A 57,671-nucleotide genomic window follows, 5' to 3' on the forward strand; every position below is an offset into this window, starting at 1 on the left:
CAGGATAATAATCCTGCCTTGAAGCTTTCATCCGCCGGTCCTTAAGACCTCCGGCAACTTAGCCGTCGGTACCGTACTTGGACGGAGCGACGCGGGCTTCCAGCTCTTCCAACTTCAGTTCGTATACCATCTCAAAACCTCCTGAAACTGTTTATTTTCTGCTTTCACCAGTCATATTTGCCAGGCCATTGAATTCTTACAGGCATTAACAAAAAAGGCAGGATAATAATCCTGCCTTGAAGCTTTCATCCGCCGGTCCTTAAGACCGCTAGCGACTTAGCCGTTGGCGCCGTATTTGGACGGAGCGATGCGGGCTTCCAGCTCTTCTAACTTCAGTTCGTATACCATCTCAAAACCTCCTGAAACTGTTTATTGTCTGCTTTCACTTTTGATATTTGACGAAGCAGCAGATTCTTACCAGACGATCAGAATGTTTTTGAGACTTTCGCAAGAAGCTTAGAGGAGTAGTCAGACCTAAGATATTGATAGATAATGAATTACCACAAGGACCAGAATTCGACCCTGATAATCGATGCTACTTTTCTCATCGCCAAGCCGAAAAGTGATTTCCGGCCGACCTCAATTTTGGCATATCCAGTCATGCCTTTGTGGAGCAGATTGTTCTCGTTGGCCACAACGGCGGAGACATGAAAACGGGCTTCACCGTCATCGGAGACTATCGCATCCTTTGGGATATGTGCCACCGTACCTTCGAACAGGCGGTTGGTATAAGAACGCACCTTGAGTCTTACTTCCTGTCGGGGCTTGATCAGATCAATGTTGAAATCTGAGACTGGTATCAGGACCTCGACCTGACGATTCTCGGTCAGGCAGAGAACACACTCGTCATTTTGGTTCATCACCACGGTACCGGATATGGGAGCCAGGATAGACTGGTTGTCCATCTGCGTCTGCAGGAAGTCTATATCGGCCAATTGCTTTTGAATCTCAGACTGGATCACTGCCTCTTCTTGCGGTTTTGGCGGGGATTTCAGCAATCGGACTCGCGCCTTCTTGTTTTCCAGTTCAGCTCTGGCTACTGCGGTAGCCGAATGTGCTGCCTCGAGTTGTTCTCTTGAAGCCAGATCCTTGGCCGACAATTCCTTGAGACGATCTTCTTCGCTCAGCCGTTGTTCGTATATGGCGTTGGCGGCAGAAATCTCAGCCTGAGCTTCCTCGATTTCCTCTTTCTTTGGCGGCGATTTCAGCAGATCCAGGTCCTTTTGCAGTTTGTCCAGCGCTGATCTCGCGGCGACCAACTCGGTACTGACCTGGTTTGATATAAGCACGGCCACTGTGTCACCGGCGGCTACCTGCTGCCCGTCTCTGACATAGGGCACGAGATCAAGCGAAGCCATGTTGTCGGTGGAGGCCATCTGAAGGTAGCTGGATTTGCTCTGCGAGTCCTCTCCCCCGCGCCTGAACCGCTTTTCGAGCAGGCCAAAATCGTTAATGAGCAGGCTGAATTCCGCAATCGGGCGAACGACCACCTCGCCAGTCACACGGTGAGGGAAGTCAATCACGAAGACCAGCAGGATGAAGGCTATGGTGATAATGATATATGTTATCAGACGGACGGGGCTTTTTAGAATTTGCTTCATAAACTTGAAATGCTGGACAGTTCCCTTGCAAACGTTGACGATATTCGAGCGTAAAGTAAGAAATAAAATAACGGACAACAAGAATAATCCGGTCGCTCCCATTTTGGCGTGCAGAAACTCTCCCAAAAGGTAGAACAGATATGTCAGCAGGGAGACTGAATAGATAATCGCTGCGACAGCATAGACTAAGTATATCTTGCGCTCGCGTGTCGTAACGATGATTCTTCTAACCGGCCAGCTTAGCAGACGACGCTGGATGACATTCTTGAAATAGTCGAATGATTTTTGACGAAGGTTCGGGATTTCCAGCCAATCGGAAAGCATGTAGTAACCATCGAGCTTTATTAGCGGGTTGAAATTGAACAACTGGGTGACCCAGATGATAATAGCCACCAGGCGAGCCAGTTCGCTGACGAAGGACTCGGGAACGGTAACGCGCCAGACGAATACCGCCAGAGCAAGCAGCAGGAAACTGAAATAGGGACCGGCAAAGGTGACTGCCAGGCGATGCTTCTTGTCCCTGAACAGCCAGGCGTCGGAAACATCACAATAGAAGCAGGGCTGGAAATACAGCAGCAGCATGCCCATCTCCTTGACCTCGCCGCCATAATAGCGGCATATCAGTCCATGAGCGAATTCGTGCATTACGATAACGGTAAAAAAAGCCAGTACAATAGCGGCAACCGAACCGAGGTTGAAGACTTCGTAGAACCGGACAGAAAAGTAGGATGAGTTAGCCAGCAGTATGCCAATCGCGTAGACGATGAAAATGATTTCGATGGTAATCCAGAAGGGGCGATGGAAAGGGCGGTAGAACTTCGTGACAACGTCAAGCATGGGACCGGGATTAAAGGCCTTGATTCTTACTGAAAGAAGGCGTGAGAAGAGCGAGTTTTTGTCATCGCGCCCGTAGCTCTTACGCGAAACAGCCTGTTCGGCCCGTTGGTCTTCCAGAAAGAACTTTTGCTCCAACAGTGTGACAAATTTCTGGATATTCTCTACGCCTATTTCCATGCCGAATTTGTCGCGGAAACGAATGTTGAGTTCGTCGTAAGAAGTTTTGCCATCAAGTTGACTAATCAGCCAGAACTCCGGCTCACGAAGGCGGAAGTAGTTGCCTGTTATGGGGTCTTTAATATTGTAGACTGTCTGACCATCTATTTCAGCCGGTGCCGAAACGAGGTCAGTTCGTAGTTTGGCGTAAGTAGACATGGGACCAATCAGGTTCAGGGCGTTGCCCGATGCTTTCTTGATATATATTTGACGTGGCCGTCAATCCTTACACCCGCCTCAGGGTGTCAAGCAGCCGTTTGTTATAGTACTCAATCAACTCATCACGGCGAACCACACCGATGACCTTATCACCCGAATACGGGTCAACCACCGGAATGAGACTCAGGTCTTTTATCCCAAAGAGTTTATAAGCTTTTTCGAGGTCGTCATCGAAATTGAGTACTTCGGTATTTTCCTTGACGAGATCCTGCGCTATCACGAGATAGTCGAGGGTGTGCTGACTCAGCACGCTCCGGATGTCCTGGAAAGATATAACGCCCTTGAGATGACCCTCGTTATCGTTGACGACGAAATAGGATTCGTTAGAGCTTTCTATTGCGCGGAATATCTGGGCAAGAGGGGCGGTCGAGTTGATGGTCTCGAAATTTCGGTCCATAATTTCTCTCACCTTATGCGATTTGAGGACGTTGATATCCTTTCCCCCCTTAATCTCTATGCCGCGCTTGGCCAGTTTGGCCGTGTAGATCGAGTACTTGAAGAGTCGTCCGGCCACGAGCGCCGAAAACACGACAGTGACCATCAGGGGAAGGATAATTCGATAGTCGGAGGTCATTTCGAATATAATCAACATTGCCGTCATCGGGGCGTGCGTCGTAGCCGCCACCATACCAGCCATACCGACCAGGGCGTACGCGCCGGGTGTAGCTGTTATTTCCGGGAAAAGCATATTGATCAGAAAGCCAAAGGCGCCGCCGGCCACGGCGCCCATAAAGAGCGACGGGGCAAAAATTCCGCCGGAATTGCCCGATCCCAGGGTAAGCGAAGTGGCCGCCAATTTCATGAATATCAGGACAACCAGCAACATTATGCCCATATTCCCATAGAGCGTCAATTTGATAGTCTCATAGCCATCAGCCAGAACTTGAGGATAAAAGATCGCGATCACACCCAGCAGGAGTCCCCCCAGGGCCGGTTTTAGCACTGGTTTGATTTTCATTTTCTCGAAGAAATCTTCAAAGGCATCCAGGACTTTTGTGAAGAATACTCCGTAGCCGCCAAGGATGATTCCCAGGATTACATAAAGTGGAATCTCCCAGGCCGACACCAGCGAATAGCTCGGCACGGCAAAGGCCGGGTGATTCCCCATGAAACTGCGGGTCACGACCGACGCAACAACCGATGAGAGGATTACCGGGGAGAATGTCTTGATGGCGAAATCACCAAGAATAATCTCCAGGGAAAAAATCACACCGGCAATGGGGGCATTAAACACCGAGGAAATCCCGGCGGCGGCACCGCATCCGACGAGGATTTTAACGCGGTCACCAGACATGCGGAATACCTGGCCGATGGTCGAGCCGATGGCAGACCCAATTTGCACGATTGGTCCTTCGCGCCCTGCCGATCCACCCGAGCCGATACAGATGGCCGAGGCTATGGTTTTTGCGGCGGCCACACGGGGACGGATAATCCCTCCCAAGCGAGCTACGGCGTTCATCACCTCGGGAACTCCGTGCCCTCTCGCTTCCGCCGCGTATTTATAGACTATAGGACCAACCAGCAAACCGCCGAGCATCGGTATAATCGGAAACCAGAATTTAAAACCTCGTTCACCTATGGTTTCAGTCAATAGCTGGTCGGTCAGTCCGAAGAACAAGTCGTTGAAGTACCTGATAAGATATACAAAGCCAATTGCCCCCAGGGCGGTAGAGAGCCCGACAAAAACGGATAGAATGATAAGAACATTGGTTCCGGATATGCTCAGCCGTTTTACCAGGTCGTCAAAATACGGTACGTGCATAACGGTAGTCAATCTATCGTGTTTTATCATATTGTTCAAGGGATTATTCCCCTGCCGGGTGCGGAGAGCCGCCCGCGAATGACAAAACTACCAATTGCCCTTGACTTTAGGGTGATATTACGTAACTTCCATTAGTGAAAAAGTTCACTTAAATCGGATCTCTGGCAGAGGAATAGGCTATGCGAAATACATCAGATGCGGTAATCATTGGCGGGGGAATAATTGGCCTGGCGGTGGCTTTCTACCTGGCAAAAGCGAAGTATGGTCAAATAACCGTGGTTGAAAAAGAGCCGTTTCTGGGCGCCGGGGCGACCTCGAAGGCGGCTGGTGGAATCAGGGCGCAGTTTGCCACGAAAGACAATGTTCAGATGTCAATGTTATCTGAAAAACTCTTCGCTAACTTCAAGGAAGAGACCGGATCCGAGGCCTTGTTCGACCAGGTCGGATACATGTTTCTTTTGCGCGATGACGAGGAAGTCACGGCCTTCAAGCAGGCTTATGAGATGCAGCGCGGACTGGGTCTGGATGTAAAACTGCTCACACCGGATGAAATCCCGCAATTCGCTCCGCACGTTTCTCTCGAGGATGTTCAACTTGCCACGTTCTGCAAAGACGATGGACTTGGCGATCCCCATGAATTTCTTTCCGGATACGATCATGCCGTTCGCAAAATGGGTGTTGAGATATCGTTCGAAACGGAGGTGACGGGCATCGGCGTCAACAGTGGCAAAATAACTGACGTAAAAACCGCTAAGGGAACAATCAGTACTCCGCTGGTGGTAAACTGTGCCGGACCTTATGCTAAGGTTATCGGAGAGATGGTCGGTGCTGATGTAAGGGTTGAACCGATAAGACGCCAAATTGTCACTACCGGGGAGCTGGATTTCGTCAAACCGTTTTTCCCGATGGTGGTTGATGTACGATCGGGACTTTATTGTCACAAAGAGTCCAAGGGTATGCTCTTGGGGTGGGCGGACAAGTCGGTGGAGCCTTCTTTTGATGTCTCGGTGGACCCGGACTATACTGACGCGATCCTGGAGCGCGCCTTGGAGCTTATGCCTCAACTTGAAGAAGCCGAGGTTGCCAATCAATGGGCCGGCCTGTACGAAACAACGCCCGACCACCGGGCCATTATCGGATGGGAGCCGTCGGTCAAGGGCATGTTTCACGTAACCGGTTTTTCCGGTCACGGTTTCATGCACGCTCCCGCGGCAGGTGTGGTGACGGCCGAGGTCTTAAGCGGTAAGAAACCCTCGGTGGATGTCAGCAGTTACTCCCCTGACAGGTTTGCCAAAGCGGGGCTGGTAGAGGAAACAAATGTTATATAAGCGGGTCATGATATAACTTGGTGTCACGGCGGCAAACTTGCCGCCGTTTTTTTTTCGTTTATAAATGTCCGCCCGTTACATATATTCTTAGCGAAAGGAGACAGTTATGAAACAGATGATTTGTGTTTTGTCTTTGCTCCTTTGTCTGACCCTGTCTGCCAATTCTCAGCAAAGCGCCAAGGTATCAAAACTGCACGGTACCGAATATACCATAAAGACCTCCGACGGCCTGGAGCTGCACGCATGGTACACGCCATCCCCCTTCGAGAACGCGCCGCTTTTTGTGATGCTGCCGATGATGGGGTACATACACACGAGTTATAATCCTCTCATAAAAGCCATTTATGAGCGATTCAAATCGTCTGATTCGACGGTTAAGGCGGCAGTGTTACCTGGCATGCTCTGCTTTGACCTGCGCGGACACGGCGCATCGACAAAACTCGGCGACAGAAGCCTCAGCTATCGCACGATGGAAGCGGAGGATTTCCATCACTATCCTTCCGATGTCGAGGCCATGATCAAGCACGTCCTCGAACAGAATAATCTACAGCAACAGAATCTCAAGATGATAATAATCGGAGCCTCGATTGGAGCCAACACCGCCGTTATGACCGCTGAGCTCCTGGGTGGCGTGGCGAAGGTTGTGATGCTTTCTCCCGGCGAAAGCTACCGGGAGTTGGAACCGGCTGCGTCGCTTATCAATTACAAGGGTAAGGCGCTCATTTTCGCCGCTGAAGAGGACAGCTACTCCAGAACATCGTCGGAGAAACTGGCCGCACTGAACAAGCAACACAGCCAGGTCAAAATTTACCCGGGACCATTTCACGGAACGGACATTCTGGATAACAACCCCGAGGCAATGTCATTTTTGGTGAATTGGCTTATTAAGTAGCTTGAGGGAGATAAAGCGGACTATTTGTTTTCGTCTTCTTCGGAGATATCGACCATTTTGGTGCCGTCGCTATACTCGACACTTCGTGGTGTTGTAAGGCGCATCAACCGCTGAGTAACATCTTTGATTTTCATGGCCGAGGCTTCGATAGTCTTGAGTTTGCTTTTGAGCTCCTCATCGAGGTCCTCGCGTTTTAATAGCAGTAGTTGCACATTACCCAAAATAGCGGTTAGCGGATTGTTGACCTCGTGATTAACTGTCACCGCGGTTTCAATGATGGCGGCCAGTCGTTCCTTGTCGAGCAACTGCTGATCCGCAGCCCGGAGGCCGTCTTTTGCCTGGGCGGCAAAACTTATAGACAGAACGGAAGCAAGGGCTTCGAGAAATACGTCTTCAGCAACGATAGTCCTCTTGCCTTGCTGAAGACCAACAATAGCCCCGAACGGCCTGTTTTTCTGAAGCAGCGGCATCGAGAAGGAATGATAGGGAACATCCCCGCCAAAAGACATGTAGGCGGACAGGAGCTTTTTGTCGCGACGGAGTCGGGCAAAGAGTTCTTCTTCGAGCCCAGCCAAACGCCCTTTGTTGTCGCTTGTATCGGCGTAGCTCACGTTGAGGGTGACCTCCAAGTTGTCGTCCCAGAGATATAGTGCGGCAGCATTTAGCCCGACATAGTGCGCCGCGGCCTCCAGCGCCATTTGAGTGGCGCCGGTGAGGTCCTCTCCCCTGGCTCCGGCAACGGCCAGTACCCTGAGGATATCGAATTTGTTATTATCTTCCTTGCTCATAATTACGACACCCGGTCGGAAAGTATTTGAGCAAATAGGATGCCCTTATCATTTAAACTTCTCATCAGGCGAGTAATCCGGTGGTATTACGTAAAGTACTTATAAAACAGTGCCTTAGCAACGAGCTTTTTTGCGCAAAAGTTGAACAGGGTCTCATGCAGGCTTTCAAGCCTGCATAAATGTTCACAGCTTGTCTGCAAATTATACCCGATTTCCGTTTGACAATCAGAGAGAAACTGAATAAATTCGTGGTTTCTTCCAAGCTTAGGAGGAGCAAATTGTTAGACGCGATGGTCAATGACAAGTGCGGGGTGTTCGGGATTCTTGGCAATCCCAAGGCGGCTGAACTGACCTACTTCGGCCTTTACGCCCTGCAGCACCGGGGGCAGGAATCCGCTGGAATAGTAACGGCCAACGGCGGAAAAATCAATTTACACAAAGGAATGGGTCAGGTTTCCGAGGTGTTCTCAAGCCGGAGCACCATGGCCCGTCTCACCGGCAGGATCGCTATCGGACATACGCGTTACAGCACCACCGGAGCGTCTTCGCTGATTAACATACAGCCCTTCATAATCACGAACCGTTCGAAGTACCTTTCGATAGCCCACAACGGCAATTTGACAAACGCTCTCGAACTGAGAACCAAACTTGACCGTAGCGGCTCCATTTTCCAGACGACGTCTGATACGGAGATCATTTTACACCTGGTGGCCAAATCAAAAAAGCGGACTCGAATCGAGCGTGTCTGCGACGCTCTTTCTACCGTGAGGGGCGCGTTTTCGCTTTTGTTTCTCACCGAGGATTCGATAATAGCCGCCCGCGATCCGCGCGGATTTCGGCCGCTCTGCCTTGGGAAGTTTAAGGGTTCGTATGTAGTGGCTTCGGAGACGTGCGCTTTCGATATTATAGGCGCCAGATACATTCGCGATATCGAACCGGGCGAGGTTCTGGAAATCACCCAGAAGGGACTGAAGTCATATTTCCCCATGAAAAAAGCCAAACACGCTTTTTGCATTTTCGAGTATATCTATTTCGCCCGGCCCGACTCGCGGATTTTTGGCGAAAATGTCGACAAGATCCGGCGCCGCCTCGGGCGTCAATTGGCCAGGGAGCATCCTGTCGAAGCGGATATAGTGATCGGTATCCCGGACTCAGCCAATACAGCCACCCTGGGATTCGCGGAAGAATCAGGTATTAAATTCGAGATAGGTCTGATCCGCAACCACTACGTGGGGAGGACTTTCATAGACCCACAGCAGAATATCCGCGACCTCGATGTAAAAGTGAAATTCAACCCCGTTAAGGGGGTTCTTCGCGGCAAGCGAGTAGTGGTGGTCGACGATTCGATCGTGCGCGGGACAACTTCAAAGAAGATGGTCAAGATGATTCGCGACGCGGGTGCGAAAGAGATTCACTTCCGGGTATCCTCTCCCCCGATTATATCACCGTGCTTTTTCGGCATTGATATGCCGACCAAGGAGGAATTGATAGCCTCCAGCAAATCCGTTGAGGAAATCGAAAAGTATCTTGAGGTGGACTCACTCAGGTATCTTTCTCTCAAGGGTATGCTGTCCATTTCCTCACTGCCCGACACAACTTTCTGCTCGAGCTGCTTCTCGGGGAAATACCCGATGAAGACACCGGAAATTGACGGCAAATACCGGTTGGGCAAACCGTAGCGGTTTTGGGATTATCTTCTGATAAAATGTAGAAGGCGCTCGGGAAGAGCGCCTTTTGTTTTTATGGAACCTGTTACTTGTCGGCTTACAAAAACGCGAAGATAGCGGAACGGGACAACTGAAGTAACTGCTGCGGGAAAAAGCCCATCGCCAGAGTCCCGAAAGCTGTTACAGCGATGACTATCATTATCGCGGGAGAGTACTTGACTGGCACAAAAGTCGTCTGGGCCTCGTCAAAATAACTCGTCTTAATAACTCTCAGGTAATAATAGACTGAAAGGAAAGAGTTCATAACGCCAATTACGGTGAGCCAAATATAACCTGATTTGACGGCCGCGGCGAAGATGTAGAACTTGCCGAAAAACCCGACAGTGGGAGGGAAACCGGACAGGGCAAACATGAACAGCGCGAGCGTCGCCGATAGATACGGGTGAGCTTTTGCGAGTCCCGCCAGTTCAATGAAGTCCGATTTGCATCCCGAACGAGTCTCCAGCAGAGTCACAACCGCGAAACCGCCGAGATTGAACAGCGCGTAGGCGATAAGATAGAAGATGGCGGCGGATGTCCCGTCGGCCCCGCCCGCCACAAGAGCGACCAGAATATAGCCGGCGTGGGCAATTGACGAATACGCCAGCAGGCGTTTGACGTTGCTCTGGCGTAGCGCCAGGACGTTTCCGACCGTCATGGTCAAAATAGCCAGAACCTGAAACACCGTGGACATGAGAGCGATGTCCGCGAAACCGAACATGAAAATGCGCAGTAGGGCGGCAAACCCGGCGGCTTTCGGGCCAACCGAGAAAAAGGCCGTAATCGGGGTTGGCGCTCCCTGGTAAACATCGGGAATCCAGCTATGGAACGGAACGGCGCCGACTTTAAATCCGAATCCGACCAGAAGCAGCGACACGCCCAGGAGCATATACGGCTGCGAGTGAGACATGATGAAGTTGAAATCGGCGACAATTCTCCTCAAGTCCGTTGTCCCGGAGGCGCCGAAGATAAAGGCGATCCCCATCAACAAGAACGCGCTGGCGAAAGCTCCCATGATGAAATACTTGATTCCGGCTTCGTTGGACTGAAGCGAGCGCCGGGCCATACCGGCCATCACATAAAGCGGCACCGACATAACCTCGAGACCCAGGAAAATGACCACAAGGTCGGTCGTGTTGGCCATCACCATCATGCCTGCCGTCGCAATCAAAAGCAAACCGTAAAACTCGGGGCGCTGGATACCTTTTACCGTAAAATAACGATGGCCCATAAACATGGTCAGAATTGACGTCAGTACGAAAATCATCTTGAAAGCGACTCCAAAATTGTCGCATGTGACCATGCCGAAGAACCCGGAGTGCTGGACGCCCCACTGCCCGAAAACAGCCACAGCCGACACCACCATTCCCAGAAAGGCGACTATGGGAGCGAGTCTGGACGGTAGCTTGAAAAACGGCATTACCAGAATTACAAACGAGGCAATCAGCAGGCTGATTTCCGGGTACAGTATGCTAAAGTCAATTGATGCTGACGTAGTATCCATATTCTTTACCAGTCATCGCGCGACGACCGTCGCACGTTTAGTTAGAATCCTCATCCTCCGCCGAACCCGGCCGTGACCTTTCCATTCTCTACGATAACCGGCACTATTCTCTGTCCCTTCGTGAGTTCGAGAACTTTGTCTTTGGCGCCAGGAGTCTTGTAAATATTAATCTCTTTGAAGGATATTCCCTGCTCGCGGTAGTGTTTCAGGGCAGCCGCGCAGTAGGGACAACCGTCTTTTACGTAGATTGTCACATCACTCATCGCCGTCTCCTTCGACACTCAATGTCAACTCCTTCGGATCGACATCCTCCGCGGCCAACTTCTTGATAATCTCGAAATTTCCGTTCACCTCGACTGTCTGCGCTTTCCCCACCTGATTTATAACGCTTTTCACAGCCGGCTCTATTCTTTCGAAGAACGGTTTGGGATAAACACCGATCCAGAATACGAACACGACCAGAGGAATGAGGATTATTCTCTCTCTCCAGTCTATATCGAGAAGCTTTTTGTTTTCTTCGTTGGTGACTTTGCCGAAGAATACGCGCTGGTACATCCAGAGCATATAGCACGCGGCAAATACAACGCCGCTGGCGGCGATAATGCCGTAAACCGGATTTGCTTTGAAAGCCCCGAGCAAAATCAGAAATTCGCCGATAAAACCGTTCGTGAACGGCAGTCCAATCGACGACAGCGTGATAATCATAAAAAATGTCGCGAACACCGGCATCACTTTGGCGATGCCACCGAACTCTTCGATCAAGCGGGTGTGGCGGCGTTCATAAATCATTCCGACCAGAAGGAACAACGCTCCCGTGGAAATCCCGTGATTGATCATTTGCATGACCGCGCCTTCGATGCCCTGAAGGTTGAGGGCGAACATACCGAGCATGACAAAACCCATATGCGATACCGACGAAAACGCCACCAGCGATTTGACGTCCTTTTGAACCATTGCCACCAGCGCGCCATAAATAATTGCTATCACCGACAGGATACAAATGTATGGCAAATAGGTAATCGTCGCATCGGGGAACAGCGGCAAGCAGATGCGGATAAAACCGTAGGTCCCCATCTTAAGAAGCACGCCGGCAAGAATCACCGACCCGGCGGTGGGCGCCTGTACGTGGGCATCGGGCAACCAGGTATGAAACGGGAACAGCGGCACTTTGATAGCAAAGGCCAGCGCGAAAGCCCCGAACAGCCACAGCTGAGCCTGGTAGGTCAGCGGGAGTTCCGCGATGATCTTCATCATATCGAAAGACAGCTCGCCGGAGAATTTCTGGTATTCAAAAAGAATATAAATAATGCCAACAAGCATCAACAGCGAGCCGAACATGGTAAACAGGACGAACTTTATGGCAGCGTACACCTTTCTCGGCCCGCCCCATACACCTATAATGAAATACATCGGCACCAGCATAACTTCCCAGAAGACATAGAACATGAACAGATCCAGCGCGCAGAAAACGCCGATCATGCCTGTCTCGAGAAGCATCATGGAAATGTAGTACCCTTTTACGCCGGTCTTGATGGAGTTCCATGAGGCGAGAATCGACAGGAACGTGAGAATGGTCGTCAGCATTATCAGAAGCAGCGAGATACCATCAATACCCATATGATAGCTTATGCCCATAGAAGTGATCCACGGAACATTCACCACGAGCTGCATGCCGTTAGCCATAGGATCGAACATCTGGTAAACCCAGACGGAAAAGAGAATTGTCACGAAGGAGACGATAAGGGCGAAACCTTTAATGCTATCCTCGCGATCCTTGGGCAAAATCATGAGCATCAGGACGCCCACCAGCGGGAAAAATGTGACCAGGGTGAGTATTTCTCTTTCCATATCTTAATCCAGCACTATATAGGCAATTAAAAGCACGACACCGAAAACAAACACGGTGGCGTAGGTTCTTACACGACCGGTCTGGCCGGTGCGTACAAACTCGGATATTTCCTGATAGAATGAAGCCAGTCCGTTCAAAAAGCCATCGATAACCACCACGTCGAATACCTTCCATAAAAAGAGCGAGAAATATACGACTGGTCTGACCACTACCGCCCCATAGAATTCGTCCACATAATACTTATTCAACAGCACTTTGTGCACGCCGGAGAACTTCTCTCTCAAGGAGGTTGACAGATCGGTTTTCTTCTTATAAAGCAGATGGGCGAAGTATATGGAGATAAATACTAACCCGACGGAGGCCGCCATCAATCCCCATTCCATGCCGGTATTCCCCGCCGCCGACGCAAGGGCGTGGGACTCGGGCAAATGTTTACCGGCCGCCATAACAGGTTCAAGCCACTTTTCAAAATGGTTTGATCCTCCGAGAATATGAGGCACGCCCACAAAACCGCCAAATAGCGAAAGCACGGCGAGCGCCATTAGAGGAACGGTCATAGATTTCGGAGATTCATGGATGTGCGATTTCGTTTTGTCGTCCATCCGCTCCTTGCCGAAGAAAGTCATAAAAATGAGTCGGAACATATAGAATGCGGTCAGTCCCGCAGTCACGAATCCCAGGACCCAGAAAATGGGATGGCCGTAATCCGAAGAGAAAGATTTCCACAGGATCTCATCTTTCGAGAAAAAGCCTGAGAAGCCGGGTATCCCTGATATTGCCAGGGTGGCGGCCAACATGGTCATGAAGGTAATCGGCAGATGTTTTTTCAGGCCACCCATATTGCGCATGTCCTGTTCGTTGGACATGGCGTGAATAACGGAGCCGGCCCCAAGGAAAAGCAGGGCTTTGAAGAAGGCGTGAGTCATCAGATGGAAGATACCGGCGGTAAAGGAAGCTACCCCGCAGGCGAGGAACATATAACCGAGCTGGCTGACAGTAGAATAGGCCAGTACTCTCTTAATATCGTTTTGGGCCAATCCGATGGTCGCCGCGAACAGCGCTGTCAGTGCGCCCACGATAGCCACTACCATCAGGGCATCGGGAGCCATTATAAACAGCGCATTGGTCCGCGCCAGCATGTAAACACCGGCGGTCACCATGGTAGCGGCGTGAATCAACGCGGATACCGGCGTTGGGCCCTCCATGGCGTCCGGCAACCAGACATACAGCGGTATCTGCGCCGACTTACCGGTAGCTCCGACGAAAAGGAGTATACAGGTCGTCGTAATCAGCGCGCCACCGGCCATGAACACACTCGGGGCCATCTCTGAAACGGTCAGGAAATCGAGTGATTTCACCTGCCAGAAGATTATAAACATGCCGATCAAGAAGCCAAAGTCACCGATACGGTTGACGATGAACGCCTTCTTGCCGGCATCGGAGGCAGACTTCTTCTCGAACCAGAAACCAATCAACAGGTAGGAGCAAAGCCCGACGCCTTCCCATCCGACGAACATGAGCAGAAAGTTGTCTGCCAGGACCAGAGTCAACATCGAGAAAGTAAACAGGTTCAAATAGGTGAAGTAGCGGCCGTATCCGGGATCATGGTGCATGTAACCGACGGAATAAACGTGAATCAGAAAGCCCACGCCGGTAACGACCAGAATCATCACCGCGGACAGCGGGTCCAGAAGCAGGCCAATATTGACGTGGAAATCTCCCGATGGTACCCATTCGAACAACACCTGCTGGAGTATGCGGAAATCCGCCGGCATAGCCTTCAACTCGAAAAAGACCATAACGGAAAGGATGAGCGACAGACCAACCGAGGCACATCCTACGAACGAGATCACCGGCCGCGGCAAGCGTCCCAAAAGCAAACCGTTGGTCAGAAAACCAATTAACGGAAACAGGGGCACCAAAAACAGATAATCGGACATGCTACATTACTTCCTGTACAATCACCACTTTAGAATATTGAACCGGTCGATATTTATTGTCTCTCTGTTTCTAAACAGCGTAATGACCATAGCCAATCCCACGGCGGCTTCTGCGGCCGCGATAGTCAAAACAAGGAATACGAAAACGTGTCCATCGAGCACGTTCAACGTCTGCGAAAAGGCGATCAATGTCAGATTGGCGGCATTCAGCATCAGTTCGACGGACATAAACAGGACGATCAGATTGCGAGAGATCATTACCCCGATGGTGCCGATGCCGAACAGGACCGCGGCTACGATGACATATGCTGATAACGGAACCATTATTTGCCCTCCGCTTTGAAATCGACTTTCCCGGCATCTTCATCGGCACCAGCCGCCGGAGATTCGTCTTCCGAGGGGTTTCTGGTCATTACGACAGCGCCGACGATAGCCGCCAGCAGCAGAACGCCGGCAAGCTCAAACGGGTAGAGATATTTAGTAAACAGCAGCGTCGCCACAGCTTCTACCGAGCCAAAATCGGGAGCCTGCTCGGTCATAATACCGACAAGGGGGTCAGCGCGGGAAAAGCCGGTTCTTACCACCAAGATCAGTTCGACAACAAACAGGATTGCGAGAATATATTTTGAAAACTTGCTCATAGGCCCGGAGCCTTCACCGAGGTCCTCACTTCCCCTTAGGTTGAGAAGCATAATGACAAACAGAAACAGCACGAGTATGGCGCCGGAGTAAACGATAATGAGGACAGCTCCCAGAAACAGCGCACCGAGTTGAACATACAACACGGCCTGCGCCACCAGCGAGAGGATCAGATATAGCACCGACAACACTGGATTGCGCTGGGCGATCATCATGGTCGCGCCGAACACCGCTACCACGGCGGAAATCAGAAATATGACAGCATCAAGACTCATACTTGCTTATCCGTTACTCCGTAAACTTTTCTCACCCGGCGGTACATACGTTTGAAGGGATTGTCCTTTCGTGGATGTGGCACGAGCATCTGCTCTTTGGTATAGATAAACGAATCGCGGGTGTCGGCCGAGAACTCGTACTCATGTCCCAGGAATATGGCTTCTTCCGGGCAGGCTTCTTCGCAGAAGCCGCAGAAGATACACCGTAACAAATTTATCTCGTAGATTTTCGCTTTTCTTTCGCCTTTTTCGGTTTCTTCCGGCTCCATGTATATAGCATCCGCCGGGCAGGCTGCCGCGCAAAGGCCGCAGCACACGCAGCGTTCGGTGCCGTCATCGTAGCGCTCCAGGTAGTGCAAGCCGCGGTATCTCGGAGCCATGGGCTTCTTCTTACGCGGGTAGTCGAGGGTGACCGGTTTTTTGAACATGTGCTTAAAGGTGACCACAAACCCTTTGGGCATCTTCAAGAACACGTTTCCGATAGCTTTCAGTACTTCGTTCATATTCAACCTACCTTACAACCACCCCAGTACAACAAACAGCCCGGTTACCATAGTGTTTAAAAGCGCCAGAGGCAACAGCACTTTCCAGCCGAAATTCATTAACTGATCGTATCTGAAGCGCGGGAACGTTCCTCTCAGCCAGACATAACAGAACATGAAGACAAAAACCTTGAAGACAAACCAGAATATGCCCAGCAGAGGGAAGGTTTCCACGAACGGCCCGTGCCATCCCCCGAAGAACAGGGTGGCGGCGACGGCGGAAACGGCCAGCATATTGGCGTACTCGCCGATAAAGAACATCGCGAACCGCATCGATGAATACTCGGTGTGATAACCACCGACAAGCTCCGACTCGGCTTCGGGCAGGTCAAACGGCAGGCGATTCGTCTCCGCGATAGCGCACGTTATATATATCAGGAAGCCGAGCGGCTGTTTCCACACAAACCAGTTGGAGAAAAACCAGATAGAGTCGGTGGTCTGCTGGCTTACCAGTTCTCTCAGTGACAGCGTATTCGCGATAAGCAGCACTCCGATGATAGACAGTCCATAACTCACTTCATAGGAGATCATCTGGGCCGACGAACGAATTCCGCCCATCAATGAGTACTTTGAGCCCGATGACCAGCCGGCAAGCACAATTCCATATACGCCAAGCGATGTGATGGCAAATACGAAAAGGATACCTATATTGAGGTCAGACAGAACCATCTTGACATCATAACCGAATACCGTCATATCCATGCCGAACGGCACGACCGCAAAGGTCAACAGGGCAGGCGTGAAGGATATGATTGGAGCCAGCGCATAGGTCGCCCTTTCCACCTTATCGGGCATGATATCTTCTTTGAACATCAGCTTGACCGCATCGGCAATCGGCTGCAGAAGGCCGAATGGCCCGGCATAGGACGGACCGATACGGTGCTGGAGATGCCCGACAACTTTCCGTTCAAGCCAGGTCGAGTAGGCACATCCGGTCAGGACCGCGATCACTACAAAAAGGACCTTGATCGATGATGCTATAATGATCTCCAGCATACTTGCTACTCATCCACCTTTGTCAGTTTAACCCGGTCGACTCGCCTTTTGCGCATCAAGAGCGACGTCACCGATTTCGACGGGAAATTGCGCGGCATCAGCACGACATCGCTTTCCAGATGCTCCGATATCCTGGCGGGCAGGACGACTTTAGCGATTTCCGAAGCCACCCTGACGGAATCTCCATCTTCGATCTTGTATCTCGACGCCAGTTCCGGCGAAATTTCAATATACGGCTCGCTCGCGAAGTTGGCAAGCGATGTCGCTTTCTCGGTTAAGTGCCCGCAATGGTGCGGATCATCAATTATATACAGCGGCAGGATATATTCTTCGTTGACGGCAACATCATCCAGCGGCTTTGCTTCCACAAAATCATCGGGATATGGTATTACGGAATCAGCCTTGAGCAGTCGCTGAATATCAGAGTGCATTTGTTCATTACTCATCCAGTGGTCATCACCGAGAGCTTCGGAAACCAATTTACAGATTTCATGACCGGGCTTCGCCTCTCCGACCGGTTTTACCGCCTGTTCGGCTTTTTGCGCTTTGCCCTCAAGATTTACGTAGTAGCCTTCATACTCTGCCCAACTCGCCAGAGGCAATACCACATCAGCCAATTCTGTAGTCGCAGTCTCGAACAGGTCACACGCGACCAGGAATTCCAGTTTTTCGAGCCCCTCTTTGACAAACTCGCGGTCCGGGTAAAGCATCATTGGATTGGCTCCGAGAATGAAGAAACCTTTGATTTCCTCTTTTTTGACCAGAGCCATCATAGCATCGGTATTGTTTGGCTCCGCATCGGGATACTCACCCCAAATAGCGGTCATTTCATCAACGAGCGCCTTGCGCGGCTTCGGAAGCAAACCGAGTTTCTCGGCGCCTTTGGAGTTGGCATATCTGGCCAGTACTGCCATCTGCCCCTTCTGCGGCAACTGGAGCGCCATGGAGAGATTTAACAGCGCGGCGCCGATAACATCACGCGCCTTGGAGCGCGTAACAAGCTCACCGGCAAGGAACGTGACTCTCCGGCCCTCGTAGAGAGCCTGAGCGATAATTTTCAGGTTGTCGGCGTCAACCCCGCACGCAGCGGCCGCGGCACTCAAAGAGGCCGGAGCAATTTTGGATTTCAACTGCGTCGCGCGATCCGGGGCGACAGCGCCAATCTCGATCGCGGCAAGACAGATGCCGTTGACGACTATCTCTTCCGTCCCCGGTTTATAGATCAATTCAAGATCAGCAACATCGGCCGACTTAACCGCGTAAGGATTTATCGAGTAAATTTTGGCATTGCCGAAATTGCGCGCTTTGCGAATGCGCAGATACTCGTTGGGATGCTCACGAACCAGATCCGAACCGAAAGTGACAATCACATCGGAGCTGTCGATATCAGCTATTTTGAACGGCTGAGAGGCCAGAGTCATATAAAGCGACTCCGGCTCCGCCGGCAGCATTCTATAATCGCCCCTGAAATCGATATTGTTGGACTTGAACGTGGTCCGCATCAGCCTCGACGCGGCATACAGAGAAGCGTTGTCAAGATTGGGGGCGACCAGACTGCCGACACAAACGCCGCCGAGTTTTTCTTTTATCTCGCCAAATTTCTTGCTGATCACTTCAAGGGCTTCTTCCCAGGTAGCCTCTACCTGCTTGCCTTCTTTTTTGACAAGCGGTCTTTTCAGACGGTCGGGAGCGTTGACAATCTGGTAGCCATAGCGCGTGATGTCCGGCAACCAGCCATCGTCTATTTCGTCGTTTCTTCTGGAGGTCGTACGGAAAATCTTATTCTTATGATCCTCTTTGTAGAAGAGGATATTGGTGCCTGAGCTGGTGTAGTTGCAGATTGAAGGCGTTGTTTTGGTCAACCAGACCCTGATTTTATAGCGCCAGTCGGTGTTGGTAAGAGCGCCGACGGGGCAAATTTCGACCAGGTTGCCCGAGAAGGGATTGTCAACCTGTTCGCCGGGAGCGGCATTGATCTCGGCGATATTGCCTCGTTCATATACTCCCAGATCGTACTCGCCGAACGCTTCTTTGTTGGCCCGGACACATTTATAGCACAGGATACACCGGTTTCTGTTCAGAATTATTTCGGGACCGATACGTTTATCATCGAAAGTGGTGGTCATACCGTCATCGACGAAGCGGTATTTCTTAAAATCAAAACGGCTGTCATCGATACCGTGGGCGAAAGTGAGATTCTGCAAATCGCATTCTCCACCCTTGTCGCAGGTTGGGCAGTCCAGCGGGTGGTTGAGAAGAATAAACTCGATTACGGCCTTGCGCCCCCGTTTGACAAGGTCGGAGTCGGTGTACACGACCATACCGTCCATGGCCTCAAGCATACAGGAAACCTGCAGCTTGGGCATCTTCTCCACCTCGACATAGCACATGCGACAGGCGCCGACCGACTTCAATTTCGGATGCCAGCAGAAGGTCGGAATGTGGATGCCAATCTCGCGGGCGGCGTTGAGGACGGTAGTGCCCTTCGGGACCGTCACTTCACGGCCATTGATTGTAAATGTCACCGTCGGGATAGCGGCTTTTGTCTGTATGTCTTTATTCGTTGCGTCTGCCATAATCTCTATTTGAACTCAAAGTGAGAGTTCACCATACATTTCTTGTGATCGATATGGTACTGCCATTCGTCTCGCCAGTGCTTGATCGCAGACTGGATGGGCATGACCGCTGCGTCACCCAGAGGACAGATAGTGCGACCCAGTATATTGCCGCAGACATCCTCTATTTTTTCTATGTCCCCGGGCATTCCCTGCCCGCGCTCTATTCGATTTATGACCTGCTCCAGCCAGCCGGTACCCTCCCGGCACGGCGTACATTTTCCGCAGGACTCGTGGCGGAAGAAATGGATAAGCTTTTTGATCACCCACACGATGCAGGCATCTTCGTTGAACACGATGATGGCGCCCGAGCCGAGCATCGATCCGACCGTCGTCAGCGACTCGTAGTCAAGACCGATATCGATCTTATCCGGAGTCAAAAACGGTGTCGAAGCACCGCCGGGGATAACGCCTTTCAACTTCTTGTCTCCCAGCATACCGCCGCCATACGCGGGATCATATATCAACTTCTTGAGATTGAAGCCAAGTTCTACTTCGTAATTGCCGGGGCGCTTCACGTGCCCGGAAAGCGAGAATATTTTGGTCCCTTTGGATTTCTCGGTTCCCAGCGAGCTATACCAGTCGGCGCCTCTATTTATTATGTGCGGCACGGTTGCCAACGACTCTACGTTATTGACGATAGTCGGGCAGGCATAAAGTCCCTCAATAGCCGGGAATGGCGGGCGCATGCGCGACATACCGCGTTCCCCTTCAACGGAATTCAAGAGGGCGGTTTCTTCTCCACATATGTAGGCGCCACCGCCCGTGTGGACGATCATATCGAGATCGTAGCCGCTGCCGTAAATGTTCTTACCCAGATGTCCTTTGGCGTATGCCTCGCCCATGGCCTGTTCCATGCGAGCGTGGCAATGTTCGAACTCACCGCGGATGTAAATGAACATCAGATGACAACCTATAGCATACGCTCCGATAGCCATACCCTCGATAACGGCGTGCGGATCGCGCTCCATGAGCACACGATCTTTGCAGGTACCCGGTTCGGATTCGTCGGCGTTGCAGCAAAGATAACGCGGCTTGGGCGAATTTTTGGGCACAAAGCCCCATTTCATACCGGTGGGGAATCCAGCGCCGCCGCGACCACGAAGACCCGATTTCTTGACCTCATCGATCACCTGATCGCTCGACATACCCGACAGGACCTTCTGCCACGCCTTGTATCCACCGTGAGCGACAAAGGTGTCGATCTTGTGCTGATTCGGGTCCTCCACGTACTTAAACAGGTGGAGATTAGGGTCTTTGGCGACCTCTGCCGCGTTTGTTATCACCGGTGAGTAGAACGTCATGCTTTAGCCTTCAAATCATTCAATATCGAGTCGACTTTTTCTTTGGTCAGGTTCTCGTAATAGTCGTGGTTAATCTGCATCATCGGGGCGGTAGAGCACGAGCCGAGACATTCCACCGTAATGAGAGTGAACATCTTGTCCGGTGTCGTTTCGCCTTTTTTGATGCCCAGCTTTTCTTCGAGGTAGCCTATCAATGAATCGGCGCCCAGCAACGCACAGGAGATATTGTGACAAACCTGTATCAGGTATTTCCCTCTCGGCTCTTTGGGAAACATGGTATAAAAAGTGGCCGCTTCGGCTATCTCCACGTGGGGGACACCGATGACTTTGGAAATAGCCCGGTAAATTTCCTCATCGACATAGCCAAGTTGTTTATACGCCACGGTCAGAGCCGGAAGGATAGCCGACTTCTTGCGCGGATATTTGGCCGCTTTCGCCTTAATTTCCTTGATCGATTCTTCAGTCAGAATCATCTATCTACTTCTCCCAGCACGATATCAATAGTCCCGATTGCCGCCACTACATCCGAGAACAGCCTGCCTTCGACCAGTTTTGGCAGCGAAGCCAGATTGATAAACGACGGTGGGCGCACTCTCACACGATTTGGCTTGTTGGTGCCGTCGCCCTGAATAAAATAACCAAGTTCTCCCTTGGGAGCCTCGATCGCCTGATACACTCCGCCGCACGGAGCCTTGAAACCTTCGGTAATAATCTTGAAATGGAAAATCATCGATTCCATTTTGTAGAGGACATCTTCCTTCGGCGGCAGCACTACTCCGGGCACATGGGCACGGTACGGCCCCTCAGGCATGCCGTCAATCGCCTGCTGAGCAATCCGCAGTGACTGGCGCATTTCTTCGAGGCGCACCAGATATCTATCATAAGCGTCGCCGTTCTTACCGAGAGGTATGTCGAAATCGAACTTTTCATAGCCGGAATACGGATTGGCTTTTCTCACGTCATAGTTGACGCCACTCCCGCGAATCATCGGGCCGGAGAGCGAAAAGTCGATAGCATCCTCAGCAGAGATGATGGCGACGTTTCTGGTTCTATTAATGAAAATTTCGTTGTTGGTCAGCAGGTCCTCGTAATCCTTTATCCCCTGATTGACCTGTTTTATCACGTTTCTTACCAGTTTGTCGAAGTCTTTCGGAAGTTCCTGCGCCAGTCCGCCGATTCTAATATAGCTGGTCATCATCCGCTGTCCGCCACAGGCTTCGTAGACATCGACGATAGATTCGCGCTCTCTGAAAGCGTACAGCAGCATCGACATCGCTCCCAGGTCGAGAGCATGAGTGCCGAGCCAGACGAGATGCGATTTTACGCGCGTCAACTCCGCCAGACAGACCCTGGCCCACTTGACCTTTTCCGGGACCTCGATATCCATGAGCTTCTCGACCGCCAGGCAGAAACCCAGGTTGTTGGACATCGGGGACAAATAGTCCATGCGATCGGTGGCCGGTAAAGCCTTATAGTAAAGCTTACTCTCCATCGTCTTCTCAATACCGGTATGGAGATAACCCAGTACGGGGGTAGCCTTAACAACCCGCTCGCCATCGAGCTCAAGTATAACCCTGAGCACGCCGTGCGTGGACGGGTGCTGTGGCCCCATATTAATAGTTATGGTTTTGCTCTCGGGGCTCACTTGATAACCTCCGGCGGGTCGTTTTTATTCCAGCTGAACGTCGGCTGTTCATATGTGAGCGGGTAGTCCTTGCGAAGAGGATGACCATCGAGCTCATCAGGAGTGAGAATCTTGGTCAGATTGGGATGTCCTTCAAAGACGACACCCATCAAATCGTAGACTTCTCTTTCCATCCAGTCCGCGGCAGACCACAGATCGGTGAGTGATGCAACGCGAGGATTTTCGCCGGGAAGTCTGACCTTTATGAAGAAACGGTAATGGTTCGCAAGTGAATAAAGATTGTAGACAACTTCAAATCGGCCGTCCTTTTCCTGCGGGTGATTGAGCCAGTCGAGCGAGGTTATATCGGAGAGATAGTTGATTTTCAACTGGGAATCATCAAGCAGGGCCTGGCAAATCTCGACCAGAAATTCTGGCTTTATATAAAAGGACTGCTGGCCTCTGAAGTTATCCTCGCGGATAATGGCTTCAGTGAAGCGGGAGTTTAAGAGTGCTCTGACCTTATCTTCCATCAGGATAGCTTGTTCCAATTTTCACAAGGACCGAAGTCTTACTTTTCTTTTACCTTTTCGCAAGAGCTTAGACCGCCTTGCGTCCCCACTCGTCGTGTTTGTCTTTGAGGGATTCTTTTTCCACTTTAGCATGCAGCTTCAGGATACCATCCATAAGCTGCTCCGGACGGGGAGGACATCCGGGTACATACATATCGACAGGAATAATCCTGTCAACTCCCTGCAGAAGGGCATAGTTGTTAAAAACGCCGCCACAGGAGGCACAGGCGCCCATAGCTATAACCCACTTCGGGTTTGGCATCTGTTCATAGAGCGTTCTTACGACGGGGGCCATTTTCATAGAGACTCTTCCCGCGACAATCATCAGGTCCGCCTGACGAGGAGAAGGCCGGGCTACTTCCATGCCGTAGCGCGCCAGATCGAAATGCGAGGCGAAAGTGGAAATCATTTCGATCGCGCAACAGGCCAGCCCGAACGAGAACGGCCACATCGAGCGCTTACGCGCCCAGTTGACAACCTTATCAAGGGTGGTCAATATAATTGAATCAGGAATTTTTTCTTCTAATCCCATTTGAAGGCTCCTCGGCCAAGTTCATACAGGTAACCGATGAGAATCACGCCCACAAAAACAGCAATGGCCCAGAAGCCGTACATGCCGAGATCGCGAGATACGACCGCCCAGGGATAAAGAAAGATAACCTCGATATCAAACAGGATAAAGGAAATGGCAACGAGGTAGAACTTTACCGGGACGGGGTCTCGGGTGGTTCCTATCGGCTCTACACCGCACTCATAGGGGTCGCTTTTGCGGCCAAGTTTGGTTCGACGCCCCAGAAAAAGCGAAAGGAGAACGAATACAATTGCGATAATCGCAGCCAGCATCAGAAGCAATAAGATTGGGAAAAAAGTCTCAAACACAGCTGATATTCCTTTAGCCAAATAATTTGGTAACTTTAAGCGTTATACGGACATTTGTCAAGATATTTTGGAATAAAAGCCGGATAAAATGATTCCCGCTCTTTTTCGCCGAACATGTTAAGTTATTATTTTAAGGGAAGTTGCGAAATCAGGTTCCTCGGGCACCGCAATCACACCAACAGCTACAATAAGATAAGGTCATGTCGCGGCATCAGTCGTCAAAGTCGACCAGATAGTCCGCAAAAGAATTCGTGGTCCGCAAAAGATATAGTATATCTTGCCTGTCGAAGCCGCCGTAAGCCGTGGAATATCCATAGAAGCGAACAGTTTTTTCCGATATGTTTTCTTCAAACCACCCTCCCCCTATCACTCGGTAAGAATCAGTCAGGATTTCATACATATCGGGCTTTTTGGCCCACCCGGACGGTATATCACTGAGGTCGCAAAATCGCTTCACAAGATCAGCGTGGTATCCGTAATCGTCTATTGGGCCATAAGCCATAGCAAACTCATCGGGCCCGTTTATCAGGATGAACTTCCCCACCATTCTAACGGGAGCATCGATGGTACCGACTTTTTCGCCCGCGGTGTCGGGCGTATCAGAAAGGAAGATTATGGTGGTTTTTGTCGGTGCGGTCATCTGTTACATGTCAACACGGATGTGATTGGAGAAAATCCACCCCCGGCTGCCTTTCCAGGCTTCAACACGGTAGATTCCCTTTCTAATCTCGCTGAAATCCAGAGCATCGGTATCAGCCTGAACTATGGTCTCTCCGTTGTGAACGAGCCTGAGGTCGGCCGTTGAGGGCAGGTTCACAATCAGGCGAGCGCCATTGGGTGAAGTCAACGTCCCACCACAGGTTACTTTTTCCGAACCGGATTGAAGATAAAATTCAAAGTCATCCGCCGCTCCCCACCGCATGTTCGAGAAATACAGACGGCAGTCGCGGATGGCATCATAGAGTTGCCGCTTCGCCGTATCGAAATCATCGGAGAACCTATCGGCCATAATGATGTGAGTTCTCAAGCATCTGAAGTGTACTTTATACGGGAATATCTCGACCGTGAACGGACCGACTTTGACTGGAAAAGCATGGGCATCGACTCCGGCTATACCGACTACTTTGCGATTCATGTTGAGTTCATCCCACGTCTTGAGAATTCGTTCGGTCGGTCCGGCCATCGATTTGCGAGGCGACAGCGACATAAGGAGCTTGTTGTAGCGGGTGAGCTTTTCCATCCATTCCGACATCTGGTTCCACAGCTCGATTCCGACAAACCCGTCGACCGACCAATCAGTCCACGGGTAGGCGGGATGTTCTCTCAGAGCGGTCCTGATTTCATCGGGGTGCGCCAGAATACCCAGGGCGCCATCTTTGGCGCCCGCTGCCACATACTCAGCGGCCGTCATATGCTTCGGGTAGACGCCGGGCGAATCAAACAGCAGATAGTGATGATGATCGTTCTGGTCATTGTGTTCATAACCGACAGCAACGAGAGTGTCGCCATAGAAACCCTCGAGGCCGTTCTCACGATTATTTAGGTTCATGTGGTCGGCGAACATCATGAACTCAAGTCCTGCCCTGCGGCCGATAGAGACAACCTCTTCAAGAGACTTGGTTCCATCAGATTCGGTCGTGTGAATATGTATGGCCCCGGTGTAAACGTACCAGTCGCCGATTTTCTTAGGCATTGTCGCTCCCGTGAGTGTCGGGTACTTTCCTGAATATATATAGACCGAACAGCATCATCAAACTCAGTGATAATACGGCAATCTTGTAAGGCAGTTTGATATAGTCGGATGGCTGGATATTGAGCCACTCGATTGCCGTTCTCCCAAGATATCTATCGGCATAAAAATAGTACACGACAGCGGTCCAGATAAGCGGGCCTATGATGGCCGCGGCGCGGCCGGAAAGCGAGAACAAACCGAAAAATTTCCCCAGTTCCTCGCGGGGCACGAGTTCGGCCAGCATTGGACGCGATGTTGTCCAGAGTCCCCCGAGAAGTATACCGACAAATGAGCCGAGGATCCAGGTAACCACGGGATAATCCAGAAAGACAAAGGCCATCAAGGATACTACCCAGCCGATTACGATCGAGCGCAGCAACTTTTTGAGGGACCACTTCTGCGCAATCTTGCCAATCAGAAAGGAGCCGGCCACGGCTGAAACGGTGGAGACAATCAGAAATCGCGTGATATCCGTCTCAGCGAAGCCGATGACAATGGAGCAGTAAAGACCAATATTAATGATAACGGTGGTAGCAGCGTCTTCGAAGAAATAATCGGCTATCAGAAAGCGCAGGACGCCGGGATATTTTTTCGTAGCCGTTATACCTTCCCACACCTCCCGATACGCCTTTCTCAGATTCACTTTTCCCGGTTTGGTTATGGGCGCTTCGCGCACCCACCAGAAGAGCGGCAGGGCGAAAAGGAAAAAGAGAACGGCGGTCGGCACGAACGAACCGGTCTTCCCTCCACCTTCAATAAGCGGGACATCGAAAGAAAAAATATTCCCCGTCACGAACGCCAGACCCACGACCATACCCGCGACCGAACCCACATAGCCCAGTGCGACGCCTATGCCAGAGACGAATCGCGCCCTCTTCCCTTCCGCCACCGAGTACAACAGAGCGTTGTAAAACGGCTGTCCGGCTTCGTAGGCGAAATTGGCGATAATAAAAAGTATCACGACCACAAGTACGGCCTGAGGCGGCACCGCGGCCATTAATCCCACCGCCATGCAACACGTCAGCGTGAACAAAAACAGAAATATCTTCTTTTTGCTGGAATGATCGGAAACGGCTCCAAGCGCCGGTAAGAGCAAAGCGGCAATGACCATAGATATCGAAAACGGGATATCAAAAAAGCGGTCGTCCTTACCGAGATCTTCGACGATATACCGCTTGAGGTAAAGCGAGACGATGTTCATGGAGTAGATAGTGTTGGCGAAATCATAGAGAGTCCAGCCGACTATATCTTTTCTCCACAGGGAGGTCGCATTATCCATCAACTATAAACCAAGTGTATCTGAAATAGTCAACATGCCATCACGAACGAGGAGCATGAACTGTTCCAATTCCAGACCCAGGTTGGAACAGGCTGCCATATTTTCCCGGGTGGCGCCGGCGGCGAACCGTTTTTCTTTGAATCGGCGGAGCATGAACTCGCCATCGACCGAGGCAATCTTCTTATCCGGATGCATCAGGGCGCAGGCGACGATAAATCCCGTGGTCGGATCGACCGAATAGAGAGCCCAATCCAGTTTGGATCGGCACGGCACATGACCCGGATGAGCGTGAATGGCATAGATCATATCATCCGGCAAATCGTACTCTTTGAGCCACTCCTCGGTGATGTAGGTGTGATTGGAGGCGTCGTCTTTGGTCTGGTTATAATCCAAGTCGTGCAGCAAACCGGTCAGCCCCCAGTACTCAACATCTTCACCCATATGTTCAGCGAGTTTGCGCATGCCCGCTTCGACGGCCAATATGTGCTTCAAGAGGTTATTGACGCCTATCTTCTTTTCGACCAGTTGATAGGCTTCGTCTCGCGTCAGTGTTAGTTGCGACATATCTCGAATAAATCCAGATTCGCTCCTTAAGTCAAGGAGCATCTTGACGGTCGGTCGTCCGCTTCAATTGAGAAAATGCCAGGTGATTCCGAAATAGCTGTAGCGGCCGGGGTTCACAAAGTAGTCGCGCGGAGAATATACTTTACTCAGAGCGTTCTGTTGCACCCAGTGAAAACGGAAGTCTTTTATTCTGAAAGAAAGTTTCGTGTTGATCACAGCGGCATTACCAAGATCGGGCTCTTCGTAGCCGATATATTCTCCGGTATAGACAACTTCGGCATAGGCATAGAGGTGAATATTCCTCTGCGGCCAGAACTGATGAAGCTCCGCACCGGCAAAAGCCTCGTATTCGGGCTGGTATGGTCTCTGCTCGAACCGTTCATATTCAATGCGATGATACGCCCCGCCCGCCGTCAATCGCAGGGCATCGCCCAGACGGAGCCTTTGCTGAAGGCAGACATCGAGAAAGTCAAAATTGATATTTGCGGGAGAAAACAAGGTGTAGCTGACAAACACGGAATCCCTGAGTTCAGTCGTGATCCAGTCGATGCCGTTAAATACTCGCCCGGCGGTGACAGTCAGGCGTGCACTGGTGGAGACACCGCCGAGTTCCATCATAGCGCTACCGACAACCTGTCTCTCCTTTACGAGATCCTTATTGCCCGTATCGGCGTAATCATCCGCCTCAGAGGAGCTAAGCGAGGCCCGCTGATAACGCAGATTCAATTCGTGAAGCGATGGAGCGCGTTCGTGATACCCGGCCGATAGCAGAAAAAATGATTTCTCGTTGTCGGAGAAAAGCATCAGCGATGCCGACGGCATGGCGCTGAAACCTTGGACCTTTTCGACGCCGCCGATCATCGCCCAGCGCAAACCGGGGTTCAATCGCGCCACGCGAATAGTGGCCTTTCCCCCGTTGCGATCGAATTCATCGAAGCCATCCTTGAAAATCTTCCTGTCCCCCTCGATTTCGGCGGTAAAGATCGAATTGCCGGAGGACCACTCACGAACCAAAAACAAGCCATCTCCGTTTATGTCGAACCTGCCTTTGTAGGTACCATCTATGTTTGACCCCTGCTTGAGATAGCTGTAACCGATTTCCGTTCGAACGGTGTGTTCGGGGTTGTGTTTCTCCAGAGCGATCTGCGCCTTGCGGTCAATACGGTTGCGTTCGAGAACGGCGCCCGCTTCTTCGGGCTTCACGCGGAAGAGTCCGCCACGACTGTAAAGCTGCCCGGAAAATCTGATGCCATAATCGATGCCCAGCGGCTGAAACAGTCGGCCGGTGTATTGGTATTGATCGTCCCTGCCGGCGGGGATGAGACCGGAGGTATTGCGATACCCAATTGACAGATCAAGGTCTCTGCCTGAAATGAACTTCTTCGAATATTTCCCCCGCACATAGTTGTAATCGAACGATCCCTGGTCGACCATGAAAGCGCTCTCGGGCGTATAGGTGTCCGGCTCTTCGGGTAATGTCACCATCGTCGCGATTGCCTGGTCGCCCCCGAATAACTGACCGGCAGGGCCGGGCAATATATATATGTGATGATCAAGCTCCATGGGAATATCGTTGAAATCTATCATTCCATCGGGCTGGACAACATGCTCAAACGGTGAGAGCGCCAGTCGATTGGCGACCACATTGAGGCGGTTACCGGTCAGACCGAAAGGCTGAACGGTCTTGCGCATTGGTGTCGCACTGTAATCACGAACCGTGTATGATGGGTTGAAACGAAAGTAGTCACCGGCATCGTGATAAAACGAGCGGTCCACTTCATCGCGCAGATCGAGCCTCGGAGTCGTAAAGTAGGTGAGAACGCTATCGAAAAAGACAATCGATGGCTTTCGCTCCTTGCGGCTCTCCTGAAAATCTTCGCGCTTCTGCTGGAATTCGAGGATGGACTTCTGGGCGCCTGTCAGGCTGTCAGTCATAATCAGACTGTCTGCCATAGTTGAGTCCAGCGGCAAGGCCTCTTGGACCGGGGGGACGTACAAGGTATCTTCCTCCTGCGCGGCAATGCCGGAGACAACAATAAGCGATGACATTAAAATCAGAATGCGTTTCATGCGGCCCTCTCCCTGTTATACACAAATCGGGCCGGCCGGAACAACAATGAAAAGATGATCATGTTAGTTACCAGTGATATCAGCGACCACAGCATGCCCGCCACGAACCGGGGCCAGAACGGCCTGAACACCCAGGCATCGACAATATTCACCGGCAGGTAGAACAAAAACGTGCAAGCAGTCGCGCTGATGATAAGAGCGTAGGTAAGCTTCCTTCCGGCAAGTTCCACATATCCCAGACGGTGGAAGAATGCCCCCACCAATCCGCTGAGAGACGTCCCGGCAACTTGAGCGACCATAATCGGCGGCGCGGCAGGACCGAACGGATTGAGGATTGTCCAGAGGGCCATCCCCATCGCTCCAACGAGAAGCCCCGGACCAACGCCCCACATCACCCCCGCCAGAAAAACTATAAAGAATATCAGGTTGACATTAGGCAGGTATGACAAACCCCACGACAGCACATAAATAAGCGCTGAGAACAGCGCTATCCGGGGTATCAGCCGCAGCCTTAAACTCATCTGATCACAAGGACCTTTGTTTTTTCTTCGGTCAAAAGAACCTTATCGTCTCGGCTCGCGAAAAGCTGCGCTACCGCTATGTAGACGCCGGAGGCAACCTCTTTGCCGGAGGCGTTTCGAAGGTTCCATTCAATCCAGTACTCGCCAGTCTCAGGATCGGAATCAGCGATCTCGTCGATGCGGCCGACGTGATCGCCGGCAACGCTGAAAATATCGCAGACAATGTATGGATCGTCAGTATAGTACCCGTAAATAGGAACCCCCAGCGAGTCGGTCGGCACCTGAAACTTGAAACTAATTCCGTTGTCGCCCAACTCACTCGCTACAGCCGGATTCGGATAAGGCGTGAACATAGCGGCCGGCAGGTTCAGACGAGTGGAGTCAAGGACGGTGCGCTCCGATTCTACCGAGTAGCTTATCAAAAACAGGTTGAAAGGATTATACAGGTCGTTGATCGGCGACGCCGGCGCAAACATCATGGTTGCCGAACGGTATCGCTGCAAGTCGCTTATATAGAAAGAAAATTCATGGTTCGTTGCTGTAGTAAGGGTCGATTCAGCAACAACGGTGGAGTCGATATTCTCCTGCAACTGAAAAACGGTATTGAATCCCCAATCGTAAGGAAAATCCGAATCAAGATCAACCGTGATGGTAAATACCGAGTCGACGTGCACAATGTCATAATCACCGGGGGGTCCGTCAACCTGAACGGAATCATTACAGGCCGGGAATGTTCCATCAAGACATGCCCAGTAAGTGGTATCCGGAACAAGGTTCTGCAGGCCATTCAATTTCAGATAGAAAGCGCCGTTGTGGTCAGGCGAGAAAATATTCTCCCATTCGCCAACGTTTATCGGCTCCGTGTAGTCGGTGTGAACAGCCATGTTGCTGTCACCGGGCAGTTCCAGAAATTCCTCGAGATAGCTGTTTCGCTCGGAATAACCGATACCGTCAGGAGCCATGTGGGCTCTTGAACCGGTATAGTAGTTCCACAGCATAAATTCATGGAACGAAGAGGCAAAAGATTCGTCTCCCCCGGTATACGTACTGATGACATTGTCGGTTGATTCCAGGAAGTCATCGGTCCCCATCCCGAGGGTAGCGCAGCCAAGCCAGATATCTCTGATTAGATTCGGACTGTACTTTTCAGACAGAAACAGCGGATAGAGCATGCTCGAGTAGGGATGGAGGTCGAAGCTGTTTATGAATCTTCGAATCGAGGCATAGGGTTCACGAAAGAAGAACGGGAGATAGAAGTAATAGTCATTGATCTGGTCGTACATTTCTTCTTCCATCCAGGTCGCCGACATTTCCATCCAGGCACTCCGGTAGGCAGTTGTGTCGAGAGAGACGAAAGCGCCTTCGGTGAAATCTATGCCGTACTGAACGACGTGAAAGAATTCGTGGGCGCAGGTGACTCTAACGGCGTCGAGCGGGCGGTCTTGATATTCACTGAATTCGGCGTAGTCATTATCTATCAGCATAAAAGCTGTGGCCCTGCTACTGGCCGTGGTACCGTCGATATGAACCGAGTCCAAATAGGTCATTCCGTATACGGCGAAACTGAAATTGACCAAATATACATCGAACTCCGGTCCGGCGGGGTCGTAAGAGCCGTCACTCGGTGGCGGCGGATAGCCGAGGTCGTCCACCAGATGCGAATAGACTTCGTCGAAGATAGCTGCAACCGATTCGGGGTAGCCGCTGGCAACGGCGTTGTCGCCCGATGTCGTGTAGTGGACGCGAAAAATCCCTGACGGTGACACTAGTGATTGATCCAAACCGGCCGGGCGCTCCGCTGCCTGCGTTCCCAGTTCCTTGAGAAGGTTGGGGTCGAGCTTATCCTGATTCAGAACGAAATCCCTGATTGCGGGCGTGCCGCACTTGACGGGAAGTTCGCCCATTTGCTCAAAGGCCGTACTGAGTGATGTTGCCTGGCTTCGGCTCATCTGGCCGGTAGCATACATGTATGCCTGAATAATCTCAACCTGCGTTTCCCGGCTCAATTGGTCGGCAAAGGCAGCGGCCGCCAGACAGACGAGAGCAGCGGTGACAATAATGGATACTTTCAAACTCGCCTCACTTTTTCAATTCCTTTAACTTCTCCAGACATTCGTAAGGTACCTTTTGCGAACCTACGGCGTCATACCGGGCGTTCAGCCCGTGGAAATCCGAACCTCCGGTAACGAGCAGACGGTGCCTGTCGGCCAGATGGCGATAACGATCCACCTGGGATTGCTGGTGCGATGGATGGTACGCCTCAACACCGTCAAGTCCAAAACCAATCAGCATATCAAGATATTTGTCTTTGTCGCCTATCCCGGGGTGAGCCAGAACCGCCAGACCATCGGCCTGATGAATAAGCTCCATAGCTCTCTGCGGAGTGAAATTCACCTTTGGCACATAAGCCGGACCATCATTGCCTATATACTTGACGAATGCCTCCTCATAGGTATTCGTGGCTCCGCGCTGGAAAATGGCTTTCGCTACATGGGGACGACCGACAACCGTGCCGTGCGACTGCTTCAGTACATCGTCGAAGGTAATGTCGACACCAAGCTCATTGAGTTTTTCCACCATCAATTTTCCTCGCCGGCTCCGGTGGCTCTGGAAATCATCAAGAGCCTGCCGCAACTGTGAATTGTCCGGGTCGAACATATAGGCCAGAAGGTGCATGTCGGCGTCATCCACCGTTACGGAAAGTTCAACGCCCGTTATCAGTTCCGGGTCATCTTTGTCCATCAGCTTTCTGATGGCCCGAAAGCCCTGAAGGGTATCATGGTCAGTGACGGAAAAGGCCTGTATGCGGCTGTTTCTCACAAGCTCCAGCAACTCTTCCGGTTGACTCGCGCCGTCAGAGTAGCATGTGTGGAGATGTAAGTCAACATACCGCTTCATCTACAGTTTGCTTTCTACCCGTTTTTTAATCCTCTGAGCTATCTGCTGACCTTCTTTAATGATTTCGTTGGCTTCGCCCTTCATTTTGCTGACGAACTCTTTATCGCTGATTGAGGTGAGGTTTATTTTGACGTTGTACCCGGCGCCTTCAATAGCCACCATACCCATCAGGCCGGCCACACCGGCATCGCTGATTGAATTTTCGTTGCCTTTGTTGGCGACGATTTCCGTGAGCTTCATGACTTCCAGGGCTTTCTTCATCACCGTGAGCGGCACGGAAGCGGCCCCTTTGTTGGCCTCTTCTATGATGGCATCATCTTTTGTCTTGAAGGCTTCCATCACCTTGTTGAAAGCCTCTTTGTCAGTCTCGATTAATGTAGTAAGCTCCGCCCTCAGGGCATCACACTTATCACGTATCTCGGACAGTTCATCTTTGACATCGGCATATTTTTTCTTGCCGACCGTCAGACGGCAGACCATTGCTGAAAGGGCGGCCGACAGAACGCCGGCTGAAGCCGCCACCGAACCGCCTCCGGGAGCTGGAGATGAAGACGCTACTTCATCGTAAAAAGTCTCTTTTGCCGCACCGGAGACCGAACTTGCGGCTTTGAGCTTCTCCTCGAGAATCTGGGCCTTGGAGAAGTTCTCGAGACGAAGATAGAAATCGCTGACCGCCACCAGGGCGTCATTGGGGACCAGCCCGATGACTTCGGAAGAAGTTACGTTAACCCCATATCGAGCCGCTTCGGATTTTATCGTCTCAAAAACGCGGAAGATCGGAGTTTTGGTGTACTCGACAAGGTTCATCGAAATCTGAACCTGGTCGCGTTCTTTGATTTCGAAGCCCAGAGCCTTAACGTAGCGGTAGCCGCCCTTTAATGACCTTACCGCGTCGGCGATATTATCGGCAATCCATTTCTTATTGGTGTCGAGGTAGACGTTGAACGCCACCAGCGGGAAGCGCACCCCGATAGCGGTGGAACCGGCTTTAAGGTTCATTTTGGAGGGGCCGTAGTCCGGCTTGCGGGATTTGTCGGTCTCGATGCTGTCGCGGATACCTTCGTACTCTCCCTGGCGAACATTGGCCAGGTTCTTGCGCTTCGATGAAGTAGCGGCGTCTTCGTAAAGATACACGGGAATCTGAAGTTCCTCGCCGACCCTCTTGCCGAGCTTGTTAGCCAGCTCGATAGCGTCTTCGATGGAGACGTCTGAAATCGGAATGAACGGGCAAACATCGCAGGCGCCCATGCGGGGATGCTCGCCTTTATGAGTGGTCATATCGATCAATTCGGCTGCCTTCTGATAACCGCGGAAGGCCGCCTCGACGGCGTTATCCGGGTGAGAGACGAAGGTTACCACAGCGCGATTATGGTCACGATCCATTTCCTTGTCAAGCAGGACGACTCCGTCGACCGAAGTTATCGCTTCACAGATAGCGTCGATAACCTCGGGACGACGGCCTTCGGAAAAATTAGGAACACATTCAATTAGCTTAGGCATGTTTTTCTCCGGAATGATTAAGACTTGTATTTTCTTTTCAGACCCCATGCCAGCAATGGAATCATTATCTCATGGTGGCCAACGAAATTAAAACCGGTCCCTGCCTTGTGAGTGGGACGGTCGACAATGTTAACTTTGGGACGATAATGCATGATCATGTCAAAGTTGGCAGTGGTCAGCTGATTTTTGCCCTTGCTGATATTGCGGGCCACAGTCAGCGCTTTGAGAAAGACCTCTGGAAGAATGACCGCTGACCCGATATTGGCTACCACGCCACCTTTGTTTATTTCCGTGCAGATATTTGCCAGAACCCGGAAATCCACGTGAGACGCCTCGCCAAGATGCGCAGCGTTGAAGGTCGGTTGCTGCGAGATTATATCAGTACCAATTCCCATGTGGACGGTGACCGGAAGACCGAGCTTGTATGCCGACGCGAAAAGCGAGTACCTCGCGTATTTCGCCTTGCGGGTCGAAATAAATTGCCCGCCGGCCTGGCCGAGACCGAGATTTTCATCCGAGGCGATATCCCCGATCGAAGCTATCATCTCCCCCGTCTCTTTCACCATGCCGAATGAGCCGTCCTGAAGTCCCGCCTGAACATCTTCCGACGTTCCTCCGAAAAAGGCCAACTCAAGGTCATGGATAAGCCCGGCTCCATTGAAAGAAAGCCCGGTCACCAGACGCCGCTTCATAAGATCTATAATGACCGGTGAGAGTCCCACTTTAATGGTATGAGCGCCCAAAAGAAGGTGAAACGGACGGCCCTTCTTTCGCGCCTTTATGACCAGATCGATAAATTCGTTGAAATCGGCAGCCTTCAGCATCCTGGGCAGCGACTGAAGAAAATCAGAACCTGACAGGCCCTTTAAGGGCCGTCCGAAAGAATTCACGGTAGTCCTGTTCTTGCGTAACGCCATTGAATACTGCTTGACCTTATTGAGGTCGATAGGCTGAATTTTGGGTCTTTTCTGAGGCATACTAAAAAACTTCGAGATCACCCAATTGGTAATCGGTCAGCTCAGCGGAAATGGAGCCAACCAGAACTTTCGACTTCATCAAAACAGGCATTTTGAGGCGGTCATCGGTTAACCATACTGTCAACTGTCCTTCGTGTTTAAACACGCCGACAGACTGCAAAAGCGGTTCCACCACCACGCAATCGAAAGTGCCCGCATCGACAGTAATCTGCTCCTTCTTCAGTACCTTGACCTCCAGAGGGTACATCTTTCCGTCCGTAAAATTATCCACGAAAATCGATTTGCCCACCTCGAGCTCCCTGGTGCGTACATAGTAAAGCACGGAAAGAGCGTCCTGGATGTAAGGACTGACTTCTATGGTGTCTTTTTCAAAAAAGACAACATTGTTGCGCTGGTCGAAACTGTACTGCTTGTCGGAGCGATAATTTCCCTCTCTAAGCTTCTTCTCGAAGCGCCAGGAGAATATGCCGAGGGCATCGATTATGGACTCCACGCTGTCGGCGACCTGGAAGAAGTTGGAAAAGAAACTGTTGGAATAGGCCCTGGTGACAATTTGGTAACAGGGACGGCCGTTGTACTCAATAAGCCGGGCGACTTCCATCGTGGCGTTACCGGCATTTATGAATCCATAGTTGATATCGAAATCAAATTTCTCATTGACACCGAAAGCCACGTTCTCGACATAGCGGTCTATAGAGCCGTAGGCTTCGGTCTGCTGGACACTATCCTGCGAAGCCGCTCTGGCGATACCTATCTCTATTAAGAGAAAGTAAAACAGTGGGACCAAGCCGATAACGGCGATGACCGACACTATCACACCCGGTATTTTAGATCTGATTTCCACCGACCTTCTCATCAATCCTTTTTACAATCTCATCGAGAATCTTGCCGAGATGTTCCCCTATCTCAAGGAACGTCTCATTGTATCGATCGAGCGACTGTCCGATCGGGTCAACCACACCCTCGCCGTCCGCGCCCCCATCGGGAAAGTTCTTAAACAGATATGTTTTGCTTTCCGCGTTTCTTTTCAGCCGGATAATCTCACGGTAGTGTTCGGGGGTCATGGCAAATATCAGGTCCGCCCTGTCAATCAGGGTCGAGCTTAACGGACGTGATAAATGTTGGGACAGGTCAACCTCCCATATCTTTGAGGCTTCGTTGGCATACATCGTGGCCGGGAAACCCGTCGCGGCAGCCGTACCCGCGGAGACAACTTCAAACTTGCCGGGCCGTTTCTTATCAAGAAGCATCCTGAGAGCCCCCTCGGCCATGGGTGAACGGCAGGTATTGCCGGTACAGACAAACAGTATCGTGAAAACGTCGCTCATATCAATTGACTCTTCAGTATCTGCTGGATATCATCCGCGGCTATGGCTCCCTCACGGAGAATTACGGCCTGTTCCTGACTGACATCGACAACCGTTGACACGGTGTTATCCAGCACACCGACGTCAATGTACAAATCCACCTTGCCGCCGAACGCCCTGGCGATTTCATCCACCGTATCGAGATCCTCAGTCCCCGACAGGTTGGCCGAGGTGGCCGTTACGGGAAACGCAACTTCCTTGAGCAGGGCTTTGATAAACGGCGCCGATGAAAGCCTGATGCCGATTTTGCCATCCACCACCAGCGGTTCGCCGAGATCATGCGTGGCTTCCAAAACCAGTGTGAGCGGACCGGGCAGAAATCTCTCCGCCAACCGCTTCGCCGCCGGGTTAAAAACAGCATAGGACGAAATATCACGCTGGTCGCGCACAAATATCGCTGTCGGAAGCTTCACCGGCCGGCCTTTGATGCTATAAAGCCTCGAGACAGCCGAAGGCTGATCGGCACGCGCCAGAAGACCGTAGCGAGTCTCTGTCGGCGCGACGACCAGTCCGCCATCCTTCAGCACGGCGGCCGCCTTAGCCACTACGCCTGCATCCGGGACAGCATATTCAACAGCGTCAATTCTCGGGCTCATCATTTCCAATCACACCTTTCGGTTCTTCAACGGCCGGCAATGAATCTATCGGCTGAGGCGTCAGCAAGTCCTCATAAAGCGGTGTGGCCTCATTAACACGTACCGTTACGGCAACGACCCAGGCATCGGTATAACCCGCCTCCTTGACCCTCATCATGTAATCTTCCGCCTTCTCCCGATCACTGAAATTGCCGACTCTGACCTTGTAATAAGGCACTTCATAATCGAGAAAAATCGGACGGTCAAAAATCTCTTCGGCCACTTTTACCGAAAACCTGGCGTCCCCATAAACCTTGCTCGTAAAAATCTGTATTCGAAACGCCTGGTTGTTCAGGGTGTCGATGCTTCCCGCCGTGACATCGGGTTGTTGATAAGAAGTATCCGTGGTAGCATCGGCCTGAACAAACGCGCTCTGGCCCGCGATATCAGCGGATCTCGGGTGCGTTACCGGCACCACTTCGTGATCCTCCGGCAACTCAAGCGGATCGAATCCGCGGGGGTCAGACACCGCTACCGAAGGTCGCTCTTTCTCTTCTTCGGCGACCTCCTTTTTCACTATGCATCCGACCAACAGCAATATGGCCAGCGATATTGCGACCGGTCTATAAATAACGATGCGTTTTTTCATTCTCGTCCAATCTCGCCAGAATCTGTTTGATCTGGTCGGCCTTGGTGCGGTGTACCACCAGGGTTATGTCTTTCGACCTGACAACCACGAGGTCGGAGACTCCCAGACAGGCAATAATACCCTCGGCATCATTGTAAATGATGGTCTCATAGGATTCCTGTGTCACGGCATCACCAATAATCACGTTGCGATCCGAGTCTACATTCTTATACCGCGCCAACGCATTCCAGCCTCCAATATCATCCCATAAAATGTCGGCTTTGACAGTCAAGACGTTCCCGGCTTTCTCCAGCACGGCGAAATCTATCGAAATCGCGGTGGCCCGCTCATACATCCGCAGGCAAGCGTCGGCTTCGCCTTTGGTGCCGATATGTTTGGAGTATTCATCGAGAAGTCTGCCGAGGTCCGGTTGATGCTCCGATATCGCCTTCAGAATGCTTTTGGCCGACCAGATGAACATACCGCTGTTCCAGAGATAGTCATGGCTGTAATAGTATTCGTGCGCCACGGCCAGCTTGGGCTTCTCGGTGAAAGCCGCAACTTTGTAAAAAACGTATTCGCCTTCGTGTTTGTACATGTTGCCCAATTTGATGTACCCATAGGCGGTTTCCGGACGCGTGGGGACGACACCAATCGTAATCAAGCAATCTTCGGCAGCCGCGATAGCCGTACCGGCCTCGATAATCTTGAGCAACTTTTCGGCGGGTCTTATCAAATGATCGGCGGATAACGTTACCATCACCGCCTCTTTGTCCTGATGCAGCAGATGAACGGCGGCCAACCCGATTGCTACACAGGTGTTGCGTCCCATCGGCTCACACAACAGATGTCCGCCGTTAAGGTCCTTCACATTGTCATTGATGAAACGCGTCATGGACTCGCCGGTGACAATTCGGATATTCTCATGCGGTATTAGAGGCAATACTCTGCTGATAGTCTCTTCGAGCATCGTCTTCTCCGATGTCAATCTCAGAAACTGTTTGGGTCGCTCGGCACGGGACAGCGGCCAGAAACGTTCACCCTTTCCACCCGCTAATATGACTCCGTAGACCAATTCCGGCTCCTTCGTTAAATTCTCGTAATCTGCTGATAATAATTGACTTAAACTTTTGAGTCAAGAAAAGAATCACCCCGACAGGTATTATGGAAAAAATAGGAAACGGACCACCCTGTTGCGGTCCGCTCAATACTGACATTATTGGCCTTCTTACAGAAACTTAGCCCTCTTTCGATGACGCCACAAGACTGGCCAGGACAATAGAGTGAAAACGGGTTTCGACCGAGTCCGAGTACGAGCTTACGACGGCTGGGACCTTTCCGCCATAGATCACCCCGCCCAACTGCGATTTTCCGTAAAGGCTCATCGCTTTATAAATGCCGTTAGCTGTTTCTATGTTCGGGGCGAGCAGAATATCGGCCTGTCCGGCCACCTTCGAATCGGTGATACCCTTGGATTGGGCCGCGAACATATCCACAGCAATATCAAAAGACAGCGGACCGTCAACATAAGCGCCCTTTATCTGCTTGCGGTCAGCCATTTTGGAGATAACGGCCGCGTCCATCGTCACCGGCATCTGAGGATAAATGACCTCCACCGCCGCGATCACCGCAACTCTGGGCATATCCACACCCACAATCTTGGCGACCTTGACAGCATTGTCTATCAGCGCCAGTTTGATTTTCAGATCCGGCTCCATATTCACGGCGGCGTCTGTCAGAAACAGAAGCTTTTTGTATCGTGAAGGTTTAATCGCTGCCAGATGCGAAAGTGTTCTCCCCTTACCGACAAAGCCACCCGATTTATCCAGCATCAGAGCAAGCAACTCCACGGCAGAGTAGCGCCCCAATACGAACGCGTCAATTTCGCCGGTCATTGCCATTTTGAGCGAAGCCTGCACTGCCAGATCAGGTTCGTTGATATCAATGAAGCGGGCTGAGCCAATGTCCAACCCGGCTGATGTCGCTTTCTTGCGGGCAAGTTTCTCATCACCGACGATGAACGGCTCGATGAGTCCGGCGTCTGTCGCCCGACAGAAAGCTTCGAGGGACTTGCCCTCCGATGGTACGACCAGTGCGCAACGTGGTTTCCGATCATCGGCGATTTTATCTTTTGCCCGCTGAATGATATGGTCGAAAGTATGAACCTCGGGGATTGTAAAATTCTTATCACTCATAATCAGTTCTCCCCTTTTTCCGTAACACCGTGACTGCTGTAATAATCCGACAGCACACAGGCCAGCGCAAGTGACGCTTTCTTGTTTTTCATGGTATCGGTGCGAGATACGAGCGAAACTGGAACCCTGGCCCCCACGATTACGCCGGCGAAGACAGCTTCGGCGAACTGGATCAGGGATTTCGCCACGATGTTGCATTCCTCGATAGAATCAACCAGGTAGATATCGGCATCTCCCACGACCATACCTTCGGCCTGTTTTGGATCAGCGGCGGCCTTCGATGTTGCCAGATCGAACGGCAGCGGCCCCTGAATCGCTATATCTTTGAGCTTCTTCATGGCTCGAGGGATAATGTAATCCATGTCTGATATGGTGTGCGCCAGTTTGGCCGATGGCTTGTCGTGCGCGCCCGAGACTGCAATCTTGACGGGCGACAAACCGAGTGCTCTGCCAACAAGCACGGCGTTTTCCAGAATCTGTAATTTCTGTTCTTGATCCGGTTTGACCACCATTCCACCATCGGTCAGGTTAAGCAATTTGTGATATCCGGGTATATCGAGCACGGCGCAATGCGACAGCGTATTTTTGCCGCGCAGACTATACTGCTTGTCAAGCACCACTTTGAGTAGCGCGGACGTCGGCAGAAAGCCTTTCATGATCGCCTGTGCCTGTCCTTTTGAAGCCAGTTCCGCTGCCCTGTGTGCCGCTTTGGTAACATCTTTTTCGTCGATGACTTCAAGATGACCGATATCTATGCCACCGTCCGATGCCATCCTGGTTATCGCCTGCCTGTCACCGACCAGGATCCCGTCGAGAAATCCATCGGACGCCGCCTGCGACATTGCTCCGATGACATCAACATCCTGCGCTGCGGCCGCAGCCACAGTCGGCTTGCGTCCCTGGTGGGCGATGGCAACCGCGTGTTCGATCAAATCATCCGACGAATGAATAGGTTTAGTTGTCATATAAGCTCTTTTCGTCTAATACCTTTTCAATTTCTCCTGTCCGGTGAGAAAACGCACACCGGCCGCGGCCAACGCTTCCATCTCGAACTCGCCCGATACCACGGCCACCTTACCCAGAAACGACACATAGGCGGAGATCTCGTCCACCAAACGCTGCGAGTTGGCCATGCCACCGGTAAGCACGATAGATTCGAAGCTGCCTTTCAGAGCGACCGCGGCCACCCCGATTTCTTTGGCGATTTGATATGCCATGGCATCGAAGTAAAGCTTCGCTTTGTCGTCTCCCGAGTCGATCATCTTCTCAACTTCGCGTAAATCCGAAGACCCCAGATAAGCGACCAGTCCCGATTTTTTCGACAGTTTGTCGATCATCTCTTTTTCCGTAAACTTCCCGCTGTAACACAACTTGACCAATCCACCGATCGGGACCGCGCCGGCACGGTCCGGAGAGAACGGCCCCATGCCCAGAAGCGCGTCGTTGACATCGATTACCCTGCCTTTTTCCAGCGCGGCAACGGAGACTCCTCCGCCCATATGGACCGCGACGAAATTGACTTCGTCAAGCCGTTTGCCAAGCTTCTTCGCTTCGCGCCGACAAACTTCTTTGATATTTAGAGCATGAACCCGGCACTTGCGTTCAATCTCCGGCACTCCGCTGATCCTGGCGATATCAGTGAAATTGTCAACCGTGATGGGATCCGAAATGAGCGACGGCACGCCGTACTTCTCTCCCAGGTGACGCGCGATAATGGCGCCGAGGTTCGAGGCATGATTCGAATACTTCATCTTTTTGAGATCATCGAGCATCTCATCGCTGATTTCGTAGGAGCCTCCCTCGAGAGGTTTGAGCGGCGCTCCGCGGCCGACCACAGCAGCCAGGTTGGCAGCCTCACCGGCCAGCGAGTCGATCCATTTATCGATCATGGTCATGCGGTAATCGAACTGGTCGGCGACATTGTCAAACCGGCCAAGTTCGGCGCCGTCGTGTCGAACTACCTCTTCGGCAAGTTTCTTTTCTCCATCGAAAAGCGCGACCTTGGTCGAAGTAGATCCGGGATTGATTATCAGCATCTTCGTCGGCATAGCCTGTTATCCTTTCGCCGTACTCAGCTGAATCTGACGTCCCCGGTTGAAAGCCTCAACGTTTACATCAACAAACTTCGGTTTCACTTTCTTACGGATAACATCAAGCCACAGTTCGCTGTCGAACGGCAGATAATTTGACATCACGCCCATCAGAATGGTGTTTACCAGACGCGGGTTGCCGAGTTCCATGGCGATTTTATCAGCCGGCACGCCGATAACACGGTCAGCCTTCTTTTTCATCTCATCGATCGAATCATCCGGATAAGAGAACTGCTTCGAAGATGTCACGATTGCGGGCACAAGCCGCGTCATCGATGCGATAGCGACACCATCCTTTTTCATCCAGTCCATGGCGCGAAGTCCCTCGGCCTGCTCGAAGGCGACAATAATGTCGGCCTGACCGTAACCAATAGTCGGTGAGTAGACCCTGGGAGCGATACGGACGTGCGAGCTGACGATTCCACCGCGCTGGGCCATACCATGAACCTCTGACTTCTTGACATCGAGACCGGCGCCCATCGCGACCTCGGTTATTATCTCCGATGCGAGCAGAACACCCTGTCCGCCGACACCGACAATCAATATGCTGTAGTTGTCTTTTTCTTTCATGATCCTTCACCTACCCTTTCACCATCTGGCTCTTAAGTACGATAGCCTCGGTCGGACAAATCTGCGCGCACAGGGTACAGCCGGTACACAGGGTATCGTCGATCACCGCCTTCGGACGGCCGTGTTCATTGGTTTCTTTGGCGGCGGCAATAGCCGGACACGAGATACGGAAACAGGCCGAGCAGCCGTTACAGAGCTCAAGGTCTACAGTATAGGGTTCATCCATTATCCGTTTTGGCATGAGGACACAGGGACGGTTGGTGTGAATTACCGATGGTCCGGGGTTGGCCATTTCCTCTTTAATGATGTTGAGAATGCCATCGTAATCATAAGGGTCGACCCTGCGGTAATTCTTGATGCCGAGCGCCTGTACCAGAGTCTCGATATTAATCACGCCCGCTTTCTCTCCCATCAGGGTCCGCCCGGTGGAAGGATGCTCCTGACCGCCGGTCATTGCCGTAACGCTGTTGTCCAGAATCATAACCGTGACATTGCTGTTGTTGTAGACAGCATCGACAAGGCCGGTGATTCCTGAGTGCAGGAAAGTGGAATCACCGATAACGGCAACCGTTCCCTTCTCATAGCCCTGGACCTTTTCCATGCCAATGGCGTTGCCGATAGACGCACCCATGCAAATACAGCTATCGATGGCGTTAAGCGGCTGCAGAACGCCGAGAGTGTAGCATCCGATATCGCCTGTAACCGCTACTCCAAGCTTTCTCAGCGCCATGAAGGCTCCCCTGTGAGGGCAGCCGGGACACAGAACAGGCGGGCGCGGGAACATGCCCTTCTCAGGCTCGATATCCGAAACAAGTATCTTGTCAACAACACCCGCTTTCTTAAGCCCCTCGGCAACCCGGTGCGGTGAGAGTTCACCGAGATGACCGAAATATTCCTTTCCGGCCACTTTGATGCCCGCGGCCTTGATCTGTTCCTCGCAAAACGGTTCGAGTTCTTCGATTACAATCACTTTCTCGTGAGTATCAACAAACTCCGCTATCTTCTTCAGCGGAAGCGGATAAGTGAACCCGAGCTTCAAATAATCGAAATCGGGAGCAACCTCCTTGGCGTAGTGATAGGACACACCGCCCGTGATGATTCCAATCTTCGAACCATTGTTCTCCACATAATTCAGGGGGGTTTCCTCGGTAAATTGCCGCAGCTTTTGCAGACGTTCCCTCACGACGACATGACGAACACGAGCGTTGGAGGGAATCATGACGTATTTCGATGGTTCCTTGACGAACTTCTTATCAGGTCCCTGCGCCGGATCGCCCAGTTCGACCACGCCTTTGGAGTGTGATATGCGGGTGGTCAGTCGAAGCATGACCGGTGTATCGAAGACCTCGGATAACTCGTACGCGGTGACAATCATGTCTTTGCACTCCTGGCTGTCGGACGGTTCCAAAAGCGGAATCTGCGCGAAGCGCGCGTAGAAGCGGTTATCCTGTTCGTTCTGGGAGGAGTGCATCTCCGGATCATCGGCCGAGACGATGACGAACCCTCCATTGACACCGGTGTAGGCTTGCGTCATGAACGGATCGGCGGCGACGTTGAGACCGACGTGCTTCATGGTCACCAGTGCCCTGGCGCCGCCGAGCGATGCACCGATACCGACCTCGTATGCCACTTTTTCATTGGGAGACCATTGCGCGTAAATCGAACGGTGTCGAGCGGCAATAGTCTCGAGAATTTCGGTTGACGGTGTCCCGGGATAGGAGGCGGCCAGTTTCACACCGGCCTCATAGGCACCCCGTGCCACCGCTTCATTTCCAGAAAGCAATTCTTTCATCAGCGTCCCACTTTATTCTAATGCGTTATATCCACTTATAGCGGTATGCCAGTACTCCCTTGATGTTTGCCGGAGAGTGCGAGCCACTCAAGGCACAAGGGTGTGTGAATTATTTCACAATAATAACGCTTTGGCCAGAGTGGGGCAAGAGCTTTTTTCCCGGAGGCGCACCTCTAACCTTAGCCGACTGCCCGGCACACCACGCAGCGCTCGCCGACTCAGGCTAAACCCTCCGGTTTAGTACTTGTCTATAAGATTACGATTTCGTTTATTGAGTTACACCGATAAAGCTAAAACAGTCCGGTTTGATAGAGGAGTGATGGTATGAAGCTTCGCAAGATTCTGCTCTGGATATTAGCGTTAATCGTGGCGCTGGCAGTTGTGGCCGCGTTGAACTGGTCCACGGTAATTCACATGATGTTGCCGGCCGACAGCCGCCCCGCGGCCATCGAGTTCCCCTCAGAAAGCATATCGCAGCAACAGTTGACGCAGATCGGCGATGCCTTGAACTCTGGATTCGGGAAGTCGTTTAAACACGTCGAGAGATTTGCCGAAGCGGGAATACTTTCCTACGAAGGCCCGAAGACATGCCTTGGCTGCCACAGTGAAATCACTTTTGTCGACGCCCATACACAGGTTCAGCAGAAAATGGATTTAATGGAGAACCTGACAACATCGGCGCACTACCTGTTCTTCACCATGAAACATCCGAATGTATACGGTTTCAACGGCAGGCTGGCTGACGATTTTCCGATGGGTAAGATAAATCGCCCCTGCCCGAAGCCAGGCTCATTCGCTATGACCGCGTGGGCTGAGATAGTCCCGCTCGAAAACGGCGACACTCTCTCCGAGGGATGCGGTCAATGCCACATAGGCGGGCAGTATCAGGCTCCGCTCGGTGAGATGATGCCGTTTTACAGCACCACTGACGAGGAGAAAGATGCTATCGATTGTCTGATCTGTCACGCGGTGGCGTACGACATGAATCGCAAACAGGTCGTTGTCGATACCAACGGGTTGAAACGATGGGATCAGGATAGATCCATGCGGGCAGCGGTGTCGGTCACGACACCAACCGCCCAGACCTGCCTGAGGTGTCACCAGCACAATTTCGGAGGCGATATCTATGTCGATGAAGCCGATTCATCGTACATGCAGAGCATGGTCAATACCGGAACAAACCGCCCCAGGGTGCTCCATCCCGGCTCGAAGCGCGGGACGCCCTATTCGCCGACATGGGATGTTCACGCCGCCGCCGGAATCTCCTGCATCGAGTGCCATGTGACCGAGGGACACTATATCGCCAAAGGAACCCATACAACAACAATGATGGCTAATGATCTTCCTGATGTGGAAATAAAGTGCGAGGGCTGTCACACCCTCCAACCGCACGCGGAGGATGCCGAGCTGGCCGAGTATCTGAACGGACATACCGATATCATAGCTTGCCAGACCTGCCACATACCGTCGCTGCATCCCGACAACGCCACCATGCGTGATTTCGACCGGACCGTCTTCGAAGAACACCCCGGAGTCTACATTTATGATGATATCGTAAAAGAGAACATGCCCGGATCAGGCATAGTCTATCAGTGGTGGAACGGCGACGCCACCTTTCTGGGTAACCCTATCGGTGACAATCCCAACGGTGAGAATCTTTACCAATTCTATACCGCCAACAGAGTGTGGCCGGAATATCAGGATTACGACTATGATACCTGGTACGAAGACGTAATACGCCCGATAGCGCAGAACGGGCGGCCTTCGAAACTCTATGCCATGAAGAAGTTCAACGGCAAACAGCACATTGACCTTGCCAACATGGGTCCGTTCGGCGGCATGTTCGTGCCGTACAACCTTCCAACATACTACACCACGGGTGACCCGGATAAGGCAGCCTCGGCCGAGATGGAAAAAAGCATGATGCCGATGATGTACGGCCTCATGTTTAAATACTACATGATGGACAAATTTATGTCATTTATGGCTGTCGATGGATGGAATATCGACTCGTATGAGGATGTCAGACAGATGAAGAACGTGCAGGCGCGGTGGATTCCCAATGACGCCTCGCTCGAGATCAGCCATGCTATCCGACGCGAGGGCGCTCTGACGTGCGCGAACTGCCACAACCCGCAGGGCGTCCTCGACTTCGAGGCTCTCGGCTATAGTAAAGATGATATCGAAGCGCTTATTGTCAACCCTGTTGAGTAGTGGGACGATTGATGCGTTACAAGTTTAGCAGGTGCTTTGCCATGGAGCACCCCGACCACGAGAATCTGATTACCTTCTACCGTGATGAGATCGGATTGGACCTGGTAGACAAGGGGGCGCCTCAGGCAGAGTTCGACACCGCTCCAGTGAGACTTTTTGTCGATCAAGGGGATAAGCCGGCGCTGATATTTGAGCTGATCGTAGACAATCTCGAAGCAGCCAAAGAAGATTTGATAGCCAGGGGATGCGAAATAGTCCGGTGGGAAGGTAAGGGCAAGACATGCTATGTGCGCGATCCTTTTGGCTTCATGTTTAATGTGTGGGAAGAATCACTGCCCGACAAAAGCTGACTTAGATTGAGTGCCATGAAACGCTACCGAAGATCACTCGTTTTGTTTTTGACGTTCGTGATCCTCTTCGAACTGCTGGTGATTCTGGCCGGAAATTACTTCCGTTCCGAATGGGGACACTGGGGCGACGAATGGCACTTCCAGAACACTATTAAGAAATTCGGCGCAGAGATTTCTCTCGAAACATTGCGGCACTACGAGGAGATGTCAACACCTCTGCCCTTTGTTGTCTATGCTTTGTGGGGACGGATATTCGGCTTCGATCTTTTCCATCTAAGGATTCTGTCCCTTATAGTGGCTCTAATAACTTACATTGCTTTCCACCGCCTGCTCTTCATCACCGTCCGGGATGAAACCGTCATATTCTTTGGCGCCGCCCTGCTGGTAGCGCAGCCTTACATGATCGGTTTCAGTATTTTCGTCTATACCGATATGATGGCAATCCTGTTTCTCATCCTGTCGGTAATAGCTCACGTGCGGCGTCGGTTCATTTTATTTGCGGTGGCACTTGCCCTGGCGCTTCTCTCAAGACAGTACATCGCCTTCCTCGCGCTGGCGACCGGCTTGTTCCACATAGGCGAGATTCTCACTGTGAAGAAACATCACTCGGTTAAAATGCTGCTTGCCTGCGCGCTATCGCTCGTACCATGTGGCCTGTTGTTTCTTTTCTGGGGAGGCCCCAGTCCAAATAGCAGCCTTCGAGCGCGGTATCTCGATCAGGGCTTTTTCTTCCATCCCACGATCCTGAGCCTTTATATCTGTCTACTTTTCGTCTACCTCTCTCCCCTGGCAGTGATCTATTTCCGGCGGTTCTATTCGAGCTGGAGAGTGTGGCTGCTCGTACTGCCTGTGTCCGCCTACTATTGGTTCTTCCCGATTGGACCATCGAAACCGTCGGTCGATGTCGGCATACCTACCGTGGGGTTGTTTAATAGAATTCTGCTAACGGTGTTGCCGGATGCCAGGCTGGTACACGGAGTCTTTTATCTCTGTTTCTTACTGGCAATACCGATTTTGATCTGGGTGGCGAAGGATCTCGTCACCCGCTACCGCAAAGATAATTTTGACACGGAGCTGTTTTTGAGCCTTGCTATAATCGCATTTTTCGTGGTGATGCCGTTTTCTTACCTGGGATGGGAGAAGTACTTCATGCCGGTGGTGCCGCTTGTTATTTTGAGAATTCTGATGATCGCATCGTAGTTACCTTGAGCCGTGACAGATCACAAAATCGTCTTTATTGCCAGCCCGAATAATATCAATCCGCCGAATATTCCCGCCCCCCGACCGAACCTAAGGCCAACTGCTTTACCGAAAACCAGGCCGAGCACGGTCATCGAGGCCGCTACGACACCAATTATCAGCGTTGGATACAGAATCTGTATGCCAACCAGACCCAGGGTAAATCCGGCCGCGAGAGCGTCGATGGAGGTCGCGAGCATAAGTACAATAAGACTGGCGCCGCGGGTGGGATCGCCTTTCCACGAGCGTTCATCCGGGTTGAACTGTTCCCAGATAAGACGTCCACCAATAATAACCAGCACCACCGCCGCCATCCATCGGGCGTAACTGCCTACAACACCCGAAACATACTCGCCTATGATCCATCCGACTATGGGCATTCCGAACTGGGCGAAGCCGAAATGCCACGATAGGCGAAACACGGTCCATCGATCTATCCGGCCGAGCTTTATACCAACGGCGATGGCGACTGCAAAGGCATCGAAGGCCAGAGCAAATGCGAGAAGTACTATGTTGAATAATTCCATGTCTTTGCGTCAGATCCGATCGTTATGTCTCAACAAGTTACCTCGTTTTCCGCTCGACCCAAAAGCCCTACTAAACCACCATTTTCAGGTGCTGGAAGGAATCTAAGGAAAATTTGCTGAAATTGGGAACGTTTTTTTTGGCAGGTCGTTAAGATAAAAACAATACGAATTAGTATAGATTTCGTATTATATTTATAAAATGTGATGTAAGCACTTGGAAATGGTGGATTTATGAGAATATCAGCATTGGAAGAATATGGACTCAGATGCCTTCTGTCGCTGGCCCAGGTTGGACCGGGCGGCCAGTTGTCGATTTCTGATATAGCCGAAAGGGAGGGTATCTCGGTTCCCTATGCTTCAAAACTGCTATCCCTGCTTCGCAAGACCGGTCTGGTTGAGGCGGTTCGCGGCCGAAGCGGCGGATTCAGTATCGCTCGGCCAGCTTCCGAGATAACGCTTTTTGACGTAATCACCGCACTGGGTGGACCGCTCATAGATCCGGATCACTGTCGCAAGTATTCAGGACACCTGGACAAATGTATTCACACGGGAGATTGTTCGGTTCACCACACCCTTGTCGGACTGTCTCGACTCGTAAGTGATTTTCTTGGAAAAACGACGCTCGAATCCATTATGAATGGTTCGTGCCAAAGCGATTTGACCTACAGAGACGGCAGATTTTCAATCCCCGAACCGATCAAAGATCGCAAGCATAGACTCATCGGCGAATCTTCCGTTGACAAGTCGCAGTAAAGCGAGAACTGAATTGGAATGAAAGAAGAACAATTAAGGAATAAAGCAAAGATGACAGGTAGAAAACCATTATTTGAGTTCAAAGGCCTCCACGTCGAGGTCGAGGGGAAGGAAGTTGTCAAGGGAGTGTCTTTAGAAGTCTACCCGGGGGAGATACATGCTATAATGGGACCAAACGGGTCCGGTAAGTCCTCGCTCTCCAACGCCCTGATGGGACATCCCGGTTACAGTATCACCAGTGGCACGGCCCTGTTGAATGGTAAGAATATTTTGGAAATGCAGCCGGAAGAGCGCTCGCGGGCCGGACTGTTTCTGGCCTTTCAGTATCCTCTGGCCGTTCCCGGAGTCACCGTTGCCAACTTTCTCAGGGCAGCACTGAAATCTCACCGCGGTCCCGATGCCGACATGAGTGATTTCCGCAAACTTCTCAAGAGCGAAATGGAAGCTCTCTCAGTCGATCAGTCGTTTGCCACCCGGTATCTCAACGACGGGTTCTCCGGCGGCGAAAAAAAACGCATTGAGATCCTCCAGATGTCTGTCCTCAACCCCAAAATGGCCCTTCTGGATGAAACCGATTCCGGGCTCGATATCGACGCCCTGAAAACAGTGGCGTCTGGAATCAATCGTTTCCACAACGACACCAACGGGTTGCTTCTGGTAACCCACTACCAGCGCCTTCTGAATTATGTCAAACCGCACCACGTTCACGTCATGATGAACGGGCAGTTTGTCAAATCCGGGGGGCCCGAGCTGGCGCTGCAACTTGAAGAATCCGGGTATGATTGGATTGAAGTTGAAACAAGACAGAAAGCAGAGGTCTGACAATGTCTGAGACCATCAAACAGCAAAATAAAGAACTCAGCAGGCTCAATCAGGATTACGCCACCAAGTATGGTTTTCATGATCCGGTTGACTATTTCCACAAAGGCGCAAGAGGCGTCAGCCATGAAGTTGTCGAGATGATTTCGCAGATGAAAAAGGAACCGAAGTGGATGACTGACAAACGTCACGAAGCGCTCGACATATTCTATGCGAAACCCATGCCTAAATGGGGCAACACCAAGTTGCTCGGTGAAATAGACTTTGACAATATCTACTACTTCATGAAACCGATTGAAAACCAGCAGAAGAGCTGGGACGATGTTCCTGAGTATATCAAGAAAACCTTCGACAAGCTGGGAATCCCCGAGGCTGAGAAGAATTTCCTTGGCGGAGTATCGGCCCAGTATGAGTCCGAGGTGGTTTACCATTCCATGAAGGAAGACCTCAAAGAGCAGGGTGTCATCTTTCTGGACATGGACAGTGGCCTGCGAGAATACAACGATATCGTCAAAAAATACTTCGGTACCGTGATACCATCGACCGACAATAAATTCGCCGCACTGAACACGGCGGTATGGTCGGGCGGCTCTTTCATCTATGTCCCGCCGGGAGTGGACGTCAAGATCCCCCTGCAGGCCTATTTCCGAATCAACGCGGAGAACATGGGCCAGTTCGAGCGAACGCTGATTATCGCCGATAAAGGTTCACGGGTGCACTATATCGAAGGATGTACTGCTCCGATTTACTCGACCGATTCGCTTCATTCGGCGGTTGTCGAGTTGATTGCCCTCGATGACGCCTATATCCGTTACACGACCATTCAGAACTGGGCACGTAATATTTACAATCTCGTCACGAAACGGGCCACCGCGCACAAAAACGCCACCGTGGAATGGGTCGATGGCAACCTGGGCTCCCGGCTTACGATGAAATACCCGTGTATTCAGCTCGTTGGTGAAGGCGCAAAAGGAGAAATTCTCTCGGTCGCTTTTGCCGGTGCCGATCAGCACCAGGATGCGGGCGCGAAAGTCATTCACGCCGCCCCGAATACTTCATCGCGGATCACATCAAAATCCATCTCCAAGGATAACGGCCGCGCGTCTTATCGCGGTCTTGCCAAGGTCCACAAGAACGCCGTCAATTCCAAAATTTCGGTCGAGTGCGATGCGCTTCTGATCGGCGAAGAAGCCAGAAGTGATACCTACCCGACAATGGAGATCGATAGCGAACAGGTCCGAGTCGAACATGAGGCCCGCGTTTCGAAAGTGGCGGAAGAACAGCTGTTTTATTTAACCAGCCGTGGCTTGAGCGAAGACGACGCCCGGCTGCTCATAGTGAACGGGTTCATGGAGCCGTTCACAAAGGAACTTCCGCTCGAGTATGCGGTGGAGTTGAACAGACTTATTGAACTTGAAATGGAAGGGTCAATCGGTTAACCGACCCGGTTGGATATGGAAACATGAACGAAACAACAAACGACATACAGATATCCGAGGTGGCTTCGGAGCTTGAGCGCGGTCCCCTCTGGCTCAGGGATAAACGCCAGTCCGCCCGCGAAAGCTACAACAATACCCCCGTGCCCGAGCGCGGTCTACACCTGTGGCGATACACCGATCCGGCTCGATTTGTAATTGATCGCGATATCGTTGCCGATACGGCCTTCGGCGATAACTACGATATTGTCGAAAAACAAGAACTTGAAAATCTGAGCCAGGGACATCTTTCGGCGCTGGTCACCGATCTTGGCGGGCGAGACATCAATTTCCACGGTACCGACAATCTGGCCAAGTCGGGCGCGGTCGTAATGACTCTCTCCGAGGCGGTAAAGCGGTACCCCGACCTGGTTGAGAAGTATATTTACCAGTTGGTGAACAATCAGTCCGGCAAATTTGAAGCTATGAACGGCGCGCTGTGGAATGACGGCATTTTCGTTTATGTGCCGGACGGCAAGACTGTCGCACAACCGATTCATCTATTGCGCGAATCGGGTCTATCCAAGTCGGCCCAGTTCCCTCGACTTTTGGTGGTAGTGGGTGAAAACGCCGAACTGACCCTCGTCGATGAGTATGGGGGCGGCTCCACGGATGAAAGCGATGGCAACAGCTACACCAATGGAGCGGTGGAGATTTTCGGGCTTGCCGACAGTCGTACCCGCTACGTGCTGCTTCAGCGGCAGGCGTCAGCCGCGACATCATATTTGACACATCGAGCTCGCATCGAGCGCGGCGCTAATATGCTGACTATCGCGCTCGCTTTTGGCGGATCACTGTCAAAAAACAACTTTGGCGTAATTCTCAACGGTCAGGGAGCCGAGAGCAACATGTATGGTTTGCTGTTCGGCTCAAACCATCAGCACTTCGACAACCACACCCTGCACGACCACGCCGCGGGACAAACCCGTTCCGACATAGATTTCAAAGTGGTCCTTCGCGACCGGGCCGTATCGGCCTACACCGGACTGATCCGCATCGACCGTCACGCGAAAACCTGCGAAGCTTACCAGGAAAACCGCAACCTGCTTCTGAACAAAGGAACTCGGGCCGAAACCATCCCGGAGCTTGAGATTCTGAATGAAGATGTCCGATGCACCCATGGCGCCACGATCGGACCTATTGACCCGATGATGGTGTTCTATTTGCAGGCTCGCGGGATCGGCTATCAGGATGCCGTGCGCATGATCGTTTCCGGGTTTGTCAGTGACACCCTCAAGCAGGTTCCACAGGACCTTCAGGAAAGACTATCAGAATACGTTTCACAAAGACTGGAGCACATTTGATGGGAGAGTATATCGATGTCGGGGAAATTGATGATATCCCCAAAGGCAAAATGAAGGCTTTTGAAGTAAATCACACCCGTATTGTCGTTATCAATGGCGATGACGGTATTTATGCTCTCGCCGATGAGTGTTCGCATGACTATGCTCCCATCAGCAGCGGTCATGTTCGTCGCGGAGAGGTCGTTTGCCCGAGGCACGGGGCGCGCTTTGATATCAGGACAGGCGAAGTGAAAGCGCCGCCGGCCGTAGTGGGTATCGATACCTACCCGACCAGAGTCGAAAACGGGCGTATACTCGTTAAGGTTGAATGATCAAGAAGCAGAGGGCAAAATGAGACCGGACATAACTAACCTAAATACAGAGCAGGTCGATAGACTTGGCTTGTGTCTTGACCCTGACAGTATCAGGAAGGACTTCCCCATTCTCAGTCAGACCGTCAATGGCCATCGGCTTGTTTATCTTGACAACGCCGCGACCACACAAAAACCCCGGGCAGTAATTGACGCGCTGAACGAGTATTATGAAAAAACAAATGCCAATATTCATCGCGGCCTTCACACGCTGGCAGAAAAGGCTACAGCGGCCTACGAAAGTACGCGCGAGCACGTGGTCAGATTTATCGGCGGTGTCGAACCGGCCGAGGTGATTTTTACAGGTGGAACGACCGAGGCGATCAATCTTCTGGCCTATACCTGGGGAGAACAGAATATCGGTGAAGGGGATGAGATCATTATCAGTGAAATGGAGCACCATGCCAACCTGGTGCCGTGGGTGATACTCTCGCAGAAGAAAAAAGCCATTCTAAAAAGAATCAAACTCTCCCCTTCCGGTCATCTTGACCTGACGGACATTGACAATCTTATCACCACGCGGACAAAACTCCTCGCCGTAACCCACATGTCCAACGTACTTGGAACCATCAATCCCGTGAAACATCTCACGGAGCTCGCTCACAGCAGGGGAGTGACTGTTTTGGTCGACGGTGCCCAGGCGGCACCACATATGCCTGTGAACGTGAAGGAAATAAACGCGGACTTCTATGCCTTCTCGGCGCACAAGATGCTCGGTCCCACAGGAGTCGGAGTTTTATACGGCCGAAAAAACCTTCTGGAGACCATGCCGCCATTTAACATGGGCGGCGAAATGATCCGCCAGGTGAGCTTTGACAAAATCACCTGGGCCGACCTGCCGCACAAGTTCGAAGCCGGCACTCCCAACATCGCCGGAGTGGTTGCGTTCGACGCGGCGCTGACTTACCTGGAATCACTTGGTTTGAAACAAATCAGGCAGCACGAGATCGAACTCACCGGGTACGCCATAGAAAAACTCAGTAGCATAGGCGGGATTGAAATTCAGGGGCCGACGGATCCCACCCAGCGCGGAGGCGCTATATCATTCACCGACGAGAAAATTCACCCGCACGATATCAGTACTTTTCTCGATTCGCGCGGTATCGCTATCCGGGCGGGACACCACTGCGCCCAGACCCTGATGAAAACCCTCGGCAAGGTGGCCACAGCGAGGGCTTCGCTATACATCTACAACGACCGGTCCGATATCGACGCTCTCGTGGACGCATTAAAGGAAATGAGGAGGTATTTCGGGCTATGAGTGATCGACTTGATGACATGTATCGCGAGATTATCCTCGACCATTTCCGCGCGCCCCGGGGCAAAAAACCGGTGGACCGAGTCGATGTATCTTCCGACGGTCAGAACCCGTCGTGCGGCGACGAAATCGAGCTTCAGGTAACCATGGATGACGGTACGGTCAAAGATATTCACGTCGATTGTAAGGGCTGCGCCATCTCGGTAGCATCCGGCTCTATGCTGGCCGAATATCTTAAAGGGAAATCCCTGGATGAAGCTATAAAGATTGCCGAAGTTGTTAAAGAGATGCTCAAAGGAGAGAATACTGAGATACCGAAAGAATACGAGGACCTCGATGCTCTCAAAGGCGTCCGCAAATTCCCCGTGCGTATCAAGTGCGCTCTTCTCGCCTGGGTGACTCTTATCGAAGGGCTGAAAAACTACGAACAGGGCAAAACCGGCGAAAAGACAGTGGTTTCCACCGAAGACAGGAACTGACTCTCATGGCAAATGTCACGAAAGAGAAGATCATTGAGGCTCTAAAGCCAATTCAGGACCCGGAGATCCGCATCGGCGTGGTTGACCTGGGGCTTGTGTACGACGTCATGATTGAAGAAGACGGCAAGGTACTGGTAAAGATGACTCTGACAACACCTGCCTGCCCGTACGGTGAGATGCTTTTGACGATGGTCCACCGGGCGGTAGAAGAGATCGAGGGAGTCAGCGATGTCGAAGTCAAGCTGGTCTGGGACCCACCCTGGGATCCCAAGGAGATGGCTTCCGATCAGGCCAAAGACCTGCTCGGCATTTGGTAGCCTACTGTAAACAGCAGTAACTGAGTCGAATCAACGACAAAAACATCCAAAAAGTAACTTTACATTCCATCCGGGGGAGTCTTAATTTACCGGAACCAAATCACCGCAAAAAAGTTTATCTAATAACCGTATGGAACAGAACAATAGACCCGATTTGTCGTCGCTGAAGATTGACCGCGACAAAAGATACAGCGATCGCCCCCGCAGCAAAAAAATCTGGGTTGTCGTCTGGGTTCTCGTTGCGGCCGCAGTCGTGGTCGGCTATTTGATCACCCGCACCTTCGTCGAGCCATCAACCAAAGTCAATACCACTATCGCCACCTTGCTGTCCGGCTCCGAATCGCAAGCCAGCCTGGTAGCCTCGGGCTATGTTGTGGCGCAGCGTAAGGCCGAGGTGGCCTCGAAAGCCACCGGACGGCTCAAGTATCTCGGTTTCGAAGAGGGTGACACTGTGTTGGCCAACCAGATAATTGGTGAACTAGAAAACGAGGATATCAAAGCCAATCTGGAGCTGGCCCGCGCGAATCTGGTCAGAGCCATGGCTGACTCTCTGAATGCCGGAAGAAATTATCGGCGCCAGGCACAGCTCTATGAAACCGGCTCAATAACCGAAGCGGTCTTCGAGGATGCCGAAACAGCGTACGCCCTTGCAAAAGCCGGCGTGGCCGCCGCGGAGGCTTCTCTCAAAGCCGCCGAGGTTGACCTCGAGTATACCTACATAAGGGCTCCCTTTTCGGGCACCATACTGACCAAAAACGCCGATGTTGGCGAGATAGTCGCGCCCTTTGCGTCATCGGCATCATCGAAAGGTTCCATTGTCACCCTGGCCGACATGAACTCGCTGGAGGTTGAGGCGGATGTCTCAGAAGCAAACATCCACAAAGTCTCGGTCGGCCAAAAGTGCGACATTATTCTCGATGCCTACCCGGGGAGAACTTATCCGGGTGAGGTGAAAAAGATTGTACCCACCGCGGATCGAAGCCGCGCTACTGTGCTAACTAAAGTTGCGTTCGACGAAATTGACGACCGGGTGCTTCCGGAAATGTCCGCCAGAGTCAACTTCTTCGAAGCCGGAAGAACGAAGGACAGCACTGAATACGCAAATGCGGTGGCTGTGGATAACGATGCCATCACCACCCGCGATGGACAGAAAGTTGTCTTCCTTGTCGATGGCGAGAATGTCAGGGAAGTCGCGATAGGGACCGGTCGAGGGCTCGGCGACAAAACGGAAATTATCAGCGGGTTGAAACCGGGCGACCGCGTTGTTCTCTCCCCTCCCGGCAAGATGGCTTCCGGACAGAAAATCGAAGTAACAAAATAGCAAGGATCAACTGATGGCAGATGTCTTTGTACAGATAAAGAATGTGTATAAGTCGTATTGGCGCGACAGCCTTGAAATTCCGGTTCTGAAGAATATTAATCTCGATATCCCCGAGGCCGAATTCGTCGCCCTCATGGGACCATCCGGCTCAGGCAAGACTACTCTTCTCAATCTGATAGCCGGTATCGACCGACCCTCCGATGGAGATGTAATCGTAGACGGTCAAAGTGTTACGGGGCTATCCGAAGGCCAGCTGGCAAGGTGGCGCAGCCGCAATATCGGTTTCGTTTTTCAGTTCTATAACCTCATGCCGGTATTAACCGCCTTTGAGAACGTGGAACTGCCTCTTCTTCTGACCAGACTCAATCGCAGGGAGCGCCGCCGCCAGGTGGAGACGGCACTGTCGACAGTCGGGCTGA

Annotated in this window: 54 protein-coding genes and 1 pseudogene (1 of these 55 running past the window's edge); 16 read left to right on the forward strand and 39 right to left on the reverse strand. The window is 51.7% G+C overall.

The features are described from left to right. Window positions 1-497: 497 nt before the first annotated feature. Window positions 498-2,813 carry a site-2 protease family protein gene (locus AB1483_03315; protein ID MEW6411484.1) on the reverse strand — a complete coding sequence of 772 codons (2,316 nt, stop codon included), beginning with the start codon at window positions 2,811-2,813 and terminating at the stop codon, window positions 498-500. A 67-nt stretch (window positions 2,814-2,880) separates the two neighbouring features. Continuing rightward, on the reverse strand, window positions 2,881-4,665 hold the full coding sequence (locus AB1483_03320) for a chloride channel protein (protein MEW6411485.1): 1,785 nt from the start codon (window positions 4,663-4,665) through the stop codon (window positions 2,881-2,883). Between the two features lie 149 nt (window positions 4,666-4,814). Here AB1483_03320 and AB1483_03325 point away from each other — a divergent pair, with 149 nt between their 5' ends. Next, window positions 4,815-5,963: an FAD-binding oxidoreductase gene (locus AB1483_03325; protein MEW6411486.1), complete on the forward strand. Its 1,149-nt coding sequence runs from the start codon at window positions 4,815-4,817 to the stop codon at window positions 5,961-5,963. A gap of 106 nt (window positions 5,964-6,069) precedes the next feature. Further along, window positions 6,070-6,855, forward strand: a complete 786-nt coding sequence (locus AB1483_03330; GenBank protein ID MEW6411487.1) for an alpha/beta fold hydrolase — start codon at window positions 6,070-6,072, stop codon at window positions 6,853-6,855. A gap of 20 nt (window positions 6,856-6,875) precedes the next feature. On the opposite strand, the gene AB1483_03335 is transcribed toward AB1483_03330, so the two are convergent. Continuing rightward, complete coding sequence (locus tag AB1483_03335; GenBank protein MEW6411488.1) at window positions 6,876-7,643, reverse strand: histidine kinase dimerization/phospho-acceptor domain-containing protein; 768 nt, start codon at window positions 7,641-7,643, stop codon at window positions 6,876-6,878. Between the two features lie 278 nt (window positions 7,644-7,921). On the opposite strand from AB1483_03335, the gene purF reads away from it, so the two are divergent. Beyond that, complete coding sequence (gene purF, locus AB1483_03340; GenBank protein ID MEW6411489.1) at window positions 7,922-9,322, forward strand: amidophosphoribosyltransferase; 1,401 nt, start codon at window positions 7,922-7,924, stop codon at window positions 9,320-9,322. Between the two features lie 85 nt (window positions 9,323-9,407). Here the strand turns inward: purF and AB1483_03345 are convergent, their stop codons facing one another. From AB1483_03345 to iorA, 35 genes and pseudogenes are all read right to left on the reverse strand, one after another. Next, on the reverse strand, window positions 9,408-10,853 hold the full coding sequence (locus tag AB1483_03345; GenBank protein ID MEW6411490.1) for an NADH-quinone oxidoreductase subunit N: 1,446 nt from the start codon (window positions 10,851-10,853) through the stop codon (window positions 9,408-9,410). Between the two features lie 50 nt (window positions 10,854-10,903). Then, a complete protein-coding gene (locus AB1483_03350) occupies window positions 10,904-11,116 on the reverse strand; it encodes a glutaredoxin family protein (protein MEW6411491.1) in 213 nt (70 codons plus the stop codon). Further along, entirely contained in the window at window positions 11,109-12,701 is a 1,593-nt protein-coding gene (locus AB1483_03355; protein MEW6411492.1) for an NADH-quinone oxidoreductase subunit M, read from the reverse strand. Before AB1483_03355 ends, AB1483_03350 begins: the two co-directional genes overlap by 8 nt. A gap of 3 nt (window positions 12,702-12,704) precedes the next feature. After that, entirely contained in the window at window positions 12,705-14,642 is a 1,938-nt protein-coding gene (nuoL, locus tag AB1483_03360) for an NADH-quinone oxidoreductase subunit L (protein ID MEW6411493.1), read from the reverse strand. Window positions 14,643-14,663: 21 nt separating this feature from the next. Beyond that, entirely contained in the window at window positions 14,664-14,966 is a 303-nt protein-coding gene (gene nuoK, locus AB1483_03365; protein ID MEW6411494.1) for an NADH-quinone oxidoreductase subunit NuoK, read from the reverse strand. Beyond that, a complete protein-coding gene (locus tag AB1483_03370; protein MEW6411495.1) occupies window positions 14,966-15,556 on the reverse strand; it encodes an NADH-quinone oxidoreductase subunit J in 591 nt (196 codons plus the stop codon). Before AB1483_03370 ends, nuoK begins: the two co-directional genes overlap by 1 nt. Next, a complete protein-coding gene (nuoI, locus tag AB1483_03375) occupies window positions 15,553-16,059 on the reverse strand; it encodes an NADH-quinone oxidoreductase subunit NuoI (protein MEW6411496.1) in 507 nt (168 codons plus the stop codon). Before nuoI ends, AB1483_03370 begins: the two co-directional genes overlap by 4 nt. A gap of 12 nt (window positions 16,060-16,071) precedes the next feature. Next, window positions 16,072-17,094, reverse strand: a complete 1,023-nt coding sequence (gene nuoH / locus AB1483_03380; protein MEW6411497.1) for an NADH-quinone oxidoreductase subunit NuoH — start codon at window positions 17,092-17,094, stop codon at window positions 16,072-16,074. A 5-nt stretch (window positions 17,095-17,099) separates the two neighbouring features. Then, window positions 17,100-19,670, reverse strand: coding sequence for an NADH-quinone oxidoreductase subunit NuoG (gene nuoG, locus AB1483_03385; protein MEW6411498.1), 2,571 nt, complete (start codon window positions 19,668-19,670; stop codon window positions 17,100-17,102). Between the two features lie 5 nt (window positions 19,671-19,675). Beyond that, on the reverse strand, window positions 19,676-21,013 hold the full coding sequence (gene nuoF / locus AB1483_03390; GenBank protein ID MEW6411499.1) for an NADH-quinone oxidoreductase subunit NuoF: 1,338 nt from the start codon (window positions 21,011-21,013) through the stop codon (window positions 19,676-19,678). Then, on the reverse strand, window positions 21,010-21,486 hold the full coding sequence (gene nuoE, locus AB1483_03395; GenBank protein MEW6411500.1) for an NADH-quinone oxidoreductase subunit NuoE: 477 nt from the start codon (window positions 21,484-21,486) through the stop codon (window positions 21,010-21,012). The genes nuoF and nuoE overlap by 4 nt, the downstream gene beginning before the upstream one ends. Further along, the gene (gene nuoD / locus AB1483_03400) at window positions 21,483-22,625 is read right to left on the reverse strand and encodes an NADH dehydrogenase (quinone) subunit D (protein ID MEW6411501.1); all 1,143 of its coding nucleotides are present in this window, start codon (window positions 22,623-22,625) and stop codon (window positions 21,483-21,485) included. The genes nuoE and nuoD overlap by 4 nt, the downstream gene beginning before the upstream one ends. Before the next feature lie 29 nt (window positions 22,626-22,654). Continuing rightward, entirely contained in the window at window positions 22,655-23,170 is a 516-nt protein-coding gene (locus AB1483_03405; GenBank protein MEW6411502.1) for an NADH-quinone oxidoreductase subunit C, read from the reverse strand. A gap of 121 nt (window positions 23,171-23,291) precedes the next feature. Beyond that, window positions 23,292-23,741: pseudogene (locus AB1483_03410) on the reverse strand (NADH-quinone oxidoreductase subunit B family protein). Then, window positions 23,732-24,088 carry an NADH-quinone oxidoreductase subunit A gene (locus AB1483_03415; protein ID MEW6411503.1) on the reverse strand — a complete coding sequence of 119 codons (357 nt, stop codon included), beginning with the start codon at window positions 24,086-24,088 and terminating at the stop codon, window positions 23,732-23,734. The pseudogene AB1483_03410 and the gene AB1483_03415 overlap by 10 nt, the downstream one beginning before the upstream one ends. A gap of 211 nt (window positions 24,089-24,299) precedes the next feature. Next, window positions 24,300-24,728, reverse strand: coding sequence for a hypothetical protein (locus tag AB1483_03420; GenBank protein ID MEW6411504.1), 429 nt, complete (start codon window positions 24,726-24,728; stop codon window positions 24,300-24,302). 3 nt (window positions 24,729-24,731) lie between these two features. Then, entirely contained in the window at window positions 24,732-25,781 is a 1,050-nt protein-coding gene (locus AB1483_03425; protein MEW6411505.1) for a histidinol-phosphatase, read from the reverse strand. Continuing rightward, complete coding sequence (locus AB1483_03430) at window positions 25,774-27,099, reverse strand: MFS transporter (GenBank protein MEW6411506.1); 1,326 nt, start codon at window positions 27,097-27,099, stop codon at window positions 25,774-25,776. Before AB1483_03430 ends, AB1483_03425 begins: the two co-directional genes overlap by 8 nt. Before the next feature lie 3 nt (window positions 27,100-27,102). Next, the gene (locus tag AB1483_03435) at window positions 27,103-27,663 is read right to left on the reverse strand and encodes an HDIG domain-containing metalloprotein (GenBank protein MEW6411507.1); all 561 of its coding nucleotides are present in this window, start codon (window positions 27,661-27,663) and stop codon (window positions 27,103-27,105) included. 63 nt (window positions 27,664-27,726) lie between these two features. Further along, on the reverse strand, window positions 27,727-29,733 hold the full coding sequence (locus tag AB1483_03440; GenBank protein MEW6411508.1) for a hypothetical protein: 2,007 nt from the start codon (window positions 29,731-29,733) through the stop codon (window positions 27,727-27,729). Next, a complete protein-coding gene (locus AB1483_03445) occupies window positions 29,730-30,254 on the reverse strand; it encodes a hypothetical protein (GenBank protein ID MEW6411509.1) in 525 nt (174 codons plus the stop codon). Before AB1483_03445 ends, AB1483_03440 begins: the two co-directional genes overlap by 4 nt. Next, the gene (locus tag AB1483_03450; GenBank protein ID MEW6411510.1) at window positions 30,251-32,326 is read right to left on the reverse strand and encodes an MXAN_6640 family putative metalloprotease; all 2,076 of its coding nucleotides are present in this window, start codon (window positions 32,324-32,326) and stop codon (window positions 30,251-30,253) included. The genes AB1483_03445 and AB1483_03450 overlap by 4 nt, the downstream gene beginning before the upstream one ends. A gap of 7 nt (window positions 32,327-32,333) precedes the next feature. Next, window positions 32,334-33,152 carry a PHP domain-containing protein gene (locus tag AB1483_03455; protein MEW6411511.1) on the reverse strand — a complete coding sequence of 273 codons (819 nt, stop codon included), beginning with the start codon at window positions 33,150-33,152 and terminating at the stop codon, window positions 32,334-32,336. Next, a complete protein-coding gene (gene ftcD, locus AB1483_03460; GenBank protein ID MEW6411512.1) occupies window positions 33,153-34,652 on the reverse strand; it encodes a glutamate formimidoyltransferase in 1,500 nt (499 codons plus the stop codon). Window positions 34,653-34,669: 17 nt separating this feature from the next. Beyond that, window positions 34,670-35,569 carry a hypothetical protein gene (locus AB1483_03465; GenBank protein ID MEW6411513.1) on the reverse strand — a complete coding sequence of 300 codons (900 nt, stop codon included), beginning with the start codon at window positions 35,567-35,569 and terminating at the stop codon, window positions 34,670-34,672. Window positions 35,570-35,630: 61 nt separating this feature from the next. Beyond that, a complete protein-coding gene (locus tag AB1483_03470; GenBank protein ID MEW6411514.1) occupies window positions 35,631-36,473 on the reverse strand; it encodes a DUF3108 domain-containing protein in 843 nt (280 codons plus the stop codon). Next, the gene (locus AB1483_03475) at window positions 36,457-36,957 is read right to left on the reverse strand and encodes a low molecular weight protein arginine phosphatase (protein MEW6411515.1); all 501 of its coding nucleotides are present in this window, start codon (window positions 36,955-36,957) and stop codon (window positions 36,457-36,459) included. Before AB1483_03475 ends, AB1483_03470 begins: the two co-directional genes overlap by 17 nt. Further along, entirely contained in the window at window positions 36,954-37,595 is a 642-nt protein-coding gene (locus tag AB1483_03480) for an L-threonylcarbamoyladenylate synthase (protein MEW6411516.1), read from the reverse strand. The genes AB1483_03475 and AB1483_03480 overlap by 4 nt, the downstream gene beginning before the upstream one ends. Beyond that, entirely contained in the window at window positions 37,576-38,220 is a 645-nt protein-coding gene (locus AB1483_03485; GenBank protein ID MEW6411517.1) for an SPOR domain-containing protein, read from the reverse strand. Before AB1483_03485 ends, AB1483_03480 begins: the two co-directional genes overlap by 20 nt. Then, window positions 38,195-39,274, reverse strand: a complete 1,080-nt coding sequence (locus AB1483_03490) for a sugar phosphate nucleotidyltransferase (GenBank protein ID MEW6411518.1) — start codon at window positions 39,272-39,274, stop codon at window positions 38,195-38,197. The genes AB1483_03485 and AB1483_03490 overlap by 26 nt, the downstream gene beginning before the upstream one ends. Before the next feature lie 163 nt (window positions 39,275-39,437). Further along, a complete protein-coding gene (locus AB1483_03495) occupies window positions 39,438-40,394 on the reverse strand; it encodes a phosphate acyltransferase (protein MEW6411519.1) in 957 nt (318 codons plus the stop codon). Window positions 40,395-40,396: 2 nt separating this feature from the next. After that, window positions 40,397-41,359 (reverse strand): phosphate acyltransferase, encoded by a 963-nt coding sequence (locus AB1483_03500; GenBank protein ID MEW6411520.1) that lies wholly within the window; start codon window positions 41,357-41,359, stop codon window positions 40,397-40,399. A gap of 15 nt (window positions 41,360-41,374) precedes the next feature. Then, window positions 41,375-42,442, reverse strand: coding sequence for a butyrate kinase (gene buk, locus AB1483_03505; protein MEW6411521.1), 1,068 nt, complete (start codon window positions 42,440-42,442; stop codon window positions 41,375-41,377). Between the two features lie 6 nt (window positions 42,443-42,448). Continuing rightward, a complete protein-coding gene (locus AB1483_03510; GenBank protein MEW6411522.1) occupies window positions 42,449-43,054 on the reverse strand; it encodes an indolepyruvate oxidoreductase subunit beta in 606 nt (201 codons plus the stop codon). Between the two features lie 10 nt (window positions 43,055-43,064). Continuing rightward, window positions 43,065-44,846 carry an indolepyruvate ferredoxin oxidoreductase subunit alpha gene (gene iorA / locus AB1483_03515; protein MEW6411523.1) on the reverse strand — a complete coding sequence of 594 codons (1,782 nt, stop codon included), beginning with the start codon at window positions 44,844-44,846 and terminating at the stop codon, window positions 43,065-43,067. Between the two features lie 324 nt (window positions 44,847-45,170). Here iorA and AB1483_03520 point away from each other — a divergent pair, with 324 nt between their 5' ends. From AB1483_03520 to AB1483_03530, 3 genes are read left to right on the forward strand one after another with little or no spacing between them, the layout of a single operon-like run. Beyond that, window positions 45,171-47,060: a nitrite reductase gene (locus AB1483_03520; GenBank protein ID MEW6411524.1), complete on the forward strand. Its 1,890-nt coding sequence runs from the start codon at window positions 45,171-45,173 to the stop codon at window positions 47,058-47,060. Window positions 47,061-47,071: 11 nt separating this feature from the next. Next, window positions 47,072-47,410, forward strand: a complete 339-nt coding sequence (locus AB1483_03525) for a VOC family protein (protein ID MEW6411525.1) — start codon at window positions 47,072-47,074, stop codon at window positions 47,408-47,410. A gap of 15 nt (window positions 47,411-47,425) precedes the next feature. Then, window positions 47,426-48,610: a hypothetical protein gene (locus tag AB1483_03530; protein ID MEW6411526.1), complete on the forward strand. Its 1,185-nt coding sequence runs from the start codon at window positions 47,426-47,428 to the stop codon at window positions 48,608-48,610. A 20-nt stretch (window positions 48,611-48,630) separates the two neighbouring features. Here the strand turns inward: AB1483_03530 and AB1483_03535 are convergent, their stop codons facing one another. Beyond that, window positions 48,631-49,176, reverse strand: a complete 546-nt coding sequence (locus AB1483_03535) for a manganese efflux pump MntP family protein (GenBank protein ID MEW6411527.1) — start codon at window positions 49,174-49,176, stop codon at window positions 48,631-48,633. 231 nt (window positions 49,177-49,407) lie between these two features. Here AB1483_03535 and AB1483_03540 point away from each other — a divergent pair, with 231 nt between their 5' ends. The 10 genes from AB1483_03540 to AB1483_03585 form a co-directional block, all read left to right on the forward strand. Further along, window positions 49,408-49,929 (forward strand): Rrf2 family transcriptional regulator, encoded by a 522-nt coding sequence (locus AB1483_03540; GenBank protein MEW6411528.1) that lies wholly within the window; start codon window positions 49,408-49,410, stop codon window positions 49,927-49,929. 51 nt (window positions 49,930-49,980) lie between these two features. Next, window positions 49,981-50,751 carry a Fe-S cluster assembly ATPase SufC gene (sufC, locus tag AB1483_03545; GenBank protein MEW6411529.1) on the forward strand — a complete coding sequence of 257 codons (771 nt, stop codon included), beginning with the start codon at window positions 49,981-49,983 and terminating at the stop codon, window positions 50,749-50,751. 2 nt (window positions 50,752-50,753) lie between these two features. Next, window positions 50,754-52,187 carry a Fe-S cluster assembly protein SufB gene (gene sufB / locus AB1483_03550; GenBank protein MEW6411530.1) on the forward strand — a complete coding sequence of 478 codons (1,434 nt, stop codon included), beginning with the start codon at window positions 50,754-50,756 and terminating at the stop codon, window positions 52,185-52,187. 23 nt (window positions 52,188-52,210) lie between these two features. Then, on the forward strand, window positions 52,211-53,527 hold the full coding sequence (sufD, locus tag AB1483_03555; GenBank protein MEW6411531.1) for a Fe-S cluster assembly protein SufD: 1,317 nt from the start codon (window positions 52,211-52,213) through the stop codon (window positions 53,525-53,527). Next, window positions 53,527-53,838 carry a non-heme iron oxygenase ferredoxin subunit gene (locus AB1483_03560; protein ID MEW6411532.1) on the forward strand — a complete coding sequence of 104 codons (312 nt, stop codon included), beginning with the start codon at window positions 53,527-53,529 and terminating at the stop codon, window positions 53,836-53,838. The genes sufD and AB1483_03560 overlap by 1 nt, the downstream gene beginning before the upstream one ends. Window positions 53,839-53,857: 19 nt before the next feature. Further along, entirely contained in the window at window positions 53,858-55,138 is a 1,281-nt protein-coding gene (locus AB1483_03565) for a cysteine desulfurase (GenBank protein MEW6411533.1), read from the forward strand. Beyond that, window positions 55,135-55,614, forward strand: coding sequence for a Fe-S cluster assembly sulfur transfer protein SufU (gene sufU / locus AB1483_03570; GenBank protein ID MEW6411534.1), 480 nt, complete (start codon window positions 55,135-55,137; stop codon window positions 55,612-55,614). Before AB1483_03565 ends, sufU begins: the two co-directional genes overlap by 4 nt. A gap of 5 nt (window positions 55,615-55,619) precedes the next feature. Further along, window positions 55,620-55,931, forward strand: coding sequence for an iron-sulfur cluster assembly protein (locus tag AB1483_03575; GenBank protein ID MEW6411535.1), 312 nt, complete (start codon window positions 55,620-55,622; stop codon window positions 55,929-55,931). A 130-nt stretch (window positions 55,932-56,061) separates the two neighbouring features. Next, a complete protein-coding gene (locus AB1483_03580) occupies window positions 56,062-57,252 on the forward strand; it encodes an efflux RND transporter periplasmic adaptor subunit (protein MEW6411536.1) in 1,191 nt (396 codons plus the stop codon). 13 nt (window positions 57,253-57,265) lie between these two features. Continuing rightward, window positions 57,266-57,671, forward strand: the 5' portion of a protein-coding gene (locus tag AB1483_03585) for an ABC transporter ATP-binding protein (GenBank protein MEW6411537.1). It continues 275 nt past the right edge of the window; only the first 406 of its 681 coding nucleotides appear in the window; its start codon is at window positions 57,266-57,268; its stop codon lies beyond the right edge, outside the window.

The sequence above is a fragment of the Candidatus Zixiibacteriota bacterium genome, from assembly GCA_040756055.1.
GTDB lineage: Bacteria > Zixibacteria > MSB-5A5 > GN15 > FEB-12.

Bases quoted from the DNA above. Each gene is read 5' to 3' on its own strand.
- AB1483_03315 (MEW6411484.1), bottom strand. From the start codon at position 2,813: ATGTCTACTTACGCCAAACTACGAACTGACCTCGTTTCGGCACCGGCT.
- AB1483_03320 (MEW6411485.1), bottom strand. From the start codon at position 4,665: ATGATAAAACACGATAGATTGACTACCGTTATGCACGTACCGTATTTT.
- AB1483_03325 (MEW6411486.1), top strand. From the start codon at position 4,815: ATGCGAAATACATCAGATGCGGTAATCATTGGCGGGGGAATAATTGGC.
- AB1483_03330 (MEW6411487.1), top strand. From the start codon at position 6,070: ATGAAACAGATGATTTGTGTTTTGTCTTTGCTCCTTTGTCTGACCCTG.
- AB1483_03335 (MEW6411488.1), bottom strand. From the start codon at position 7,643: ATGAGCAAGGAAGATAATAACAAATTCGATATCCTCAGGGTACTGGCC.
- AB1483_03345 (MEW6411490.1), bottom strand. From the start codon at position 10,853: ATGGATACTACGTCAGCATCAATTGACTTTAGCATACTGTACCCGGAA.
- AB1483_03350 (MEW6411491.1), bottom strand. From the start codon at position 11,116: ATGAGTGATGTGACAATCTACGTAAAAGACGGTTGTCCCTACTGCGCG.
- AB1483_03355 (MEW6411492.1), bottom strand. From the start codon at position 12,701: ATGGAAAGAGAAATACTCACCCTGGTCACATTTTTCCCGCTGGTGGGC.
- nuoL (MEW6411493.1), bottom strand. From the start codon at position 14,642: ATGTCCGATTATCTGTTTTTGGTGCCCCTGTTTCCGTTAATTGGTTTT.
- nuoK (MEW6411494.1), bottom strand. From the start codon at position 14,966: ATGGTTCCGTTATCAGCATATGTCATCGTAGCCGCGGTCCTGTTCGGC.
- AB1483_03370 (MEW6411495.1), bottom strand. From the start codon at position 15,556: ATGAGTCTTGATGCTGTCATATTTCTGATTTCCGCCGTGGTAGCGGTG.
- nuoI (MEW6411496.1), bottom strand. From the start codon at position 16,059: ATGAACGAAGTACTGAAAGCTATCGGAAACGTGTTCTTGAAGATGCCC.
- nuoH (MEW6411497.1), bottom strand. From the start codon at position 17,094: ATGCTGGAGATCATTATAGCATCATCGATCAAGGTCCTTTTTGTAGTG.
- nuoG (MEW6411498.1), bottom strand. From the start codon at position 19,670: ATGGCAGACGCAACGAATAAAGACATACAGACAAAAGCCGCTATCCCG.
- nuoF (MEW6411499.1), bottom strand. From the start codon at position 21,013: ATGACGTTCTACTCACCGGTGATAACAAACGCGGCAGAGGTCGCCAAA.
- nuoE (MEW6411500.1), bottom strand. From the start codon at position 21,486: ATGATTCTGACTGAAGAATCGATCAAGGAAATTAAGGCGAAAGCGGCC.
- nuoD (MEW6411501.1), bottom strand. From the start codon at position 22,625: ATGGGGCCACAGCACCCGTCCACGCACGGCGTGCTCAGGGTTATACTT.
- AB1483_03405 (MEW6411502.1), bottom strand. From the start codon at position 23,170: ATGGAAGATAAGGTCAGAGCACTCTTAAACTCCCGCTTCACTGAAGCC.
- AB1483_03420 (MEW6411504.1), bottom strand. From the start codon at position 24,728: ATGACCGCACCGACAAAAACCACCATAATCTTCCTTTCTGATACGCCC.
- AB1483_03425 (MEW6411505.1), bottom strand. From the start codon at position 25,781: ATGCCTAAGAAAATCGGCGACTGGTACGTTTACACCGGGGCCATACAT.
- AB1483_03430 (MEW6411506.1), bottom strand. From the start codon at position 27,099: ATGGATAATGCGACCTCCCTGTGGAGAAAAGATATAGTCGGCTGGACT.
- AB1483_03435 (MEW6411507.1), bottom strand. From the start codon at position 27,663: ATGTCGCAACTAACACTGACGCGAGACGAAGCCTATCAACTGGTCGAA.
- AB1483_03440 (MEW6411508.1), bottom strand. From the start codon at position 29,733: ATGAAACGCATTCTGATTTTAATGTCATCGCTTATTGTTGTCTCCGGC.
- AB1483_03445 (MEW6411509.1), bottom strand. From the start codon at position 30,254: ATGAGTTTAAGGCTGCGGCTGATACCCCGGATAGCGCTGTTCTCAGCG.
- AB1483_03455 (MEW6411511.1), bottom strand. From the start codon at position 33,152: ATGAAGCGGTATGTTGACTTACATCTCCACACATGCTACTCTGACGGC.
- ftcD (MEW6411512.1), bottom strand. From the start codon at position 34,652: ATGCCTAAGCTAATTGAATGTGTTCCTAATTTTTCCGAAGGCCGTCGT.
- AB1483_03465 (MEW6411513.1), bottom strand. From the start codon at position 35,569: ATGGCGTTACGCAAGAACAGGACTACCGTGAATTCTTTCGGACGGCCC.
- AB1483_03475 (MEW6411515.1), bottom strand. From the start codon at position 36,957: ATGAGCGACGTTTTCACGATACTGTTTGTCTGTACCGGCAATACCTGC.
- AB1483_03480 (MEW6411516.1), bottom strand. From the start codon at position 37,595: ATGATGAGCCCGAGAATTGACGCTGTTGAATATGCTGTCCCGGATGCA.
- AB1483_03485 (MEW6411517.1), bottom strand. From the start codon at position 38,220: ATGAAAAAACGCATCGTTATTTATAGACCGGTCGCAATATCGCTGGCC.
- AB1483_03495 (MEW6411519.1), bottom strand. From the start codon at position 40,394: ATGAGTGATAAGAATTTTACAATCCCCGAGGTTCATACTTTCGACCAT.
- AB1483_03500 (MEW6411520.1), bottom strand. From the start codon at position 41,359: ATGACAACTAAACCTATTCATTCGTCGGATGATTTGATCGAACACGCG.
- buk (MEW6411521.1), bottom strand. From the start codon at position 42,442: ATGCCGACGAAGATGCTGATAATCAATCCCGGATCTACTTCGACCAAG.
- AB1483_03510 (MEW6411522.1), bottom strand. From the start codon at position 43,054: ATGAAAGAAAAAGACAACTACAGCATATTGATTGTCGGTGTCGGCGGA.
- iorA (MEW6411523.1), bottom strand. From the start codon at position 44,846: ATGAAAGAATTGCTTTCTGGAAATGAAGCGGTGGCACGGGGTGCCTAT.
- AB1483_03520 (MEW6411524.1), top strand. From the start codon at position 45,171: ATGAAGCTTCGCAAGATTCTGCTCTGGATATTAGCGTTAATCGTGGCG.
- AB1483_03525 (MEW6411525.1), top strand. From the start codon at position 47,072: ATGCGTTACAAGTTTAGCAGGTGCTTTGCCATGGAGCACCCCGACCAC.
- AB1483_03530 (MEW6411526.1), top strand. From the start codon at position 47,426: ATGAAACGCTACCGAAGATCACTCGTTTTGTTTTTGACGTTCGTGATC.
- AB1483_03535 (MEW6411527.1), bottom strand. From the start codon at position 49,176: ATGGAATTATTCAACATAGTACTTCTCGCATTTGCTCTGGCCTTCGAT.
- AB1483_03540 (MEW6411528.1), top strand. From the start codon at position 49,408: ATGAGAATATCAGCATTGGAAGAATATGGACTCAGATGCCTTCTGTCG.
- sufC (MEW6411529.1), top strand. From the start codon at position 49,981: ATGACAGGTAGAAAACCATTATTTGAGTTCAAAGGCCTCCACGTCGAG.
- sufB (MEW6411530.1), top strand. From the start codon at position 50,754: ATGTCTGAGACCATCAAACAGCAAAATAAAGAACTCAGCAGGCTCAAT.
- sufD (MEW6411531.1), top strand. From the start codon at position 52,211: ATGAACGAAACAACAAACGACATACAGATATCCGAGGTGGCTTCGGAG.
- AB1483_03560 (MEW6411532.1), top strand. From the start codon at position 53,527: ATGGGAGAGTATATCGATGTCGGGGAAATTGATGATATCCCCAAAGGC.
- AB1483_03565 (MEW6411533.1), top strand. From the start codon at position 53,858: ATGAGACCGGACATAACTAACCTAAATACAGAGCAGGTCGATAGACTT.
- sufU (MEW6411534.1), top strand. From the start codon at position 55,135: ATGAGTGATCGACTTGATGACATGTATCGCGAGATTATCCTCGACCAT.
- AB1483_03575 (MEW6411535.1), top strand. From the start codon at position 55,620: ATGGCAAATGTCACGAAAGAGAAGATCATTGAGGCTCTAAAGCCAATT.
- AB1483_03580 (MEW6411536.1), top strand. From the start codon at position 56,062: ATGGAACAGAACAATAGACCCGATTTGTCGTCGCTGAAGATTGACCGC.